The organism is Caldicellulosiruptor sp. F32 (genome assembly GCF_000404025.1).
GTDB classification, from domain to species: Bacteria; Bacillota; Thermoanaerobacteria; order Caldicellulosiruptorales; family Caldicellulosiruptoraceae; genus Caldicellulosiruptor; species Caldicellulosiruptor saccharolyticus.
On sequence record NZ_APGP01000030.1, the window covers coordinates 173,014 to 218,313 of the forward strand.

The 45,300-nt window shown below is 34.8% G+C and carries 47 protein-coding genes, 8 tRNA genes and 1 other annotated feature (1 of these 56 only partly in view); of the genes, 13 read left to right on the forward strand and 42 right to left on the reverse strand.

Going from position 1 to position 45,300, the window contains the following annotated elements:
* The 11 genes from H964_RS03230 to H964_RS03280 form a co-directional block, all read right to left on the reverse strand.
* Nucleotides 1-57: the 5' end (the start) of an ABC transporter ATP-binding protein gene (locus H964_RS03230; RefSeq protein ID WP_039764526.1), read on the reverse strand. The gene continues 666 nt to the left of window position 1, outside the view; 57 of the gene's 723 nt are visible here — the first part of the coding sequence; its start codon is at nt 55-57; its stop codon lies off the left edge, out of view.
* A gap of 26 nt (nt 58-83) precedes the next feature.
* Nucleotides 84-1,193 (reverse strand): HlyD family secretion protein, encoded by a 1,110-nt coding sequence (locus H964_RS03235; RefSeq protein ID WP_039764529.1) that lies wholly within the window; start codon nt 1,191-1,193, stop codon nt 84-86.
* Nucleotides 1,194-1,197: 4 nt separating this feature from the next.
* Nucleotides 1,198-1,809: a TetR/AcrR family transcriptional regulator gene (locus H964_RS03240; RefSeq protein WP_039764531.1), complete on the reverse strand. Its 612-nt coding sequence runs from the start codon at nt 1,807-1,809 to the stop codon at nt 1,198-1,200.
* 134 nt (nt 1,810-1,943) lie between these two features.
* Nucleotides 1,944-2,018: transfer RNA gene (locus H964_RS03245), tRNA-Glu, on the reverse strand.
* A gap of 22 nt (nt 2,019-2,040) precedes the next feature.
* Nucleotides 2,041-2,117: transfer RNA gene (locus H964_RS03250), tRNA-Met, on the reverse strand.
* A gap of 22 nt (nt 2,118-2,139) precedes the next feature.
* Nucleotides 2,140-2,215, reverse strand: a tRNA-Met gene (locus H964_RS03255).
* Nucleotides 2,216-2,220: 5 nt separating this feature from the next.
* Nucleotides 2,221-2,310, reverse strand: a tRNA-Leu gene (locus tag H964_RS03260).
* 56 nt (nt 2,311-2,366) lie between these two features.
* Nucleotides 2,367-2,451 (reverse strand) — tRNA-Leu (locus H964_RS03265).
* 151 nt (nt 2,452-2,602) lie between these two features.
* Nucleotides 2,603-2,995: a secondary thiamine-phosphate synthase enzyme YjbQ gene (locus H964_RS03270; protein ID WP_011917703.1), complete on the reverse strand. Its 393-nt coding sequence runs from the start codon at nt 2,993-2,995 to the stop codon at nt 2,603-2,605.
* A 38-nt stretch (nt 2,996-3,033) separates the two neighbouring features.
* Nucleotides 3,034-3,531 (reverse strand): nitroreductase family protein, encoded by a 498-nt coding sequence (locus H964_RS03275; RefSeq protein WP_011917704.1) that lies wholly within the window; start codon nt 3,529-3,531, stop codon nt 3,034-3,036.
* Between the two features lie 5 nt (nt 3,532-3,536).
* Nucleotides 3,537-5,909 (reverse strand): Lon protease family protein, encoded by a 2,373-nt coding sequence (locus H964_RS03280; protein WP_039764535.1) that lies wholly within the window; start codon nt 5,907-5,909, stop codon nt 3,537-3,539.
* 189 nt (nt 5,910-6,098) lie between these two features.
* On the opposite strand from H964_RS03280, the gene H964_RS03285 reads away from it, so the two are divergent.
* Nucleotides 6,099-6,857, forward strand: coding sequence for a DUF6062 family protein (locus H964_RS03285; protein WP_039764538.1), 759 nt, complete (start codon nt 6,099-6,101; stop codon nt 6,855-6,857).
* Nucleotides 6,858-6,871: 14 nt separating this feature from the next.
* Here H964_RS03285 and H964_RS03290 read toward each other — a convergent pair whose 3' ends face one another.
* From H964_RS03290 to H964_RS03305, 4 genes are all read right to left on the reverse strand, one after another.
* Complete coding sequence (locus tag H964_RS03290; RefSeq protein ID WP_011917706.1) at nt 6,872-7,681, reverse strand: Asp23/Gls24 family envelope stress response protein; 810 nt, start codon at nt 7,679-7,681, stop codon at nt 6,872-6,874.
* 44 nt (nt 7,682-7,725) lie between these two features.
* A complete protein-coding gene (gene ispD / locus H964_RS03295) occupies nt 7,726-8,400 on the reverse strand; it encodes a 2-C-methyl-D-erythritol 4-phosphate cytidylyltransferase (protein WP_039764540.1) in 675 nt (224 codons plus the stop codon).
* A gap of 15 nt (nt 8,401-8,415) precedes the next feature.
* On the reverse strand, nt 8,416-10,068 hold the full coding sequence (locus H964_RS03300; protein WP_039764542.1) for an FAD-dependent oxidoreductase: 1,653 nt from the start codon (nt 10,066-10,068) through the stop codon (nt 8,416-8,418).
* 88 nt (nt 10,069-10,156) lie between these two features.
* On the reverse strand, nt 10,157-12,712 hold the full coding sequence (locus tag H964_RS03305) for a calcium-translocating P-type ATPase, PMCA-type (protein WP_039764544.1): 2,556 nt from the start codon (nt 12,710-12,712) through the stop codon (nt 10,157-10,159).
* Between the two features lie 206 nt (nt 12,713-12,918).
* Here H964_RS03305 and H964_RS03310 point away from each other — a divergent pair, with 206 nt between their 5' ends.
* Together H964_RS03310 and H964_RS03315 are read left to right on the forward strand one after the other, a co-directional pair.
* Nucleotides 12,919-14,658 carry an ABC transporter ATP-binding protein gene (locus H964_RS03310; protein ID WP_039764548.1) on the forward strand — a complete coding sequence of 580 codons (1,740 nt, stop codon included), beginning with the start codon at nt 12,919-12,921 and terminating at the stop codon, nt 14,656-14,658.
* Nucleotides 14,659-14,661: 3 nt separating this feature from the next.
* Nucleotides 14,662-16,455: an ABC transporter ATP-binding protein gene (locus H964_RS03315; RefSeq protein WP_039764551.1), complete on the forward strand. Its 1,794-nt coding sequence runs from the start codon at nt 14,662-14,664 to the stop codon at nt 16,453-16,455.
* A gap of 107 nt (nt 16,456-16,562) precedes the next feature.
* Here the strand turns inward: H964_RS03315 and H964_RS03320 are convergent, their stop codons facing one another.
* From H964_RS03320 to H964_RS03390, 15 genes are all read right to left on the reverse strand, one after another.
* A complete protein-coding gene (locus H964_RS03320) occupies nt 16,563-16,934 on the reverse strand; it encodes a hypothetical protein (protein WP_039764554.1) in 372 nt (123 codons plus the stop codon).
* A gap of 181 nt (nt 16,935-17,115) precedes the next feature.
* Nucleotides 17,116-17,505: a 50S ribosomal protein L7/L12 gene (rplL, locus tag H964_RS03325; protein WP_011917713.1), complete on the reverse strand. Its 390-nt coding sequence runs from the start codon at nt 17,503-17,505 to the stop codon at nt 17,116-17,118.
* A gap of 39 nt (nt 17,506-17,544) precedes the next feature.
* Nucleotides 17,545-18,069 (reverse strand): 50S ribosomal protein L10, encoded by a 525-nt coding sequence (rplJ, locus tag H964_RS03330; RefSeq protein WP_039764557.1) that lies wholly within the window; start codon nt 18,067-18,069, stop codon nt 17,545-17,547.
* Nucleotides 18,070-18,087: 18 nt separating this feature from the next.
* Nucleotides 18,088-18,286 (reverse strand) — a sequence feature (ribosomal protein L10 leader region).
* A 17-nt stretch (nt 18,287-18,303) separates the two neighbouring features.
* On the reverse strand, nt 18,304-18,996 hold the full coding sequence (gene rplA / locus H964_RS03335) for a 50S ribosomal protein L1 (RefSeq protein WP_039764558.1): 693 nt from the start codon (nt 18,994-18,996) through the stop codon (nt 18,304-18,306).
* A gap of 81 nt (nt 18,997-19,077) precedes the next feature.
* Nucleotides 19,078-19,503 (reverse strand): 50S ribosomal protein L11, encoded by a 426-nt coding sequence (gene rplK / locus H964_RS03340; protein ID WP_011917716.1) that lies wholly within the window; start codon nt 19,501-19,503, stop codon nt 19,078-19,080.
* Between the two features lie 37 nt (nt 19,504-19,540).
* Nucleotides 19,541-20,068, reverse strand: a complete 528-nt coding sequence (gene nusG, locus H964_RS03345) for a transcription termination/antitermination protein NusG (protein WP_011917717.1) — start codon at nt 20,066-20,068, stop codon at nt 19,541-19,543.
* 58 nt (nt 20,069-20,126) lie between these two features.
* A complete protein-coding gene (secE, locus tag H964_RS03350; protein WP_011917718.1) occupies nt 20,127-20,396 on the reverse strand; it encodes a preprotein translocase subunit SecE in 270 nt (89 codons plus the stop codon).
* Nucleotides 20,397-20,417: 21 nt separating this feature from the next.
* Nucleotides 20,418-20,582, reverse strand: a complete 165-nt coding sequence (gene rpmG, locus H964_RS03355; protein WP_011917719.1) for a 50S ribosomal protein L33 — start codon at nt 20,580-20,582, stop codon at nt 20,418-20,420.
* A 181-nt stretch (nt 20,583-20,763) separates the two neighbouring features.
* A tRNA-Thr gene (locus H964_RS03360) sits at nt 20,764-20,840 on the reverse strand.
* A gap of 49 nt (nt 20,841-20,889) precedes the next feature.
* A tRNA-Gly gene (locus tag H964_RS03365) sits at nt 20,890-20,963 on the reverse strand.
* Nucleotides 20,964-21,010: 47 nt separating this feature from the next.
* Nucleotides 21,011-21,226 (reverse strand): DUF1858 domain-containing protein, encoded by a 216-nt coding sequence (locus tag H964_RS03370; protein ID WP_011917726.1) that lies wholly within the window; start codon nt 21,224-21,226, stop codon nt 21,011-21,013.
* A gap of 67 nt (nt 21,227-21,293) precedes the next feature.
* Nucleotides 21,294-22,043 (reverse strand): nucleotidyltransferase family protein, encoded by a 750-nt coding sequence (locus H964_RS03375; protein ID WP_039764562.1) that lies wholly within the window; start codon nt 22,041-22,043, stop codon nt 21,294-21,296.
* Nucleotides 22,044-22,060: 17 nt separating this feature from the next.
* Nucleotides 22,061-22,741, reverse strand: coding sequence for a GntR family transcriptional regulator (locus H964_RS03380; RefSeq protein ID WP_011917728.1), 681 nt, complete (start codon nt 22,739-22,741; stop codon nt 22,061-22,063).
* Nucleotides 22,742-22,755: 14 nt separating this feature from the next.
* Nucleotides 22,756-23,628 carry a 4-(cytidine 5'-diphospho)-2-C-methyl-D-erythritol kinase gene (gene ispE, locus H964_RS03385; protein WP_039764565.1) on the reverse strand — a complete coding sequence of 291 codons (873 nt, stop codon included), beginning with the start codon at nt 23,626-23,628 and terminating at the stop codon, nt 22,756-22,758.
* Nucleotides 23,629-23,912: 284 nt separating this feature from the next.
* Nucleotides 23,913-24,003: transfer RNA gene (locus H964_RS03390), tRNA-Ser, on the reverse strand.
* A gap of 186 nt (nt 24,004-24,189) precedes the next feature.
* Between H964_RS03390 and asnB the strand changes: the two genes are divergently transcribed.
* The 4 genes from asnB (at nt 24,190) to argF (ending at nt 31,362) form a co-directional block, all read left to right on the forward strand.
* Nucleotides 24,190-26,025 (forward strand): asparagine synthase (glutamine-hydrolyzing), encoded by a 1,836-nt coding sequence (gene asnB / locus H964_RS03395; protein WP_039764567.1) that lies wholly within the window; start codon nt 24,190-24,192, stop codon nt 26,023-26,025.
* A gap of 125 nt (nt 26,026-26,150) precedes the next feature.
* On the forward strand, nt 26,151-27,221 hold the full coding sequence (gene carA / locus H964_RS03400) for a glutamine-hydrolyzing carbamoyl-phosphate synthase small subunit (RefSeq protein ID WP_039764569.1): 1,071 nt from the start codon (nt 26,151-26,153) through the stop codon (nt 27,219-27,221).
* Nucleotides 27,222-27,227: 6 nt separating this feature from the next.
* Nucleotides 27,228-30,461, forward strand: coding sequence for a carbamoyl-phosphate synthase (glutamine-hydrolyzing) large subunit (gene carB / locus H964_RS03405; RefSeq protein WP_039764571.1), 3,234 nt, complete (start codon nt 27,228-27,230; stop codon nt 30,459-30,461).
* On the forward strand, nt 30,436-31,362 hold the full coding sequence (gene argF / locus H964_RS03410) for an ornithine carbamoyltransferase (protein ID WP_039764573.1): 927 nt from the start codon (nt 30,436-30,438) through the stop codon (nt 31,360-31,362). Before carB ends, argF begins: the two co-directional genes overlap by 26 nt.
* Nucleotides 31,363-31,433: 71 nt before the next feature.
* On the opposite strand, the gene trpA is transcribed toward argF, so the two are convergent.
* The 12 genes from trpA to H964_RS03470 form a co-directional block, all read right to left on the reverse strand.
* Nucleotides 31,434-32,195 carry a tryptophan synthase subunit alpha gene (gene trpA / locus H964_RS03415; RefSeq protein ID WP_039764575.1) on the reverse strand — a complete coding sequence of 254 codons (762 nt, stop codon included), beginning with the start codon at nt 32,193-32,195 and terminating at the stop codon, nt 31,434-31,436.
* Between the two features lie 2 nt (nt 32,196-32,197).
* The gene (trpB, locus tag H964_RS03420; protein ID WP_039764577.1) at nt 32,198-33,373 is read right to left on the reverse strand and encodes a tryptophan synthase subunit beta; all 1,176 of its coding nucleotides are present in this window, start codon (nt 33,371-33,373) and stop codon (nt 32,198-32,200) included.
* A complete protein-coding gene (locus H964_RS03425) occupies nt 33,366-33,980 on the reverse strand; it encodes a phosphoribosylanthranilate isomerase (protein ID WP_039764578.1) in 615 nt (204 codons plus the stop codon). The genes trpB and H964_RS03425 overlap by 8 nt, the downstream gene beginning before the upstream one ends.
* A complete protein-coding gene (gene trpC / locus H964_RS03430; protein WP_039764579.1) occupies nt 33,977-34,759 on the reverse strand; it encodes an indole-3-glycerol phosphate synthase TrpC in 783 nt (260 codons plus the stop codon). Before trpC ends, H964_RS03425 begins: the two co-directional genes overlap by 4 nt.
* Nucleotides 34,760-34,763: 4 nt before the next feature.
* Nucleotides 34,764-35,774 carry an anthranilate phosphoribosyltransferase gene (gene trpD / locus H964_RS03435; RefSeq protein ID WP_039764580.1) on the reverse strand — a complete coding sequence of 337 codons (1,011 nt, stop codon included), beginning with the start codon at nt 35,772-35,774 and terminating at the stop codon, nt 34,764-34,766.
* The gene (locus H964_RS03440; protein WP_039764581.1) at nt 35,755-36,366 is read right to left on the reverse strand and encodes an anthranilate synthase component II; all 612 of its coding nucleotides are present in this window, start codon (nt 36,364-36,366) and stop codon (nt 35,755-35,757) included. The genes trpD and H964_RS03440 overlap by 20 nt, the downstream gene beginning before the upstream one ends.
* Complete coding sequence (locus tag H964_RS03445; RefSeq protein ID WP_039764583.1) at nt 36,347-37,714, reverse strand: anthranilate synthase component I family protein; 1,368 nt, start codon at nt 37,712-37,714, stop codon at nt 36,347-36,349. The genes H964_RS03440 and H964_RS03445 overlap by 20 nt, the downstream gene beginning before the upstream one ends.
* A gap of 277 nt (nt 37,715-37,991) precedes the next feature.
* Nucleotides 37,992-39,056: a M24 family metallopeptidase gene (locus tag H964_RS03450; protein ID WP_039764585.1), complete on the reverse strand. Its 1,065-nt coding sequence runs from the start codon at nt 39,054-39,056 to the stop codon at nt 37,992-37,994.
* Nucleotides 39,057-39,091: 35 nt separating this feature from the next.
* Entirely contained in the window at nt 39,092-39,529 is a 438-nt protein-coding gene (gene aroQ / locus H964_RS03455) for a type II 3-dehydroquinate dehydratase (protein ID WP_039764587.1), read from the reverse strand.
* Between the two features lie 8 nt (nt 39,530-39,537).
* The gene (locus H964_RS03460; RefSeq protein ID WP_039764589.1) at nt 39,538-40,398 is read right to left on the reverse strand and encodes a TIM barrel protein; all 861 of its coding nucleotides are present in this window, start codon (nt 40,396-40,398) and stop codon (nt 39,538-39,540) included.
* On the reverse strand, nt 40,395-40,913 hold the full coding sequence (locus H964_RS03465) for a shikimate kinase (RefSeq protein WP_039764592.1): 519 nt from the start codon (nt 40,911-40,913) through the stop codon (nt 40,395-40,397). Before H964_RS03465 ends, H964_RS03460 begins: the two co-directional genes overlap by 4 nt.
* A gap of 126 nt (nt 40,914-41,039) precedes the next feature.
* Entirely contained in the window at nt 41,040-41,897 is an 858-nt protein-coding gene (locus tag H964_RS03470) for a hypothetical protein (protein WP_039764596.1), read from the reverse strand.
* 175 nt (nt 41,898-42,072) lie between these two features.
* Between H964_RS03470 and sigY the strand changes: the two genes are divergently transcribed.
* The 6 genes from sigY to H964_RS03500 are packed head-to-tail and all read left to right on the forward strand — an operon-like array spanning nt 42,073 to nt 45,204.
* Nucleotides 42,073-42,624, forward strand: a complete 552-nt coding sequence (sigY, locus tag H964_RS03475; RefSeq protein WP_039764598.1) for an RNA polymerase sigma factor SigY — start codon at nt 42,073-42,075, stop codon at nt 42,622-42,624.
* The gene (locus H964_RS03480; protein ID WP_039764601.1) at nt 42,605-43,012 is read left to right on the forward strand and encodes a hypothetical protein; all 408 of its coding nucleotides are present in this window, start codon (nt 42,605-42,607) and stop codon (nt 43,010-43,012) included. The genes sigY and H964_RS03480 overlap by 20 nt, the downstream gene beginning before the upstream one ends.
* The gene (locus tag H964_RS03485; RefSeq protein WP_039764603.1) at nt 43,009-43,305 is read left to right on the forward strand and encodes a hypothetical protein; all 297 of its coding nucleotides are present in this window, start codon (nt 43,009-43,011) and stop codon (nt 43,303-43,305) included. Before H964_RS03480 ends, H964_RS03485 begins: the two co-directional genes overlap by 4 nt.
* 16 nt (nt 43,306-43,321) lie before the next feature.
* Nucleotides 43,322-43,528, forward strand: coding sequence for a PLD nuclease N-terminal domain-containing protein (locus H964_RS03490; protein ID WP_039764605.1), 207 nt, complete (start codon nt 43,322-43,324; stop codon nt 43,526-43,528).
* Entirely contained in the window at nt 43,521-44,459 is a 939-nt protein-coding gene (locus H964_RS03495; protein WP_039764607.1) for an ABC transporter ATP-binding protein, read from the forward strand. The genes H964_RS03490 and H964_RS03495 overlap by 8 nt, the downstream gene beginning before the upstream one ends.
* Nucleotides 44,446-45,204, forward strand: a complete 759-nt coding sequence (locus H964_RS03500) for an ABC transporter permease (RefSeq protein ID WP_039764609.1) — start codon at nt 44,446-44,448, stop codon at nt 45,202-45,204. The genes H964_RS03495 and H964_RS03500 overlap by 14 nt, the downstream gene beginning before the upstream one ends.
* The last annotated feature ends 96 nt before the right edge of the window (nt 45,205-45,300 follow it).

Sequence of the window (45,300 nt, forward strand, 5' to 3'; positions counted from 1 at the left end):
CGCAACAAACTCTCCAAACCTTTTTGTAAGCCCCTCTACCTTGATTGCATATTCCACCTATCATCACCCCAAATTTTGTAAAATCAAATCTTTACATCAACAAGCATCCCAGGTCTTAAAATATCTTTATTCTTTATTATCTTTAGCTTGACCATAAAAACCACTTTTTGTTTTTCCTCTTTTGTCTCTACGTTCCTTGGTGTAAACTCTCCTTTATCAGAAATAAACACAATCTCACCATACGCTTTTTTGTTGCTATCTAAGATAATCTCAACCTTCTTACCAAGCGAAAGTTTTTGTAGCTGTGCTGAAGGAACATATATCTTAAGATAGTAGTCGCTTAAGCCTATTTGAGCTATAAACGTACCAATACCAACAAACTGTCCTTGGTCAACCCCTTTTGTTAAAACAATACCATCAACAGGTGAGGTAATTGTGGTCTTTCTCAGATTCAAATTACCAATTTTTAAGTTCTGCTCTGCCATATTTACATAAGAGAGAGCTTGCAAATAGTTTCTCTTTGCAATGTCAACAGAAATCTCAGTAATCATTTTATCCTCATCTGTAACAGATTCGTTTTTCACCATTTCAAGTTGGTTTTCTAATGAATTAATCTGATGTGTCAGACTACTATTTTGAGCCTTTAGGGAATTTAATTGCATTTTTAGCTCTGATAATAGCTTTATTGTGTCCAAATTAGCCATTTTCATCTTTTCTAAATTTTTTATGTTCTCTTCTAAAAATTCAATGTTATTTTCATTTCCTGATTTTATATCTTGTAGCTGTAGAATATTTTCTTTTATCTGATTAATCTGGTATTTCGATGGTTTTTTAGAAAGAAGCCGATATTTTAGTTTTGCTAATTCCCAATTTTGCTCAGCGATATCCGCAGACAATTTAGCAACTTCAAGGTTTGCCTGTGCTATATTTTTTTGAATTTCATAAAGGTTTGAATCAATCTTTGCTATTATATCACCTTTTTTAACCTTAGAGCCTTCTTCAATAAAGATTTTCTCTACTCTCCCAGCAATCTCAGTGTTTATATCAATAGTCGATACCTCTACAGTTGATGAGTACACATCTTCAGCATTTTCTTCTCTGCACCCTGTCAAAAAGAAAGTAAAAATTGAAATTAAAAAAAGGACAGTAGAAAATACCTTAAAGTTTTTAGATTGCAATATCGCCTTTATCATCCTTTTACTCCTCCCCAATAGACTTTTTTATCACATTTAATACATTTTCTATCTCCTCTTCAATCTCATCACTTGTTGTCTCAATGCCCAGAATATATTTTTGGAATAAAAAAGTAAGAAGAGTGCCTATCATCATTCTTGAAATGCCTTTTGCCATCTCTTTTGAAATATTCCCTTTTCGTACTAGTATCCTCTCAATCAAACCCTTTGCCTCACAGGTTTTAGGCACCATATTTTTTATAACCTCATTCTTGAGAGAGTCATTATACTGAATCTCTATTAGAATAATCTTAAAAAGGTCAATGTTTCTGTCTAGCATTTCAAGTCTTTCATTTATTATAGACCTCAAAAATTCAGAAGTTTTTAAATCCTTGTTCTTTTTGATATTTTCTTTAAGAGGAGAAAGAGCAATAGAATCTAAGATTTGTGTCAGGGCAACACTTACAACTTTATGAAGTAAATTCTCCTTGTCTTTAAAATACTTAAACAGTGTAGCTTCAGAAATCCCTGCATCTTTTGCTATTTGTGCTGTTGTTGTGGCAGCATAACCATTTTGTGAAATCAACTTTATGGCTGATTGAATTATTCTGTTCTTAGTATCTTCACTTTTCCTCAATTTTAATATCACTCCCTCCCCTAAGTTTTTTAGTAAGTACTTACTTACTTTTATTATAAAAAATTTTTGTATTTTTTACAATTAAAATAAAAAAGGGCTTTTTACAAAGCCCTTTTTTCTCATCTTTTCTGTTTTGGTGACCCCGAGGGGATTCGAACCCCTGTTACAGGCGTGAAAGGCCTGTGTCTTAACCACTTGACCACGGGGCCATCTACTTTTTTAGACATAAAATGGTGGCGGCGAACGGATTCGAACCGCTGACACTGCGGGTATGAACCGCATGCTCTAGCCAACTGAGCTACGCCGCCATCTTTGATATTTTAAAATTTTTGGTTGCGGGGGGAGGATTTGAACCTCCGACCTTCGGGTTATGAGCCCGACGAGCTACCAGCTGCTCCACCCCGCGATATCTGGTGCCGGAAACCGGACTTGAACCGGTACGACCTTATTCAGGTCCCAGGATTTTAAGTCCTGTGCGTCTGCCAGTTCCGCCACTCCGGCATCGCAATTATATATTTTACTCTCTTTCCTTCCCCTTGTCAAGAGTATTCATTTTTTGGTGCGGGTAGAGGGACTTGAACCCCCACGGCTGTTGCCACTAGATCCTAAGTCTAGCGCGTCTGCCAATTCCGCCATACCCGCTTTTCTTTGCGTAATTTATTTTAGCACAAGGTCTTTGCTTTGTCAAATACAATAATAAGCCTGGAACACCTGCCGTTTTAAGTAAAAACAATTATATTTTGGCAGGTGTGCAGGCGTTGGCTTTTATCACTTTAATATTTTTTGCAACATATCACTTTATATACACGTAAATTTTTCTTCTTCTCGGTCCGTCAAATTCACAGAAAAATACTCCCTGCCATGTACCAAGCATAAGCTCACCATTTCTAACTATTATATTGACAGATGAACCTATCAAGCTTGCTTTTATATGTGCATCAGAATTGCCTTCGCTGTGGCTATAACCATTGTTTACGGGTATCAATTTTTCAAGTTGTTTTTTGATATCAGTCACAACCGAAGGGTCAGCATGTTCATTGATTGTAACACCTGCCGTGGTGTGAGGAACAAACACAGTCATAAGCCCTTCTTCAATATTTGACTGTCTTACAATCTCTTTAAGTTTACTTGTAATGTCTACAAAGTCAATCCTATCTTTTGTCCTTATCTCAAGTTCTTTGAACACTCTTTTAACCCCCCCATTCTAAAAAATTAAACTTATCTTTAGTATTTATTCCAGTGCAAGATTGAAGATAGCTCCTTTTTATTTCTCACAGGATTTTCGTCGGGATATCCTATGCTAATTAGCGCACATAGCTCTAAATGCTCAGGTACATTCAAAAGCCTTTTTACTTCCTCAGAGTGTTCTTTTTTATAGCTTGCAACCCAACAACTACCAAGTCCCAACGCCTTCGCTGCGATTAAGATATAAGTCGAAGCTGCTGCCATATCTTCTAAAATATACTCAAAGCCCTTTTCATACAAAATTGCAACACAACACGAAGCATCTTCTATAAACCTTCCATAACGCGCTTTTTGCGCAATCTGTTTTTTTAGCTCATCATCTGTTACAACAACAAACTCCCATCCTTGATTTCCGCGGGCTGTTGGCGCAAAACGCGCAACATCAATTATCTTTTCAATAATCTCCTTGTCAAGTGGCATGTTCTTTTTGTATTTTCTTATGCTTCTTCTTCCCCTTAAAACTTCTAATACATCCATCAACTTCACGCCTCCTTTTCTTTGTTTTGTTGATTTATATTTGTAAGATTATCTAAATATCTTCTAAGCTTCTGTTTTGAAAGCATCACAACCTCCTCGAACTTTCTCCCTGTCAAAATCTCCATAGCCTCACCAATTGATTTTACCGCCCAGATATGAAAATTGCCATCTTTAACATCCTCTATAACCTCATCACACAAAACTAAATTCTTTATATTTTGATAAGGAATTATCACACCTTGCTTACCTGTAAACCCTTTTTTCTTGCAGACATAATAAAACCCCTCTACCTTTTTTGTCACACCACCAACAGGCTGAATCTCTCCTTTTTGATTGATTGAACCAGTGATTGCAATTCCCTGGTAAATTGGAACACTACTCAAGGCAGAAAGAAGAGCACACAGTTCAGCAACTGATGCTGAATCACCTTCAATGCCAGAGTACAGCTGCTCAAAGCATATTGTAGCATTTAGTGTAAGCGGCATATCTTGAGCAAACATCTCGGCAATATACCCTGAGATTATCATTATGCCTTTACTGTGAGTCTTGCCTGACATCTGCACCTCGCGTTCAATATTTATTATACCACTTCTGCCGCTGCTTGTGGTAACTGTTATACGTGAAGGTTTCCCAAACACATAATCGCCCACATCCAAAATTGCAAGCGCATTTATCTGGCCAACCTTATAACCGTCAACATCAACAAGTATTGTTCCATCTTCAATCATCTCATTTATCTTTTCTTCATATCTTGAACTTCTGTATTCCTTTTCGCAAATTGCTTTTATGACATGTTCTTTCTTTACCACATCGCTTGTTTCAAGCTGTGCCCATGTGCTTGCCTCTGCCAATATCTCAACAATGTCATTAAAGCGTGTTGAGAGCTTTTCTTGATTTTCAACAAGCCTACATGAATACTCAACCACTTTTTCAACCGCTTCTTTTGAAAATGGCAGAGCATTTTCCTTTTTACAAAATGAACTTATGAATTGAATCATTTTATATACATTTTCTTGAGTATACTCCATCTCACTGTCAAAATCAGCTTTAATCTTAAAAAGTTTTCTGAAATCTTCGTCATAAGCATATAAGATATTGTAGATGTATTCATTTCCAATCAGAATTACTTTTAAATCAACCGGTATTGGTTCTGGTTTTAGAGTTGATGTAATAAAAAGTCCATAAACATCTTTTAGATTTTCAATAACTATCTCACCTGTTTTTAAGACTCTTTTTAAGGCTTCCCATGCTTGAGGATAGCTTAAAATGTCTTTCGCTTGGAGTATCAAATATCCACCATTTGCCCTGTGAATTGCACCAGCTTTTATCTTTGTAAAATCAGTGACTAAAACATTCCCCATTTCATTTTCATATTCAATCTTCCCTACGAGATTATAGTAAGTAGGGTTTACCTCATATACAACAGGTGCACCATCTAAATCTGAGTTGTCTACAATTACATTCACCTTGTACTTGTCTAAATTAGGAATCTTTTTATATTGAAGAAACTGAAAAGGTAAGCCTTGTTCTTCATCGTCTCTGTCCAAAAATTCTTCAAGATTTTCCACTATATCATTTGTAACACCGTCAATAAAGTCAAGTATCTTTTTATTTTCTTTGTACTTGTTTCTGATTTCATAGACATAATGACTTATAGTAAACACTGCAATTCTCTTTTGAAGTTCTTTTATTTTTTCTTTTGACTCTTTTTCAAGAAGCTTTATCTTCTTTAGTACCTCTTGCGTATCAAGCTGAAGCTTTTTAATCTTTTTCTCCATCTCATCTCTTATTGATTTATCAAGCTCAGGATACTCAGCATCCGAAATGGCTTTTCCATTCACAATTGGGATAAAATATACACCGCTTGGTGTATACTTTATTTCAAAGCCATACCTTCTTGCTTCCTCAGCTAAGTCATCTAAAAGCTGAGTCCTTTTTTCCTGATACTCGTTATAGATATTATTCTTGTCATTTTCATACTCTTCGCTTGCAAACACTTTTTTTAGGTCGTTTACAACAGATTCAACAAAATCTGACATATCCTTTTTAAAAACTTTTCCCATACCCTTCGGAAGACCAATTGCAATTGGTGAGTCAGGGTTGGAAAAATTATATACATATACCCAGTCATTTGGAGCAGGTTTTTGGTTTGCAACTTCTTTAAGATAGCTTTCGGTAAAACTTGTCTTGCCTGTACCTGTTGGACCACACATATAAATGTTATAACCTTTTGTGTTAATCTTAAGGCCAAACTCAAACGCTTTTCTTGCCCTTTCTTGACCAATTATTGATCTCAATGGCTCAACTTCATCAGTAGTAGTAAAATTGAATTCAGACAAGTTTACATACCTTTTTAATTTGTCTGGTGTAACTTTCATCAAATTTCTCACTCCAGCTTTTATATTTATCTTAAAAGTTTTATACCCAATTTTTTTATAAATATTCTATTAAAACAATTCAATATTGAGTTACCAACACAAAAACTGTAAAATTAAAGTTATCATATTATTATCAAATGGCAAAAATTAAGAAGTGAGAATACAAGTTCAAAAAGGAGCTGAAAACAAATGGGTGACGAAAAGATATACATGATTCCTGTAAATGATGCTTTCTCAGTTGATTGTGAATGTGCATTTTGTTATCTTGAAAACAATTTTGAAAAACAGTGTTTGGAAATTGTCTTGGGTGAAAGTGTCATGGAAGTTGATTCGCGGCTTGAAACAAATAAGAAAGGATTTTGCTCCCGACATTTTCACATGTTGCTTGAGCAAAAAAATAAGCTTCCTTATGGTCTTATGTTAGAAACTCATCTTTATGAAATAAAAACTAACTTTGAAAAGATTCTTTCTTCACATTTTATGCTTTTAAATTTTCAAAAAAAAGAAGGGTTTTTAAAGCGAATCTTAAATAACCATACCTCAAAAGAGGCTCTTTTAAATAATTTGCTTGAATTTTTAGAAAATATAAACTCACAATGTGTCATATGTGAAAGAATAAATGCGAGAATGAAAAATTATTTTGATGTGTTCTTCTTTATGTGGAAAACAAACAAGGAATTTCAGCAAAAGGTACTTAGCTCAAAAGGTTTTTGCTTCTACCATTTTTGTGATTTATTAGAGTTTTCTCAAAACCATCTGCGCTCAAAAGAACTTGACAATTTTGTTGAAAAAATCTGTAAAATTGAGCTTGATGCAATTTCTCGCCTTTATCAAAACATATGTGAGTTTAACAAACAATTTGATTATAGGAATGCAAATAACGTTGTCTCACTTGAAGTTAGAAACTCACTAATAAATGCAACAGAAAAATTGGGAAAATACAAATAAAAAATTCTTTGAGTTCAAACTTGGACGCCCTTCGCAATAAGATGAATGTATTCAACATTTATGGATGTGTAATATTCTATTTCTTCCTTTATTTCCTTTTGAGCCTTTTCAAGTACCAACTTAATATTGCAGCCAAATTTCAAGATAAGTTCTACTTTTATATATAAAAGATTGTTTCTTATAGCAAGATTGATTGATAGTATTCTTGCAATATTTGGATTTTTCTTTAACACATTTTTTATATAGGCAATTAAAACATTTTCAGAAATTGTATACTCTCCAAGATAACTAAATGTAGGTCTCACAATTGTTTTTTCAGCAATAATGTAGTCGTTTAGATTTATTCTTTTAAAAAGTCTTAAAGGATATATCAATAACCCAGAAAAGTCCTTTTTTATCTCAAATGTGGGCACTGGCACAACATGTTTTCCTTCTTTATTTCTTGTTATCATTGCTTTTTTAATCTCTGAGTCGGTCGAAACCTCACGAATGTCAATAAATTTTTCAATTCTACCAAGCTCTAAACGCTGCACAATTTTTTGTGCCATCTGCTTTGAAGTTGCCAAAATCAATATTTTGTCAATGTTAAGCCTCTTTATAGCCTCCTTTACCTCATTTGCATGGTCATCCTCCATAAAAAGAGCTCTTCTTATGGATGCTAAATATGTAGGCTCTTTTTTGGCCGATTTTCCTGCTATTAACTTTGAATTATACACCAAAATGCCATCATCAATGATGGCGTTTGCATCTATCATCTTAGCAACAATCAATGCTTTATAGCTTTTCCCTGAACCGCTTGGTCCAACCAGTGCATATACCTTCACTATCAAACTACCTCTTTTTGAAAGATTTCTCAAAAGATATTTTACTATTTTAAAAACTGCTCCACAATAGCCTTTGCAAAAATCATATCCTCTTTTGTGGTAATCTTAAAATTCAAACTGCTATTTTCCACTATCTTTGGTTTTACGCCAAGCGCCTCTACATATTGCAGATCATCAGTAAAACAGGTGTCTTCAAACTTTTCATACGCCCCATATATCAAATCAAACTTGAAAACCTGTGGTGTCTGGACCAAATAGACATTTTCTCTTGGAATTGTATTTTGTACATATCCATCAACTACATACTTTACAGTATCCTTTGCTGACACAGCTGGTGCAACTGCAAAGCTGCTTTTCACCTCTAAAATTAATTTTTCTATTAATTCCAGATCAATAAAAGGACGGACAGCATCGTGTATAGCAACAAAATCACACATGCCCTTTATAAGTTCAAGGCCTTTTTTCACCGTCTTTGCTCTCTCATCTTCTCCATAATCCCAAAAGAGCACTTTCTTGTATTTTTCTTTGAGTACATCTCCAATATCTTTATAACCGTTCGGAATTAAAATTACAACACCGTCTATAAAAGGTGAGTTTTCAAACACGCAAAGTGAATATTCAATTACCATTTTGTCTTCTAAAAACAAAAATTGTTTGGGGGTGCTACCCCCAAACCTTTTGCCGCTACCTGCAGCACATACAAGAGCAAAAGTTCTCATTTTAGAGTCCCCCATTTATTCTACAAAATCAGGATAGTACATTCTCCACGAAGTCCAGCCACCACTCATATTCAGACAGTCAAATCCATTTGCCTTCAAAATTAAACATGCATGGTATGACCTAAATCCAACACCGCAATAAGCAATTATCTTTTTGTCTTTCGGAAGCTCATTTATCCTTCCTCTTAGCTCATCAACGGGAATATTCACAGCACCTTTAATGTGCCCAAACTCATATTCTTCTGGAGTTCTGACATCAAGTATAAAATATTCTTTGTTATCAAGAAGGTCATATACTCTATCAGGTAAGATATTCTTGACCTCGCCTCTAATGATATTTGCAGCTGTCATCCCTGCCATTATAACAGGGTCTTTTGCTGAAGAGAAAGGCGGTGCATAAACAAGGTCAAGATTTTCTAAATCAAATACTGTAAGCCCTGCATATATAGCAGTTGCAATTACATCTGCGCGCTTGTCCACTCCTTCTTTTCCAACAATCTCTGCACCATAAATCTTACCTGTTTTGTTATCAAACATAAGTTTTATGGTTAGTTGTTTGCCACCTGGATAGTACCCTGCATGGTGAAGAGGATGAACAATTGTTACATTGTAGTCAAGCCCCAGAGATTTACATTCATTCTCACTAAGACCTATCTTTGCTAATGCCCAATCAAACACTTTAATAATAGAGCTACCTATAACGCCCTTGAACTCCAAATTGCCACCTGCTGCGTTACACCCTGCAACTCTTCCTTGTTTGTTAGCAGGACCTGCAAGTGGTATCCATACATTTTTGCCTGTTATAATGCTTTTGACTTCAACTGCATCTCCTGCTGCATATATGTCAGGATCAGATGTTTGCATTTTGCTATTGACAACAATACCTCTGTTAACTTCAAGCCCTGCCTCTTTTGCAAGCTCTACATTTGGAATTACCCCTGCTGTCTGAAATACTGCATCACATTCTATCTCTTCATCATTTGAAAGTATCAATTTCTTTGCAACGTCATTTTCAATTTTAGCATCAATTACAGAAACCCCAGTTTTAACCTCAATCCCCTTGGTCTTTAGTATATCTAAAATTGGATTTGTCATCTCTTTGTCAAACTGTGGCAAGATTGAGTCTTTTAACTCTACAATTGTGCATTCAAGCCCTATCTCACGTAATTGCTCAGCAAGTTCCATACCAATATACCCAGCACCAATTACTACAGCTTTTTTTATCAGCTTGTTTGTGAGAGTTTCTTTAATTTTATCCACATCATATAGTGTAAAACAGGTATAAGAATTTTCACAATCCTTTAAAAATGGCAAAACAAAAGGCCTTGCACCAGTTGCTATAATCAGTTTATCATAGCTCTCTTCATAAGTTGTATTGTTTTTCTTATCAAAAACTGTTACTGTTTTTCTGCCTCGGTTGATTTTTGTAATTTGAGACAGCACCCTCACATCGATATTGTATCTTTTCCTAAACAGCTCTTCTCTTACCACCAAAAGGCTTTCCCGTTTTGGAATTGTACCACCAACATAATAAGGAAGACCACAGTTTGCAAAAGATACATATTCACCTTGCTCAAAGAGAATAATTTGAGCATTTTCATTAGTTCTGCGCGCTTTTGTAGCAGCAGATGCTCCAGCTGCAACGCCTCCAATTATGACAATCTTCATTCTCTTACAAATCTCCTTTCTCACGGTGTTTTTTATTTTAAATCTGACATTTTTTTATCAAATGACCTTCTTATATTATTTTATCACTTTAGATATTTTTTGCAAATATAGAATGAAGCAGAGAAGGAAATAATGAACAAATTATGATAATCCCCCATTCCAGATATCCCAAGCGATTTATCTCAAATACTATACCCAGCTGTGGTATATATATTACCAGTAAAAATAATACAAATGATATAATTGCGCTAAATAATAGATATAAATTTCCAAATAACATGTTGAAGATATTCCTTTTTTGCGTTGAACACTCAAATGAATAAATCAGCTGGGATAAAACAAGTGTTGCAAATGCAATTGTTCTTGCCATTTTTATATCATATCCTTTCATAATAGGAAGGTAAAATGACAAAGTTGCAAAGCAGCCAATTGCAAAACCTCTTAAAACTATTTCTTTTAAAAGTCCTTCCGCAAAAATACTTTCATCTTTGGGTCTTGGCTTTTGTCTCATGAGACTATCTTCACTCTTTGACATTGAAAGAGCTGCTGCAGGAAGACCATCTGTTGCAAGGTTTATCCATAGAATTTGCATTGGCAAAAGTGCAATTGGCAAATTTAAAAGGGATGTAAAAAACATTATCAAAACTTCTCCAATGTTGCAGGCAAGTAGGTATTTTATAAATTTTTTTATATTGTTATAAATAAGTCTTCCCTCTTCAATTGCGTGGACAATGGTGGTATAGTTATCGTCAAGCAAAATCATTGACGCTGCTTCTTTTGTAACATCACTACCGCTTATTCCCATTGAAATTCCTATGTCCGCTTCTTTGATTGCCGGCGCATCATTTACTCCATCTCCTGTCATTGCAATAATATTCCCTTTTTTCTTGAGCATCCTTACAATCTTTAGTTTGTGCAATGGGTCAACCCTCGCAAATACTGAAATTTTATCAATATTTCTTTCAAATACTTTTTCGTTTTTCTCTAATTCTTCTCCTTCCACTACTTCTTCAAATGAAGATGCAATACCAAGCTCTTTTGCAATTGAAAAGGCTGTTAGTTTGTGGTCACCTGTAATCATAATTGTCTTTACACCTGCTTTTCTTGCCTTTTCAATTGCTAATTTAACACCCCTTTTTGCTGGGTCTATCATCCCAACAAGCCCTAACAAAATCATGCCATCTACTGTATCTGAACCGTATTTCATACACAAAAGCAAAACCCTCATAGAAGACATACACATTGACTCATTTTTCTTAGTAATAATTCGTTTTTCATTATACCCTAATTGTTTTATTGTACCACATTCAGACATGTAATATTTGCACTTATCAATTAGCTTTTCAAAGGCCCCTTTGACAAATAAAATACTATTTTGATCATATTTGACAACAACCCCCATATACTTTCTATGAGAATCAAATGGAATTTCTATAATTCTGACACCTTTATTTAAATTTTCGCGGTATTTTTTAGCAAGAACTAAAAGTGCTATCTCTGTTGGATCACCTGAAATTTTAAATTGTTCATTTTTGTCGTCTTCAAACTCAGCATTGTTACAATTAATTGCACACAGCATTATGTAGTCAAGTAATTGATTTTTTATAATTCTTCCATTTGACAATATTCTTCCTTTTAAGTCATATCCTGTACCTTCAACTTCAACGCTCATATCAACTGTTTCTATTCTCTTAACTGTCATCTTGTTTTCTGTCAATGTCCCTGTTTTATCTGAACAAATAATATTCACACATCCTAAGGTTTCAACCGATGAAAGTTTTCTTATAAGAGCATTCTTTTTTGCCATTCTTTGGACACCTATTGCTAAGGTTATTGTCACAACGGCAGGAAGCCCTTCTGGAATTGCCGCAACTGCCAAAGAAATGCCTATCATAAACATCTCATAAATGTTCTGCTTTCTTAAAATCCCCAGTATAACTATAATGGCACATACGCTAAGACAAATCAAGGCCAATAACTTTCCAAGTTGATTCAGCCTCAGCTCCAGCGGAGTTTTAGTTTCCTTAATCTCAGTTAAAGCCTTAGCTATCCCGCCCATTTTTGTGTCAAGGCCAATTGATGTTACTTTCATCACACCTTTCCCTTTTATAACATAAGTACCCATATAAAGCTTGTTTTCGCCTTTTACGTCCTTTTCAGCCGGAATTGACTCGCCAGTTAAAATTGATTCATCTATAGACAAAGAAAAACCCTCGACTAAAATGCCATCTGCAGGAACTCTGTCCCCCTCTTCAATTATTACAATGTCATTTATTGTTACGAATTTTGTCTCTATCACATCTACCTTTCTATCTCTTATTACTTTTGCTTTGTACGAGATATAGTTTTTGAGCGATTCTACAGCCCTTTCTGCTCTAAATTCCTGCACAAACCCTAATATTCCATTTAGAATTATCAAGAAAAAGATGACCACAGCATCTAAAAACTCACCAAGTAAAAATGACACAGCCGTAGAAAGGGCTAAGATTACAACTAAAATGTCTTTGAATTGGTCAAAAAATATTGAGAGAGCACTTTTTTTGTTCTCAAGCTTTATCTCGTTTAGCCCAAATCTTTCAATATTCTTTTCTGCCTCATTTGATGAAAGTCCACTTCCATGAAATTCAAGTAGCTTATTCACCATTTCTAAAATTCATATCCCTGCAAGTATCTATAAACAATATTATTAAAGGACTTAAACTTTTATGATGAACAAAATGTATCTTAAAAAATTGAGCTAAATATTAAAATCTTTATATTTATTTTTAAAAACTGTGAGGTTATAATGTATTAAAGTAGTGAAAATTTACTCATAAGATTACTAAACAGATGTTGGTAGGTGTTGATTAAGTGGACAATTTAAAAAAACTATCACCTTATTTTGAAAAATACAAAAAGCTTTTAGTAATTGGATTTACTTTAATTGCTTTATCAATATCCCTCGGTATGATAAATCCTTATATCTCGAAAATGGTGATTGACGAATCAATCACTAAAAGAAAATATAATTTACTTGCTCCACTTTTAATAAGCATGCTTCTTGTGAGTCTTATCAGGGGCTTGATTCGTTATACACACTCTTATATATTTGAAAACGTTTCCCAGAATATTCTATATGATTTAAGAGAAAGCCTTTACAAATTTTTACAAAGGCAAACCTATGAATTTTACGACAAAACACGAACGGGTGAACTAATGGCACGTATGACAGGAGATTTAGAAGGCATCAGGATGTTTTTTTCAACCGCTATATCCCTGCTTGTTGAAAACATTTTAAACTTTTCAATTTCCCTTACAATTATGTTCCTTTTAAATGTTAAGCTCACTCTTGCATTGCTTCTTTCAACTCCACTTTTGTTGGTCCTTGTTTACTTTTTTGATAAGACAATAAGACCTGAATTTATTAAGATTCGCGAAAAGTATTCAAAACTGAACACAGCAACACAAGAGAATATAACTGGTATAAGGGTTGTAAAGGCATTTTCCCAAGAAGATTTTGAAATTGAAAAGTTTTCGTCTGCAAATAGAGATTACAAAGAACAGAACATCACAGTGGGACTTATCTGGGGAAGATTTTTCCCGATGATTGAAGCTGTGACCTCTTTGCTTGTTTTAATTATCTTTGCACTGGGTGGTTTTATGGTCATAAATAAATCAATCACAATTGGCACTCTTATGGCCTTTCAAGGCTATTTGTGGGCAATCGTTTGGCCGCTCAGGTCCTTGGGATGGATTATTAGTATGGTTGAAAGAGCAAATGCTTCATGCGAAAGAGTTTTTAGTCTTCTGTACACACCAATTAAAATTAAAGGAAAACCTACCCAATATGAACTAAAAGAAGGTTCTGTAAAATTTGAAAACGTGTACTTTAAACACTTTGGAAACATTGTTTTAGAAGATATCAATTTTGATATAAAGCCGAAAATGAAAGTAGGCATAATAGGTCCAACTGGTTCAGGAAAATCATCACTTGTAAATTTAATACCTCGATTTTATGATGTTTCAGCAGGAAAAGTTTTAGTAGATGGAGTTGATGTAAGGGAATATGACTTAAAAAAACTAAGAAGTGCGATATCTATTATTCCTCAAGAAACTTTCTTGTTCTCTGATACAATTGCCAATAACATTGCTTATGGTGTTGAAAATGCAACGTTTGAGGATATAGTAAAGGCAGCTAAGCTTGCCCAAGCTCACGATTTTATTATGGAGTTTCCAGAAGGATACGAGACACTTGTTGGTGAGAGAGGAATTGGACTTTCAGGCGGCCAAAAGCAAAGAATTGCCATTGCAAGAGCTCTTTTAAAAAAGCCAAAGATATTAATACTTGATGATGCAACCTCTGCAGTTGACATGGAAACAGAATATCTTATTCATCAGGCTTTGGAAGAGTATTTTAAAGATTGTACAGTTTTTATAATTGCTCACAGAATCTCAATGATCAAAGATTGTGATGTCATATTTTATCTTGAAAATGGTAAGATAGTGGAGCAAGGCACTCACAATGAGCTTTTGGCAATGAGAGGCAAATATTATAACATCTTTGTCCAGCAATACAAAGATATCTATAGCACACAGAAAGAAGGTGATTAAGCTTTGAGCACAACATCAAAAAGACTCAGAATTGAAGAAGATGAACCTATAACAAAACCTTTCAACTGGAGTCAGTTCATAAGGTTACTAAGTTATATTAAGCCATACCAAAAATACTTTTTGTATTCATTTTTATTGATGATTCTTGCTACGTTATACAACCTTGCTGGACCTTATTTGATAAGACTTGTAATTGACATTGACATTCCAAAGAGAAATATTCATGGCCTCTTTTATAAAGCCTCTTTTTATGTGGTATTGACGCTTTTGTATGTCCTGAGCCTGAGAATTCGTACAATCTTTATGACAAAACTTGGTAACAATGTTGTTTCAGATATACGAATGCATCTTTTTACTCACCTTCAGAAATTGTCTCTTAACTTTTTTGATAACCGCCCTGCTGGGAAAATTATGGTAAGAGTAATGAATGATGTAGACTCTCTGTCAGAGCTTTTGTCAAATAGTATTTTAAATGTGCTGATTGACACACTAAGTCTTTCTTTTATCATAATAATAATGCTTTCTATTGATGTCAAACTGTCGTTGGTTGCTTTTTTTGTTCTACCTTTTTTAATAGTAGTAATCATGTTTTTGAAAAACTCTATAAGGGTAAGATGGCAAGATGTGAGGAAAAAGTCTTCCACTTTGAATGCATACATACACGAGAGTATTCAAGGAATGAAGATAACACAAGCCTTTGTCAGAGAAGAGACAAACTTGCAAATCTTTAAAGAACTTAACACCATATTTAAAAATACATGGATGAAAGCAATCAGGGTAAACAACCTGTTCTGGCCCACAATTGACTTTACAGGAACACTTTCAACTGTTCTTATATTTCTATTTGGTGTGTGGATGATGAAAAGAGGGTATACAACACTTGGCACAGTTATAGCATTTTCAAATTACATGGGTATGTTCTGGCAGCCGATAAACAATATCTCAAACTTTTATAATCAGCTTCTTGTTGCTATGGCCTCAACAGAGAGAATATTTGAAATACTTGATATCCAACCAGATGTTAAAGATAGCTCTCATGCTTATGATTTGCCCCCAATTAAAGGCGAAATTAGGTTTGAGAATGTCTCTTTTTCGTATGAAGAAGGAAAGCCTGTATTAAAAGATGTGACATTTACAATAAAACCAGGAGAGACAATAGCTTTAGTTGGCGAAACTGGTGCGGGAAAAACAACTATAATAAGCCTTCTTGCAAGATTCTATGATCCTCAAAGGGGAAGGATACTTATTGATGGACATGATATAAGAAATGTAACCTTAAAGTCCCTAAGAAAACAGATGGGAATTATGCTTCAAGACACTTTTATCTTTTCTGGAACGGTAGCAGACAATATTCGATACGCAAAACCTGACGCCACCATGGATGAAGTAATAAAGGCTGCAAAGACTGTAAATGCTCATGAATTTATAATGAAAATGGAAAATGGATATGACACAGAAGTAAATGAAAGAGGAAGCAGGCTTTCTATCGGTCAAAGACAGCTCATTGCATTTGCGAGAGCTCTTTTAGCAGACCCAAAGATTTTGATACTGGATGAGGCAACATCTGCTGTGGATACTCAAACAGAAGTTCTCATTCAAGAGGCTATTGAAAAGCTCACAAAAGATAGAACCTCAATAATTATTGCCCATAGGCTTTCAACAATCAGAAATGCTGATAGGATATTCGTAATACACAATGGACAGATTGTGGAAGAAGGAAATCATCAACAGCTTCTTGAAAAAAGAGGCTTCTATTATAACTTGTACACATCACAGTTTAAATACTTTGAAAAATGAAAAAGAGCAGAAGATTTTATTTAAAAAGAGGCTGCAAGTTCACTTTTGTGCAGCCCATTTGTTTTTTATTTAAGTCCTTCAGATATCTTCTAAGCTTTCAAATTTTTTCAAGCTTGATATTTGTTTATAGAGACCAAAAGCTCGTTTAGCCACATTTCATACGATGGAATTATGTCATCTTTATATTTTTTCAAAAGTCTTTCCTCAACAGGTTCTTTGTATAGTTCAAGAAGTTCCTCTAAATTCTGATGCAGCTTATCTCCCAAAGACATAACATTTTGCAACTCAAACTCATCTTGAATTATTCTCAAGGCATTTGAAATACTCAAAAAAGCCTCAATAATATCGTTTAGAAGATAAAAAGAGTCTTCAAACCTGAGCTCTGGAATCTGGATATTTACAATGTGGTCGAAAGCCTCTGACATTGTCGATGTAAGCTCATTTATCCTTTGGACAATTTCTAAGTACCTTTCATTCATCTTCTTTGTCTCAACCTTTCTTTTGATAATTTCTAAATTTACTTAAGGCTAATTTTATATGCTTTTATAATACCACAATCTCAGTAAAATTTCATCCCAAAAATTAAAAAAGGGCAGGAAGAAAAAACTCCCCACCCTTTTTCAAAAAGCTATGTTTTTTACTTACGCTACTTGTGTTTTATTACTTGAGCTCAACCTTTGCACCAACTTCTTCTAACTTCTTCTTAATCTGCTCAGCTTCGTCCTTTGAAACATTTTCTTTAATTGGCTTTGGAGCACCATCAACAAGGTCTTTTGCCTCTTTTAGACCAAGACCAGTAATCTCTCTTACAACCTTGATAACTTTAATCTTGTCGCTACCTGCATCTGCTAAGATAACATTAAACTCTGTCTTCTCCTCAGCTGCTGGAGCTGCTGCCTGAGCACCTGCAACTGGAGCTGCTGCAACAGCAACTGGAGCTGCTGCTGTAACACCAAATTCTTCTTCTAATGCTTTTACCATTTCTGAAAGCTCTAAAACTGTCAAAGTCTTAATCTCTTCAATTAATTTTTGAACCTTCTCGCTTGCCATCTTTAAACAACCTCCCATTTTAAAATTTTTTTATTTATGTTAAGCACTCTGCTTCTTAGCAATAGCATCGAGTGCCAGAACAAGCTTTCGAATAGTACCAGAGAGTACATAAACAAGCCCGGACATAGGCGCATTCAAGCCGCCAAGCATCTTTGCAACAAGTTCTTCTTTTGATGGAAGTTTTGAAAGTGCATCAACCTCTTTTGCAGAAATTACTTTGCCTTCAATAAACCCGCCTCTAATTTCTAACTTTTCAAGGTCTTTTGCACCTTCTTTTAAAACCTTTGCAACCTTTACAGGATCATCATAAGAAAGGGCAATTGCAATTGGTCCTTCAAAAAACTGTTCAAGTTCTGACAAGTTGTTTTCTCTTACTGCAAAGGTAAATAACGTTTTCTTTACTACTTTGTATTCCACTCCTGCTTCTCTGAGTTTTTTTCTCAAAGCTGTATCCTGCTCAACTGTGATTCCATGATTACATACAATAACGCCCGCTTTTGCCTTTGAGAGCTTTTCTTTGTACTCATTTAAAAGCTGTTCCTTCAATGCTCTTGATTTTGGCACTAAACTCACCTCCTACCCATAAAAATTATTAAAGCCTCTTTAAGTTTACCTTAAAGAGGCTGTAATTACCCTTCCCCTCGGCTAACAATACCACTTAAAAAAAGCTTTTATCAGCCGACGGATTTAATAATTACAACCTCGGTAGGCAAACTTTAAGCAAAGCACTTTTTCAAAAGTGCTTTGCACCTACTGTCTTCGGTTGTAGAATATTCACTTTTTAATCTTCAATGAAAATTATAGAGGTTTTAATGGATTTACCTTTATGCCAGGACCCATTGTAGTTGCAACCGTAATACTCTTTATGAACTGGCCCTTTGCTGCTGCTGGTCTTGCTTTAATTATTGCATCCATAAGCGTTCTATAGTTCTCAAGAAGTTTTTCTTTACCAAATGAAACCTTCCCAATCGGACAGTGAATTATTGCAGTCTTGTCAAGCCTAAACTCCACCCTACCAGCCTTTGCTTCCTTGACAGCCTTTGCAATGTCCATTGTTACTGTTCCCGATTTCGGGTTTGGCATAAGACCTTTTGGCCCTAATACTTTACCGAGCCTTCCAACTAATCCCATCATATCAGGTGTTGCAATACATACATCAAAGTCTGTCCAACCTTCATTTTGAATCTTTGCAACAAGCTCTTCTGCACCTACATAATCAGCACCTGCTTCTTCAGCCTCTTTTGCCTTGTCACCTTTTGCAAATACCAGTACTCTTACATTCTTTCCAGTTCCATTTGGAAGGACAACTGTACCTCTTACTTGCTGGTCTGCATGTCTTGGGTCAACGTTTAATCTGACATGTACTTCAACTGTTTCGTCAAATTTAGCATAAGATGTCTTTAAAGCCAAATCAATAGCTTCTTCTGGATCATATAACTTGGTTTTGTCAACAAGCTTTGCTGCTTCTTGATACTTCTTGCCTCTGAACATTCTTACTTTAAAACCTCCTTTGTGGTATTTGCGGCTACTTTCAAATAACCTCCCACATCTAAAAACCTGTGCGAGGATAAATTAATCTTCTACAACAATTCCCATACTCTTTGCAGTACCTTCAATAGTCCTCATTGCTGCTTCTAAAGTTGCAGCAGTTAAGTCCGGCATCTTTTGTTCAGCAATCTTTCTAATTACATCTCTTTTCAAAGTAGCAACCTTTTGCTTGTTTGGCTTTGGTGAACCACTTTCAATTCCTGCAGCTTTCTTTAGCAAAACTGATGCTGGTGGAGTTTTTGTTATAAATGTAAATGACCTATCAGAATATACTGTTATAACAACTGGAATAATCAACCCAGCATCTTTCGCTGTTCTTTCATTAAACTCTTTACAAAATTGCATAATATTAACACCATGTTGACCCAATGCTGGTCCAACTGGTGGTGCTGGTGTTGCTTTTCCTGCAGGAATCTGAAGTTTAATCTGGGTCAAAACCTTTTTCGCCATATTAAGCTGTCACCTCCTATCATCCTTTTTGTCTATGTTAAAACTTTTCTACTTGGTGATAATCAAACTCAACAGGAGTCTCTCGCCCAAACAAGTTCAGCATTACCTTCACTTTTTTTCTTTCTTTGTTTATATCAATAACAGGTCCATAAAAATCTGCAAATGGACCAGCGACAATTTTCACATTATCCCCCACTTCAATGTCAAATACCTCAACAACCTCTTCTTCTTTTATCCCCATTGCCTCAATTTCTTCATCAGTAAGAGGTGTGGGCTTTGACTCAGGTCCTACAAATCCTGTTACTCCTCTGACATTCCTAATTGTATACCAGATATCATTATCCATTACTGCCTTTATTAGCACATATGAAGGAAACTTCTTTTTTTCCTTTACAATCTTTTTACCATCTTTAATCTCTGTTACAAGTTCAGTAGGAATTCTAATATCTAATATTTTATCAGAAAGATTTCTATTTTCAATTATCTTCTCTAAATTTGCTTTTACCTTATTCTCATACCCACAATAGGTATGAACAACATACCATTTTGCTCTTTTATCACTCATTTTGAAGGGCTAAAAGCCCGCCCTCCTTTTTCTTTAATTGGTTAATAAAATGGACTGATTATCTTATCTTTAGCAAGAACTTGAAAATAAGCTGTTCATATATCACATCTGCAAGTAGAATGAACACTGTGAAAAATAATGTAAATGTCAAAACAACAATGGTATGTTTAATAACCTGTTTTTGAGAAGGCCATACAACCTTCTTCATTTCAATTCTAACATCTTTAAAAAACTTTACTGTTTTTGTCCACCATTCTTTAAATGTTACCTTTTTCCTATTAGTATTAGGCTTTGTAACTGGCTTCTCTATTTTCTTCTTCTCCACCATTATCCACACATCCTCTTTCTCCTATTTGGTTTCTCTATGAAGGGTGTGCTTTCGGCAAAATTTACAGTATTTCCTGAGTTCAAGCCTGTCAGGATCGTTTTTTTTGTTCTTCTCTGTTGTGTAGTTTCTGTTCTTGCACTCTGTACATTCAAGATGGATTATCATTCTCGCTCCTTTTGCTGCCATCTTATTCTATTCACCTCCACTATCTAAAACCTTTGAAAAAAGCTGCTTTTTACTCTCTTTAAGATTTGTTTTGCAATTTTCCCTTTACCTATCAGAGCAAAAAATTAGCAAAAAAAAATAAGCCATCTTTGTCTGACTTTTTAAATCTATCATAAACAATTAAAATTGTCAATAACTAAAATGGAGCCCACGACCGGAATCGAACCGGTGACCTCCACCTTACCAAGGTGACGCTCTGACCTACTGAGCTACGTGGGCATTTACAAAAATAAAGGGGTTTATTTACTCCCCCTTCTTTTTTTAAATCTGGAGCGGGTGATGGGAATCGAACCCACGCTACCAGCTTGGGAAGCTGGTGTTCTACCATTGAACTACACCCGCACTGCAATTATATTTTAATACTATTTTTTGAAGATGTAAAGAGTTTTTTAATCTAAAAGACCCTTACTCTTGAGATATTCATTCAGCTCATCAACAAGCTTTTGTGCGTCTATCCCATGAAGAGCACAAGCTTCTTCAATGCTCTCCCCTTGCGCTGATGGACATCCCAAACAGTGAAGTCCATTGTTCAAAAATATAGGGATAGTTCCTCTGTCAATTCTGAGCACATCCGCAATAATTGTATCAGTTGTTATCCTTGGCATCTTTTTTGCCTCCTTTATTTGGATATTGACATGTAAATATTATACCACAATTTCAATAGGAATTCTATCATTTTTTTTCAAGATAGAATTTTGCCACAGTCAAATCAGAATCCTTGTCAACGTCCTGTCCAATTTCAGGGTATGTAGAGATTATGGCTTTTGCTTTCACTTTAAAAACCTTTGAAACTCTCTTTTCAACCTTTTGAATGGAAAGTTTTTTTGTCAAAAAGAGTAAAAGAAGGGTTGGCCCTATCAATCTTGCCATCGCAATAGGGTTTTTGCGCTTTTCTACAAGCTTTTCGGCAAGACTATAGCATCTGTCAAAAATAGAAGGATTGATTATTATTGCATTTCCCCCTGTAAACGTCCCTTCTTTTACAGTACCATATGTTCTTTTCATTTGAGGGTACTTCTCATCATTTATACTTTTTTCAACAATAGGATAGCAAATATCAGCACCTGTTTTTATTGACTCCTCAATAAAATGGTCTATCGCCTCAGCGGTTATAAATGGTAAATCTGAAGTTAAAAATAAAATTTTTTTAGTGTCATTTAGATACTCAATTCCCTTTTTTGCATTTTTCATTATCGAAGTATCTTCTTCTACAAATTCTACCCTTGGATATTTTGTTTCAAATAAATCTTTAAGTTTCCTCGGTCCTACAACAACTATTCGCGATACATGCCTTGAGCTGCACACCGCATCTAATACATATTCAATCATGAACTTATTATTTAGCTTTATCAATGCTTTGCATTCATAAGGGGTGCCTGATTTGTTTTTATCAGACCCCGCTAATATAATAGCATTTACCATAATTTTCACCTTTTTTATTAAAATTTTAAGCTTTTAATAAGTTCCATCTCTTGATTCTTTATATGCTCTTCTGCCATCTTCTGGGCTTTTTCTATATCACCACTTAAGATTGCATCTACAATTTCTCTATGTTCGTCTAATAGTTTTTCATTTTTTCTGTATATTTCTTTTAAATAGATAATTCTAAATCTTGTAATCTGTTCACGGAGATTATTTATAATGTGTTGCAGTTTTTCATTTTTTGCTCCTATATATATTATATCATGCAGCCTAATATCATCAGTTATCATTCCTTCGATGTTTCCCAATTTGAAATTCTTCTCAAATGAAGCAAGCACTTTCTTGAGTTCCTCTTTTTCAGTCTTTGTCATTCTCTGAGTTGCAAGGCCTGCTGCTAATTTATCCAGAGCTGCTCTAATCTCTAAAACATCCATAATCTCTTTTTTAGAAATATCCGCAACATAAGCGCCTTTTCGTGGAAGCATAACCACAAGTCCTTCTAACTCAAGTTTTCTGATAGCTTCCCTGATGGGCGTTCTGGAAACACCAAGCATCTCTGCAAGCTTTATCTCCATCAGCCTCTCTCCAGGTCTCAAATCTCCATTGACAATCATATCTCTGAGTTTTTCAAACACAATCTCCCTCAAAGGCTTATAGTTTTCAATCAAAAAATAGTGTGAATCATTTTTTTCATTCATTTTTCTCACAACTCCTACTCCTCATTACTAAAAAATTCGTTTTCACACGTGGTTGTCAGAATTATTTCCTTGATAAAGACTTTAAGTCTGTCAGCAGCTTTTAGTGCATCGTATTTATTAGCAAAAATCCCAAATACAGCAGGCCCACTTCCTGTCATGACTGTGCCAAGCGCGTTGTGGTTCCTCATAATGTCTTTTACTCTGTTTATCACAGGATACTGATTGACTGTAACAGTTTCTAAAACATTACACAAATTTTTTGCAATCTCACGAATATTGCCCTCTTCAATTGCTACAATCATAGCATCTGTATTGGGTCTTTTTTTGACTTTGCTAAGGTCAAGAGCCTCATAAACAGCCTGAGTGGATACATACACTTCTGGCTTTGCTATTAGTATATTCATCTTTGGCGCTGATTTTAGTTTTTTAACCTTTTCGCCTATTCCCTCACAAAGTGCTGTACCACCAATTAAACAAAATGGAACATCAGCTCCAATTTCTCTTCCCAACTCAATTAGCTCATTTTGGCTTAAATTCAAGCCAAATAGTTTGTTTAACCCTCTTAAAACAGCCGCAGCATCAGTGCTACCACCTGCTAAGCCTGCTGAAATTGGAATATTCTTTTGAATATGTATCTTAACTCCTTCTTTTACGCCAAAACGTTCTTTGACAAGAGAGGCTGCAATGTAAGCATGGTTTTTATTGTCAGTTGGAATGTTTTCACTTGAAGTTGTAACAATTATACTATCTTCTTCTATCTTTTCAATATTTATTATATCATACAAATCCACTGTTTGCATTATTGTTCTGACTTCATGGTAACCATCATCTCTTTTTGAAAGCACATCCAATGTCAAGTTGATCTTTGCATAAGCCTTTAGTATCAATTCATTCCACACCTTTCGCAATGATGTAATTAAAAGCAAGATGTTGTATATTGTATTCTCTATTTAGTTATTTTATCAAAAAAATTGTAGAAATATTAGGAATGCTTATCAAAAATCTTATTCAAAGTGCCAAAATTAAAGAATAGGAATGTAATAAAAAAAGACCACTCTACTTAATGGTCTTAATACATAATGCTCAATTATAATATTACACTATCTATCTTAAGACTTGCAAGCCTTTTTATTAAGTCATTCCATCCAAAAAGTCTCCCTTAAAAAATTAATGGCGGAAGGGGTGGGATTCGAACCCACGGCCCGCGTAAGCGGGTCACTGGTTTTCAAGACCAGCTCCTTAAACCACTCGGACACCCTTCCGCTTATTTTCAATTCTATTTTTTTCTCAAAGCAAGATTTATTATAAAACATCTTATCGTATATGTCAATAACCCCAAAGGGAATTAAAAAGTTCAAAGCATCAGAAAACCTTAAATCACAAATTTGTTACTTGTTTAATATATTGTAAATGAAATTCTTTTTCAAGCTACGCACAAGGAGAACATCATGTGTGGAATTAGTGGCTGGGTATGTTACTGGAAGGACATTTCAAACTGTGATGACATCATAAAAAATATGGCAGATGTACTCTTACACCGTGGCCCTGATGAAGGTGGTTTTTATCTTTCAAAAAATGCTCTTTTAGGTCACAGGCGACTTACCATAATCGATCCTGAAGGTGGGAAACAACCAATGGTAAAAGAGCACAACAATCAAAAGTATATCATAGTTTACAATGGAGAGTTGTACAATACCCCAGAGCTTAAAAAAGAATTACAAACTCAAGGTTATACATTCTCTTCTTACTCTGACACAGAAGTACTTTTAACATCATATATTCACTGGAAAGAAGAGTGTGTAAAACATTTGAATGGGATATTTGCTTTCGCAGTTTATAACGAAACTACCAAGGAACTTTTTTTAGCTCGTGACCACTTAGGAGTAAAACCTCTGTTTTTCTCTTTAAAAAATGGTAACTTTTTGTTTGCTTCCGAAATCAAGGCACTCTTGAGACATCCTCTTATCTCTCCTGTAGTCGGCAAGGAAGGAGTATATGAACTTATAGGACTTTGTCCTGCAAGGTCACCCTTTTGTGCTATTTTTAAAGATATAATAGAGCTGCCTCCTGCACATTATGTCATATATGATCCAAAAGGTATAACAATAAAAGAATATTGGGAATTAAAGCCTCAAAGTATTGATAAAAATGTTGATGAAATAAAAGAGATGGTTAAAAGTCTTGTAATTGATGCAATTGAAAGACAGCTTGTATCTGACTTTGAAATTTGCTCATTCTTATCTGGTGGACTTGACTCTACAATTATTACAACAGTAGCTGCTAAAGCTTTAAAAAGAGAATGCAAAACGTTAAAGACATTTTCCATTGATTATAAAGAAAATAAACGGTATTACACCTTTAATATGTTTCAGCCCACGCTTGATACAGACTTTGCAAAAATAGCTTCGAAAGAAATTGGAACAGAACACACCATAATTGAAATTGACAACGATTTACTCTCAGAAAGTCTTTATCAAGCCACAGTTGCAAATGATCTTCCAGGAATGGCCGACATTGATTCATCACTTTTGCTATTTACAAAAGAAGTGAGAAAATATGCAAAAGTAGCTCTTTCCGGTGAATGTGCCGATGAGATTTTTGGCGGATACCCATGGTATTGGAACAGTAGCTATAAAGATGTAAAAACATTCCCATGGTCACCGTCTTTGGATTTTAGGTCAAAGCTTTTGTCTCAAAAATATTCAAAAGACGAGCTTAAAGAATACGTAAATTCTAAATATCAGCAATCAGTTGCAAAGGTTATCCTGCCAGAATCTGATTCAGAACAAGACCTAAGACATAGGATACTCTACTATTTAAATGTAAAGTGGTTTATGCTCACTCTTTTAAATAGAAAGGACAGGATGAGTATGACAAACTCTCTTGAGGTAAGAGTCCCGTTTGCAGACTATAGACTTGTTGAATTTCTCTACAACATTCCGTGGAAAGTAAAATATCTCGAAAATGCAGAAAAAGGACTTCTAAGAAGTGCATTTGAAGGCTTAATACCTGAAATTGCAAGAAATCGCAAAAAGAGTCCTTATCCAAAAACCTATAATCCAAGATATTTAAAAAATGTAAGTGAAAAAGTCAAAAAGATTGTAGAATCTCCTTCACCAATTTTTGAAATTATCAATAAAGAGCAGCTCAAAGAAATTTTAGATAATCTTAACTTTACATTTGAAAAACCATGGTTTGGGCAGCTCATGACACTTCCTCAGTTTTTTGGATATATTGTACAACTTGACTTTTGGATAAAAAACTATAATGTCAACTTCGAATAAAAATAAAATTGTTGTTGTATTTTTATTCACTTTGAGATATAATTTTATCAGGCAATATTTAAGTATTGAAGTTACGATGTTATTTTGGTACTCTTATATACAAAAAGTCAAAAAGGAGAATGAAAATGAAGAAAGCAATACTTGTTTTAGAAGATGGACTTACATTTGAAGGAATCTCACTTGGTGCAGAAGGTGAAACAATTGGTGAGGTTGTTTTCAATACATGTATGACAGGTTATCAAGAGGTACTCACAGACCCTTCTTATAATGGACAGATTGTCACAATGACTTACCCTTTAATAGGAAATTATGGAATAAACGATGAAGATGTTGAATCATACAAACCTCACGTTGAAGGTTTTATTGTAAGAGAAGCATGTAAAGCACCTTCTAACTTTAGATCAAAAAAGACGTTAGACGAGTATCTAAAAGAACATGGTATAGTTGCAATTGAAGGAGTTGATACACGTGCAATTACAGAGTATATAAGAAACAAAGGTTCTATGTTTGGAATAATTTCAACAGAAACTGATAACAAAGAGCTTCTTTTGAATAAAATTGCAGAATACAAGAATCAAAAACCTCATTTAGTAAAAGAAGTCTCAACTAAAGAAATGTATAGAATAAAAGGAAATGGCAAGAGGGTTGCCGTCCTTGACTTTGGAATAAAGCAGAATATATTAAGAGAGCTGTCAAAAAGAGGACTTGATCTGTATGTTTTTCCATACAATGCTTCACTTGATGAAGTAATGAAAGTAAATCCAGATGGATTTGTATTTTCAAACGGCCCGGGTGATCCTACTGATCTTGAAGAAATATTTGATACTCTAAAAAGTATTATAAGCCTCAAAAAGCCTATCCTTGGAATATGTTTAGGACATCAGCTTTTGGGCCTTTGTTTAGGACTTAAGACATATAAGCTAAAATTTGGTCACCATGGTGGAAATCATCCCGTAAAAGATTTAACAACTGGCAAAGTCTACATTACCTCACAAAATCACAACTATGCAATTGAGTACAAAGAATATGACAAAATAAAGATAACCCATATAAATGTCAATGACAAAACTGTTGAAGGATTTGCTCATTTAGACCTTCCAATTGTTTCTGTTCAATACCACCCTGAGGCAAGCCCTGGTCCACATGATTCAAAATACATCTTTGACCAATATACAAAGCTTTTGAATGGAGTGTAGCAAAAGATGCCAAAGAGAGAAGATATAAAAAAGGTTTTAATCATTGGTTCAGGACCAATAGTAATTGGGCAGGCTGCTGAGTTTGACTATTCAGGGACTCAGGCCTGCCGTGCTTTAAAAGAAGAAGGGATAGAGGTTGTACTTGTCAACTCAAATCCAGCAACAATTATGACAGACACTGAAATAGCTGACAGAGTGTATATTGAGCCAATCTCTGTTGACTATATTGAAGAAATAATAAAAAAAGAAAGGCCACAGGGACTTTTGGCAGGACTTGGCGGACAGACTGCTTTAAACATGGCATTTGAATTAGCTGAAGCCGGTGTGCTTGATAAATACAATGTAAAACTATTGGGAACATCATTAGAAACAATCAAAAAAGCAGAAGACAGAGAGCTTTTCAAAAAGACAATGCTTGAGATAGGCGAGCCAGTACCCAAGAGTATCATTGCACATAATGTGGAAGAAGCTTTAGAATTTGCAAAAGAGGTTGGGTATCCTGTAATTGTCCGCCCTGCATATACTCTTGGTGGCACAGGTGGCGGAATCGCTCATAATGAAGAAGAACTCAAATATATCGCAAGTAAAGGTTTGAAACTTTCTCTAATTCATCAGGTTTTGATTGAGCAAAGCGTTCTTGGGTGGAAAGAAATAGAATACGAAGTGATGAGAGATAGTCAAGACAACTGTATTACTGTGTGCAACATGGAAAACATTGACCCAGTTGGAATTCACACAGGCGATAGCATTGTTGTCGCTCCTTCGCAGACCCTTTCTGATAAAGAATATCAGATGCTGAGAAGCGCTGCAATAAATATTATCAGAAGTCTCAAAATTGAAGGTGGCTGCAATGTGCAGTTTGCCCTAAATCCAAACAGTATGGAATATGTTGTTATTGAAGTAAATCCAAGGGTGAGCCGTTCTTCTGCCTTAGCATCAAAAGCAACAGGTTACCCTATTGCTCGAATTGCAGCAAAGATTGCAATAGGTCTTACACTTGATGAGATAATCAATCCAATTACTCAAAACACATATGCAAGTTTTGAGCCTTCTATTGACTATGTAGTTGTAAAAGTTCCACGTTGGCCTTTTGACAAGTTTGAAAAAGCTGATAGAAGACTGGGAACACAAATGAAATCAACAGGCGAGGTAATGGCAATCGGAAGAACATTTGAAGAAGCATTTTTAAAAGCAATTGATTCATTAGATGTCAAAATAAATTACCAGCTTGGACTTAAAAAATTTGAGGAAATGAAAGATGATGAACTTTTGGAGTATATAAAAATCCCCAATGATGAGAGGGTATTTGCAATTTGTGAAGCACTGGCAAGAAACTATGATCCCAAATTTTTAAGTGAGCTTAGTAAAATTGATTTGTTCTTCATACAAAAATTCAAAAATATTGTAGAGGTGTCAAAACAGCTTAAAAAGTATGACCTTGACTCTTTGCCCTACGACCTTTTAAAAAAGGCAAAGAGGCTTGGTTTTGGCGACTCTTATATTGCAAACCTTCTAAAAGAAGACGTAGATGATGTAATTGAAATAAGAGAAAAGTGTAAACTAAAACCTTCATTTAAAATGGTTGATACATGTGCGGGTGAGTTTGAGGCAAAAACTCCCTACTTTTACTCAACATATGAAAGTGAAACTGACCTTCAAGTTAGCTCGAACAAAAAAGCAATAGTTATTGGTTCTGGTCCTATTAGGATTGGTCAAGGCATTGAATTTGACTATTGTTGTGTGCACTCAATATTTGCACTAAAAGAAGAAGGTGTTGAGGCAATAATAATAAACAACAATCCTGAAACTGTTTCAACAGACTTTGACACATCTGACAAGCTCTTTTTTGAACCTCTTACAAAAGAGTGCGTACTTGATATTATAAAGCAAGAAAAACCTATGGGCGTAATTGTCCAGTTTGGGGGGCAGACAGCTATCAATATGGCTTCTTACCTTGCTAAAAATGGAGTAAAGATTTTAGGAACATCAATGGAAAGCATTGACATCGCTGAGGACAGAGACAAATTTTTGAATCTTTTAAAATCTCTTGGGATACCTTATCCTCAAGGCGGCTCTGCTTACAACTTAGAAGATGCAATTAAAGTAGCTGAGCAGATTGGCTATCCTGTTTTGGTAAGGCCATCTTATGTACTTGGTGGAAGGGCAATGGAAATAGTCTATAACAGACAAGAACTTGAAAGGTACATTAAAGCAGCAATGGAAATTTCTATAAAACACCCTATTTTGATTGACAAATATATTCTTGGCAAAGAGGCAGAGGTTGATGGAATTTCTGATGGTGAAGACGTTTTAATCCCTGGTATTATGGAACATATTGAAAGAGCTGGCGTTCACTCAGGTGACAGCATGGCAGTCTTCCCTCCTCATACACTTTCAGAAAGGGTAAAAGAAAAGATTGTTGATTACACAATAAAACTTGCACGTGCCCTCAAAGTTGTTGGACTTTTTAACATCCAGTTTGTAATTGACAAGGATGAAAATGTATATGTCATCGAGGTAAATCCAAGAGCAAGCAGGACCGTGCCAATCTTGAGCAAAGTAACAGGAATTCCAATGATAAAGATTGCCACAAAATTGATACTCGGTAAAAAACTTAAAGATTTGGGATACAGAACTGGTCTTGTAAAAGAGCCTGACTTTTTCGCAGTAAAAGCACCTGTATTTTCATTCTCAAAACTCTCGAAAGTGGATGCGTATTTAGGACCAGAGATGAAATCAACAGGTGAAGTACTTGGAATTTCTAAAAATCTTAAGGTTGCTCTTTACAAAGCTTTTGTTGCATCAAATCATAAGTTTGTAAAAGAGGGTAGTTGTTTTATCATGGCACCTGAGAGTGAAAGAGATTCAATTTTGCAGATTATAAGAAAACTGTATGAAATAAACTATAGAGTATATCTGCCTGAAAGTATGAAAAATATTGTAAAAGGTTTAAATGTCCAGTTTATAGATGAGAAAATTGCTGAAAAAATGCTTATGGAAGATAAATTTTCATTTATTATAAACATTCCATCAAAAGATTCAAATTACGAATTTGGGTTCAAAATGCGAAGACTTTCTGTTGAGTTTGGCATCACTACCCTGACCTCAATTGATACAGCAACTTACTATGTAGACGTACTGACATCACTTGATGAGCTTGAAAGAGATATCTACTGTTTAAATGATTTATTCAAAGGAGAAAGGATGAAACAATATGAGACATTTTCTTTCCTTAAATGAATTGACAAAAGATGAGATACTGTACTTAGTTGACCTTGCTTGTAGGCTAAAAAGTGAAGTAAAAAGAGGCTTTTTCTTTCCTTACCTTAAACACAAGGCATTAGGTTTGATTTTTACTAAGGCTTCTACACGAACAAGGGTATCATTTGAGGTGGGAATCAATCAGCTGGGTGGATACTCGCTCTATCTTAGTAAAAATGATTTGCAGCTTGGCCGCGGTGAGACAATAGAAGATACTGCAAAGGTTTTGTCAAGGTATCTTGATTTGATTGTAATTCGAACATATACTCAAAGCGAAGTTGAAGAATTTGCAAAGTATTCTTCAATCCCTGTTATAAATGGTCTTACAGATGACTATCACCCAACTCAGATAATAGCTGATTTTCAGACAATCTTTGAGGAAAAAGGAAAACTAAAAGATTTGAAAATTGCCTACATTGGCGATGGAAATAATGTTGCAGCAACACTTTTGGTAGGTGCAAGTAAACTTGGACTTGATATAGCAGTGGCAACACCAAAAGGATATGAAATAAAAAAAGAAGTTGTTGACTTTGCTAAAGATGAGGCAAAGAGAAGTGGTAGCAATCTTATATTTACCGACAATCCAAAAGAGGCTGTAAAAGATGCAGATGTTGTCTACACAGACACGTGGGTTTCGATGGGGCAAGAAGAGGAAAAAGAAAAGAGGATAAAAGATTTTGAAGGTTACCAGGTAACTCAAGAGCTAATGAAACTTGCAAAAGAGGACGCAATATTCTTGCACTGTCTTCCCGCTTATAGAGGTTTTGAAGTTACTCCTGAGGTTATTGACGGTCCTCAATCCAAAGTTTTTGATGAGGCCGAAAACAGGCTTCATGCCCACAAGGCTATTATGGTGTTTGTGTGTTTAGGGAGAATATGAAATGATTTAAAAAAAAGGGCTCCATATCAACAGCCAAAAAAATTGATATGGAGCCCTATTGTTTTTGTTTTCTATAAAACACTTCTAATTGTTTCTAAGAAACTTACTAAATCTTCCTTTCCCTCATCAATCTTATTTATAATAGCACTTCCGATGACAATGCCGTCTGCTACCCCTTTAAGCCTCAGTACATCTTCTTTGCTCTTGATTCCAAACCCTACAGCAAGAGGTGTTGAAGTAACTTTTTTTAGTTCACTTAATAGTTCGTAAATGCTTTTGTCAATTTCGCCTTTAAAGCCTGTAACACCTTTTCTTGTAACACAGTAAACAAACCCTTTTGAAGTTCTTGCAATCATTTTTGCTCTTTCAATTGAGCTTATAGATACAAGGTCAATATAATGCACTCCATTTTCCCTGCAAGCAGCCTTAAACTCAGCGCTTTCTTCATACGAAACATCAGGTATAATCACTGCATCTGCACCAAAGTCTTTGCAGTCTTTGAAAAACTTTTCAATTCCCCTTTTGTAAACTGTATTTGCATAAAGCATTATTGCAATGGGCTTGTCCTTTTTAAACTTTTCTATGCTATAAAAAAGATGGTCTAATTTTACATCTTCTTTCAAGGCCTTAACCGACGCTCTTTGAATAACTTCACCATCTGCAATAGGATCAGAAAATGGAAAGCCAAGCTCCAAAACATCTACATATGAATAGATAAGCTTTATATAATCAAGAGTTTCCTCCTTAGTTGGATAGCCAAATGTTGTATAACCTATAAACGCCTTTTTCCCTTTCATTTTTAGCTCCTCAAATTTCTTATCAATCAAATTCACCTTTAATCTTCCCTCCAAAACTGTAAAATAGTAGCAATATCCTTATCTCCTCTTCCAGAAAGATTTATAACAACCACATCGTCTTTTTTGAACATACCATTTCTTGCCCTTCTTACAACCTCTGCAATAGCATGAGAGCTCTCTAAGGCTGGGATAATTCCTTCCAACTTACACAAAAGCAAAAATGCCTCTACTGCCTTTTCATCTTCTATTCCCACATACTCAACTCTTCCTACCTCTTTTAAGTAAGCGTGTTCAGGACCAACCCCTGGATAGTCAAGCCCTGCTGAAATTGAGTGTGTATTTAAAATCTGGCCATCTTCATCCTGCAGTACATACGTCTTTGCACCATGAAGGATGCCCACAGAGCCGCTGCATAGTGTTGCAGCAGTCTTTCCGGTATTCACACCTTCGCCTGCACCTTCAACACCTATCAGCTTTACCTCAGGCTCATCTAAAAAGGCAGAAAAAATACCAATTGCGTTTGACCCACCACCCACACATGCAAAAACATAGTTAGGGAGTCTTCCCTCCTGTTCTAAAATTTGCTTTTTTGTCTCATTGCCAATAACACTTTGAAAATACCTTACTATCCTTGGAAAAGGGTGTGGTCCTGCAGCAGTACCAAAAAGATAAAAAGTGTAATCATATGTCTCACTCCAGTCACGCATTGCTTCGTTTATAGCATCTTTTAACGTTTTGCTACCTTTGTCAACTACTCTGACACTGCTACCAAGCATCTTCATTCTCTGCACATTGTGATACTGCCTTTTTGCATCCTCTTCGCCCATGAATATCTCACATTCCATGCCAAAAAGAGCTGCGACTGTAGCTGTTGCAACACCGTGCTGACCCGCACCTGTTTCGGCGATGATTCTCTTTTTGCCCATGTGCTTTGCTAAAAGTGCTTGGCCTATACAGTTGTTTATCTTATGAGCGCCTGTGTGGTTCAGATCTTCTCTTTTTAGGTATATCTTGACACCAAGGTGTTTACTCAGATTCTTTGCAAAGTAGAGTGGAGATGGTCTTCCAACATAGTTTTTGAGATAAAACTCATATTCAGATTTAAAATTCTCGTCTTCAATTAACCTTTCAAACTCTTTTTCTATCTGAAGCAGTGCTGTCATCAAAACCTCTGGCGCATACATACCACCAAACCTGCCAAAATACCTATCCATTCTTAACTTCACCAACCTTGTATTTTGTTAATTTTTCTACGATAGCCCTCATTTTATTAAAATCTTTAAATCCATTCGTCTCTATCCCTGAACTGATATCAATCCCAAGAGGATTGAGCGCAAGATATTTTTCAATATTTTCGGGTGTAATTCCACCTGCAACGATAAAATCAAAATCGGTATTTTTTGCAAGCTGAACTATATCTATCTCCTTTCCCTTTGGTCTGTCAAGAAGGATAAAGTCTACTATGTCCTTATAAATTTTTGATCTTTCAATGTCATTTACCTTCTCTACCTCAACTGCTTTAATAATCTTGAAACCTTGGCTTTTTAAGTATGTGATAAACTCGATACTTTCACTGCCATGTAGTTGTATAAAGTCAAGTTTTAAATCTTTACTGATACTTAAGACTTCGCTGAGAGTTTGGTTCTTGAAAACTCCAACTGATTTTATAGAAGAATTTTTCATGGCCAGCAGTTTCTTCGCAATGTCTTTTTCAACTTTCCTTGGACTGTCGGCAAAGATCAAACCTATCATAGTTGGCCTTAAGATGTTGCAGTACTCAACATCTTCTTCTCTTCTTATTCCGCAGAACTTCACTATCATATTCTCTCACCAATTATCTCAACAGGATTTTGAGTCTTCATAAAAGATGTTCCTATAAGACAGCCATCCACACCCAAAGAACGGATATACTCAAAGTCTTCTCTTGATTTTATTCCACTTTCGCTTATGACTGCTACATCTTTTGGAATATATTTTAAAAGTCTTTCTGTTTTTTTAAGGTCAATTGTTAAATCATTCAAATTTCTGTTATTAATCCCTATCAATTTAGCCCCGCAATTTAAAGCTTTTTCAATCTCATATTCGTTTTCAACTTCAACAAGAGGAACAATGTCAAGAATCTCTAACACCTTTATAAAAATGCCAAGCTGCTTCTCATTCAAGGCTTTTGTGATAAGCAAAGCGGCATCTGCACCTATCATCTTTGTCTGGTACAGCTGCCATATGTCGATGATGAAATCCTTCCTCAAAATAGGAAGAGAAGTAGCACTTTTGACATCCATCAAGTCCTGTTCAGAGCCTTTAAAAAAGTTTTTTTCTGTCAGCACAGATATTGCAAAAAACCCTAAGCTCTCGTAAAGCTTTGCCATTCCTTTGACATCAACCTTTTCAGAAATTATACCTTCAGATGGAGATGCACGCTTTATTTCACCAATGATACAAAAATTCTCTTTTTTAAAGATATTCCTGAACTTGTTCTCACAAGATGTAGAAGTGCATTTTTCAATAGCTAATTTTTTCATTTTTTCAACTGGAACTAATTGTTTGCACTTTTCGACTTCTTTCTTCTTGACCTCTAATATCTTTTCAAGTACACTCACTTTTTTAAGCCCCCACTTTGTAGTGTTGCTGTAAATCTTTAAGCTTTAACATAGCATCACCCTTTTTTATTGCACTTTGGCACAAGGCAATGCCTTCTTCAATATCATTTGCAATCTCTGCAATATAAAGAGCAAAAGCAGAATTTAGAACAACTGCCCAATAATAAGCAGAAACCTCACCATTTAAAATACTCATCAAAATTTTCGCATTCTCTTGCGGGGTATACCCCTTAATATCATCAAGCTTGTACTCTATACCAAACTCTTTTGGGTCTATGTAGTATTCTTTGATATTATCACCTTGCAACTCTAAAACTCTTGTTTTCTGTGAAACCGAAATTTCATCAAGCCCATCAAGGCTGTGAATAACAGCTGCTCTTTTTCTTTTTCCTTTCAAAACAGAAGCTATCTTTTCCTGTGCTTCAAAATCAAAAGCACCAACAACTTGATAGTTCAAACTTACAGGGTTCAAAAGTGGACCTAAGATGTTAAAAACTGTCCTTATACCAAGCGACTTTCTTACAGTTGCTACTTTTTTCGTTGCTGGATGGTACTTGGGAGCAAATAAAAACGCAAAATTGTGCTTCTCCAAACCTTCTAAAATTCTTTGAGGTGGTGCCTGGATATCTATGCCTAAATTTTCTAAAATATCTGCAGAACCAGAGTTACTTGTAATGCTTCTATTACCGTGTTTTGCAACCTTTAAATCAAAACAGCTGAGAACTATTGCACTTGCAGTGGAAATATTAAATGTACCTTTGCCATCTCCACCAGTCCCACATGTGTCTATCGTCTTTGGATGAGTATATTCAATCTTTTGAGCCTTTTCATAAAACGCGTCGACAAAAGCAGAAATTTCTTCTTTTGTTTCCCCCTTTGTTTTGAGTGCTGCCAAAAACGCTCCAAATTTCATTTCGTCAAGTTCACCCTCAAGTATACTGTCCAGAAGATTTTTTACCTGACCATAATCTAAATCCCTTTTTGCTGTTACAACCTCAAGCGCTTCTTTGAGCATCTTTCCTCACCTGCCCATAACACAAATCTAAAAAGTTTTGTAATATCTTTTCCCCTTCAGGTGTCAATATTGATTCAGGGTGAAATTGAATTCCATATATTTTTAGCTCATCATTCAAAATTGACATAACCTCATCATCTTCACTTACTGCCGCTATTTCAAGTACCTGCAATGATGCTGTCTTTTCTACAACCAAAGAATGGTATCTGCCTGCAAAGAACCTGTCTGGAACACCTTTGTAAAGTGGACTTCTTTTACCTGCTTCTAATAAGTCAACTCGAGACCTCATCCCATGATATATTGACTTGGCATGCACAACTCTTGCTCCAAAGCATTCACCTATCACTTGATGTCCCAAACATACCCCTAATATTGGGACTACTCCCGCAAACCTCTTTACTACCTCTGACGAGATCCCTGCATCTTTTGGACTTCCTGGCCCAGGTGAGATTATTATTCCTGCAGGATTTAGTTTTTGTATAGTTTCAATTGTAACCTTATCGTTTCTAAAAACTACTACTTGGGTTTTGCTTGCAATCATCTGATAAATATTGAATGTAAATGAATCGTAGTTATCTATTAACAATATCATTCTCATCCACCTCCATAATTTTCAAAAATGCTCTTAGCTTGGTCAAACACTCTTGATATTCATTATCAGGAACAGAAAGATTAACAATTCCCGCTCCACTTTGAAGTAGGAATGTATCTTCTTTCTTGTCCTTTATGGCCATCCTGATTGCAATTGCTAAGTCAAAACAATCTTTGAAGATGTAACCTATCGCACCTCCATAAAGTCCGCGTCTTTGTCTTTCATACTTCTCTATCAGCTGCATTGCTCTTACTTTTGGTGCACCTGTCAGCGTGCCCGCTGGAAATACTGAAAGTATCGCTTTCACAAGGTTTTTCTCTTCAAGCTCACCTGTGACAACTGAGTAGATGTGTATGAGGTTATAAAGCTTTTTAATTTGTAGATATTCCTCTACTTTTACTGTGCCGGGTTTTGAGATTCTCCCCAAATCATTTCTGGCAAGGTCTACAAGCATCACATGTTCACTGATTTCTTTCTTGTCTTTTAATATCTCTATCTTTTTTTGTGCAACATCATCGCCATCATTGATTCTATATGTGCCAGCAATAGGGAACGTCTTTACTATGTTTTTCTCCTTTTTAATTAATGTCTCTGGTGAAAAACAAATGATCTGCTCATCTTTGGTATTTATTACAATAGAGTATTCAGACGGATTCTTTTCTTTCATTGTGTAAAAGAGCTGGTTTGTTGAAATATCGCTTTTTATCTTTATCACTTGAGACAGTACAATCTGAAAAATTTCTCCGTTTCTTATATCCTCTTTTGCTTGTTTAACTATACTAATATAGTAATCCCTTGGAGTATTGTACAAAACCTTGCTCGTGACTTTTTGGTTTTTCCCATTGAACTTGTTAAATTTTTCCCCTTTTAACTCAAAGCCTTTGGAAATAAGTATTTTTTTAATTCCCAAGTTCTTTTCAACTATGAAATTCTTTGCGTATATAGTAAACACAATGTATGGCTCATCAGTCGAGTAAATGTCCTCTATCAAGTTTATAGCATGGTAATTAAAACGCGCTGATATAAATGCATTTTTCTCAATCAAATACGTTAAGATTTTATTGAGCTTTTCTAAAACCCCTTCATGTTCAACCACTTTATTGAAGTCATCTTCAATCTCAATTCTATTTTCAAACACCTTTATAACCAAAAGAGTATCATAGCAAAATGCCAGTATTCGGGAATTTTCAAAGTAGAAATAATCTTCCCCTATTGACTCAAAATCAATATGAGATATGTCAACTGAACTGTCAATATATTCCTCAAAGGAAGGAATATTTATACTTACACCTTGATAGCAAAAAAGCCCCGATGAGCTATCGGGGCGCATATTTGCCACCTTATTCATCTTGTAGCTCATCTCCTCTCATCTTTTCTATTCTCATCTCGTCTCATCTCAACTTAAAAACTAAAAATCTTTTCTCTTTCTAAAATTCTGCTTATAACAAATCTGGTTACACCTTTAATTGTTAGTATATCAAAAAAACTGATAACTGGCAATAGAAAATTTTAGAAGTTTGCCTACTAAACTGTGAAAGTCTCTATTTCTCTACCTCAAACATCTCGTCAATCATTTACCTTTTGTTAGTAACCTATATACATCATTTCCCCTGCTTGCCTTCAAACTACAATATTATCATCTCTTTTGTGGAGCCTGTTAAAATTTCGCATCCATTTTTCTTCACAACGACCAAATCTTCTATTCTTACACCACCCACCTCTTCAAGATAAATGCCTGGTTCAACTGTTACAACCATATTCTCCTTCAAAATTGCTTCTGACTTTGGCGAAAGCCTTGGAAGTTCATGTATTTCAAGCCCCACTCCATGGCCTAATGAATGGCCAAATTTTTCTATATAACCAAAGGAACCTATATAATCACGTGCAATTTTGTCCACTTCAAGACATTTCATCCCTTCTTTTATAAATTCTTCTGCCTTTTGCTGAGCTTCTTTTACAATATTGTATATGCGAATCATCGAGTTGTCAGGTTTTCCAACAAATATTGTCCTTGTCATATCCGACATGTAGCCGTCAAAGCTGCAGCCAAAATCTATTGTTACTGTATCTCCATACTCAATCTTTTTGTTCGTAGCTGTGCCGTGCGGAAGCGAACTTCTTTTTCCAGATGCTACAATAGGTTCAAATGAAAACCCTTTGGCTCCGTTTTTCAATATAAAATAGTTAAGCTCTGCAACAACCTCATATTCCGATACGCCCGGTTTTATAAATCTTAAAATATGCTCAAAAGCCTTATCTGTTATCTCAATAGCTCTCTTTATAAGTTCAATCTCTTCCTCATCTTTCACAGCTCTTATTTCATCAATGCTGAAGGAAAGAGGATAAATTCTATCCCCTATCTTCTCTTTCATATCAGAAAATGTTGAAAAAGTAAGGTTGTATCCTTCAAAATAAAGTGAATCTATATGATTCTGAGAAAGAATATCCAAAATGGCTTCATAAAGCTTTCCCTTATAGTCGATAATCTCAAATTCACTTACCTCTTTTTTTGCTTGTTCAACGTATCTAAAATCTGTAAGTAGGTATTTCTTTTTATCTCTGGTGAGAAGTAAAAAACTCTCATCTCCTTTAAAATTGCTAAGATATCTCACATTTTCTTTTTTTGTGATAAATACCGCCTCTATTTTTTCATCCCTTGCAAAAACCTTCTCAATTCTCTTGTCAGTCATTTATAATATCCCTCACTTTTGTAACTTTTTTTAGATCAAACTAAAATCTCCTTTAATGCGTAAAGTGCAATTATATAGCTTTTTATACCAAAACCAGAGATTTGTCCTACACATGCTGGTGCAATTACACTTCTTTTTCTAAACTCTTCTCTTGCAAAGATGTTGGAAATATGCACTTCAATTGTTGGAATATTTACAGCTTTTATTGCATCGTGAATGGCATAACTGTAATGGGTGTAAGCACCTGGATTGATAATTATTCCATCTATATTTTCATCAAGAGCTTTGTGGATTCTATCTACAATCTCACCCTCATGATTTGACTGAAAAAAGAGTATATTTAGATTAAGCTCTATTGCCTTTTTTGATATCATCTCCAAAAGCTCATCATAGTTTGTGTTACCATATATATTTTTTTCTCTGATACCTAAAAGGTTTAGATTTGGCCCATTTATCACTAGAATCTTCTTCACCCTGTACCTCACATCCTTTTTTCTAATATTTCATGGTAAATTTTCTTTAGCACAAGTGCGTCTTCACTCATATAATCCTTTGATTCACAGATGATGACAGGTTCAAGCTTTAGCTCAACAAGAGCCTCTGCCAGTGGCTCAAAGTCCGGCTCATATTGTTTGTCCTCATAATTCCAATGTTTTTTTTCTCCTTGGGATGTATATTCAATTCTGCTAAAGTGACTGTGAAATCTTCTCATTCTCTCGTATCCAAGCTGGTTTATGAATTTTTTTAAAAGATTTTCAAAATCCTCTCTGGTTTTTAACCCCCCACCAGTGAATGCATTAATGTGTCCAAAATCAATTGTTGGTAGAAGAATCTCGTCTATTTTGCATATCTCTATTATTTCATCAACACTTCCAAGATTATTTTTCTTTCCCATTGTCTCTGGACATAAAAAAATTCCTTCTGCTTTCATTTCCTTGACTACATTTACAACCTCAAGTATAGCTTTTTTGGCTGTCTCAAAAGCAAGTTTTCTGTCAACCTTTGCACAAGACCCAGGATGAAATACAATCCTCTCTGCTTTCATTTCTTTTGCGACCTCTATGCACTCATAAATATATTCCTTGGACTTTTGCAATTTCTCTTCCTCTTGACTGCCAAAGTTTATATAATACGGAGCATGGATTGACACAAGTATATCATACTTTTTAGCTTCATCTCCTATTTGTCTTGCCTTTTCCTTTGAAATATTTACACCTTTGTTGCACTGGTATTCATATGCTGAAAGCCCTATAGAATGAAGCCACTTTGGTGCTTCAACACTGGACTTGTATCCTGCATCGTAAAAGCTCTGGGAGTTACCTGCAGGCCCAAACCTTGTCATTTCCAACTCTCCTTTGCCATATGGATTGAAATTATCTTCTCAGCTACAAGATCAGGACTTAGGATATCTGTGTTTATCTCAAAATCACAGTTCTTATAAAACGGCATTCTTATGTTCATAAGTCTTATAATGTTGCTAAGTTTGTCACCGTTTTTCAGAAGCGGTCTTGTGTTATCGTCTTTTAATCTTTTTAGAATATTTTCAGGAGATGCATACAAAAAATAAATGACTCCATTTTTTCTTAAAAGATTTACATTTTCAGGATCTAAAACAACTCCTCCACCTGTTGATATAACAACGTTTTCAAGCTTTGAAACTCTTTCAATAACTCTTTTTTCGCATTCTCTAAATTTTTTCTCACCATGTATTTCGAATATCTGGTCAATTGTCAACTTAAACTCTTTTATTATCTCAGAGTCGGTGTCAACAAGATCAATATTCAATTTTTCTGCAACTAATCTCCCTATAGTTGTCTTGCCACTTCCCATAAAGCCTGTTAGGACAATATTTTTCATTTTAATATACCTTTCCTTTTTAATAAGCTGTGTGGTGTGAAAGTTTGTATTTATTATACCATAAAATCTTTACATTGAAAAAATAAAAAGACCATTCTTACAATCGAATGGCCTTTTAAAAATATTTTACTTTCCCACTTTCTCCTGAGTCTTTATAATCTCAATGCAGTTCATAAAATCTTTAAGCATTGCCCATCCCTGTAAGCCTTTTTCTGTTTTTATAAGGTACCAATCATAAAGCTTATTGTTCTTCTTCGATTGGTCTTTAAACCAATTAGAAGTGTCGCAACTTACTATTTCTATCTTTTCTCCTTTCCTTGTAATTGTTAATTTGCTTTTTTGGTCTCTGTAAGAGTATAAAACAAAGGGTTTTTTAACATATGCAAAAACACCAACATTGTATAACTCCTGTGGAGAAAGTTTTAAGGTCCGTACACCAGAAAGTGTCTGGTTTAAGACATATTTTTCTTTTTTTATCCAAAAGTCCATATTCACTTCAACGATAACTTCCTTATTTCCAAAAATGAGCGGTTTTGAATTTGAGCTAAGAAGTTCTTTAAGCGCTTTACCTCTATAATCTAAAATCACATACTTTTCACCCTTGTTTGAACTATAATGAAACAGAATTTCTTTGTATTGATCACTGCTATCTATGTCTACTATTTCAGGTACAAATACCTGTAAAATATTTTCTTTTGGTTGATAAAGGCTACTGTTTACACTCAGTACATACTTTTTCTGGTTTTTATCCAGCCAAACGCTTATTGTATCCACCTGCGCATCTGAATTCAAATCAACCTGTTGCTGGAAAACCAATTCTCTCTGGATATTTTGCTTTGCAGATTTTGAAGCTTTTTGAACTGAAGCCGGCAACTTGTTTAAATTTTTAGCGCTTGCTGCCATAAACAAGCTTTCGATAATAAGGGCTATTATTAATGAAATTATAAGTAATATCAGGGCTTTTGCTATTATTTTCCTGAGCATCCTCGTTCATCCTTTACATAATGTTTATCCTTCTAATTATAATCATACCCCAGTAAAAAAGGGGTATCAATACTAATAAGCAAATTTACAAGATTTTTTAATATTTTTGTAATCCAAATCACCTTGAACTTTTTTATATTTCAGAGCGTTTAATTTGCAGCAGGAGTGATAGGTAGTGGATGAAAAAAGATTAATAGATGAGGCAAAAAAAGGAAATAAAGAGGCTCTCTGCAAGCTTATTGAAAATAATCTAAATATTCTTTCTGGTTTTGTGATAAAGATGACTACAGACTATCATCTTGCCCAGGATGTTGTACAGGAAACTCTTTTAAAAGCTATCATAAACATAGATAAGTTCTCACCAGATGTAAAGTTTTCGACATGGCTTATAAAAATCTCTATAAACGTATATAAAAGCTTTTTGAGAAAAAATAAAAGATATACCTACTTGGATGGATCATATAAAGATTACATGCAGGACGCAGAACATGCTGCCATATCAAATAGTGAATACAAGGACATTTGCAAAGCTATTTTGTCTCTTGATTATAAACTCAGAGCTGTTTTTATTTTAAAACATTTTTATGGGTATAAATACAAAGAAATTGCCAAAATTTTAAACTGTCCTGTCGGGACAGTAAGGTCAAGGCTCCATTTTGCTATAAAGTTTCTGGTAAAAGAGCTTGAAAAGAAAGGAGTGCTGGAAAGTGAAAACAAAAAAGAGTGAAAAAATTCAAGATTTAATTATTGATAAATACTATGAAGAAATAGAGAATAAAGTTTCAGAAAAAATAGATTGCGATAATACTTTGCTTGAAAAAAAGTTGAAACTTTTAAAAAACAAACTTGAGCCTATGAATAAACTTCCTTTGGTGAAGATAGATATCCAGAAAGTCATTGAAGATGCAATAGAAGCAAAAGTAAAAAAGCAGGAAAAGGTTAATCTTCTACTATTTTTGCTTTTGAGTTTTCTTATTTTTTCCGTTTATATTTTGTTAATTAACATCAATGGTTTTGGATTTTTCATAAGGCTTCAGATACTTTTCGAAACGCTGTTGCCATGGATTTTGATCCCTGCATCATTGATATCTAAGAAGAAAGGTGTGAGAACATGAAGATTAATAAAACATTTGTATTTTTTCTCATTACAGCTACTATTTGCTTGAGCTTTTTGCTTTTTTTAGTCCAGCAGTTTTCTGATGAAAAAATACCAATGGGTCTTTTGATAATTTTATTCTTCTTATTGATGGCTCAGGCTGTATATATATTCTTTGATGCTAAAAACAGAGGCGAAAAATACTATTTTCTCTGGGGTTTATTTGGACTTTTAAATTTTCCTAGCAGTCTTATAATATATCTTCTTATCACAAGGGTAATTCTAAAAGATAAAAATAAAACAACTTACTGAAAAGGAGTGTTTCGGGATGCTCGGAAATATGGATATAGAAGAAATGCTAAAATTGCTTACACCTGTAATTGTACTGCAGTTTGTTCTTATGATTTTCTGTCTTGTTAAGTTGAAAAATGACAAAGTAAAATATCTCCCAAAATGGACGTGGGCGCTAATAATAATTATTTTCAACTTTGTGGGTCCTATAGTTTACTTGTTACTTGGAAGAGAGCGTGATTAGTTTGCTGAAAGTGATAAATCTTCACAAAAGCTTTGGAAAAGTAAAAGTTTTAAAAGGCATATCATTTGAAGTAAAACCTGCAACTGTCCATGGTTTTCTTGGACCAAATGGAGCAGGTAAGACAACCACAATGAAAATTCTCTCTGGACTAATTAGTTTTGATGAAGGCACAATATTATTTGAGAATCTTGATTATAAGACAAACAAAAATGTAATAGTGAAACAAATTGGATACCTTCCTCAAACCCCTGTATTCTATGGTTATCTCACACCAGTTGAGTATTTAAGCTTAATAGGACAAATTTGCAATTTTGAAAGTAGAACTATTAAAAAGAGGACTGAAAAAGTCCTTGAGATTGTAAAACTTTCAAGCGTTTCTAAAAGAAAAATCTCAACTTTTTCAGGCGGAATGCTTCAGAGACTTGGAATAGCTGTCGCAATATTTAATAAGCCTAAACTATTGCTTCTTGATGAACCAACCGCTTCTTTAGACCCCGAAGGAAGAGCTGAAGTTTTGGAACATATAAGATCCTTGAAAGAAGAAGGAATTACAGTATTTTTTTCAACACACATATTAAACGATGTTGAAAGAATTTGCGACTACGTAACAATATTGCATGAAGGTAAAATAATTGTCAGTGACAGTTTAGAAAACCTTCAAAAACAATATATTCAACCTGTTTTTTGTGTTGAGTTTGAAGGTATTCCTAACAAGTTGGAAGAAAAATTCTCTCAGTTTCCTTATATTCGAAAAATCGATATTGACAACTACGGGAAAGTCTCAATTTATGTTAACAATGTTGAAATTGCAAAAAGAGAATTGATAAAAGTACTGGCACAGATAGATAAGCCCATCTTATCCTTTTATTTAAAAAAGCCCTCGCTGGAAGATATCTTCATAAGGGTGGTAGAAAAAAGTGACGACATTTAAAGCATATTTTAAAAAAGAATTCATTGAAGGGATAAGACAGTATAAATACATTGCTCTTTCAACAGGTATAATATTGTTCTCTATTTTAGATCCAATAATGTTAAAACTTCTTCCAACTTTTGTTAGTAACAAGATTCCTGCCAATTTAATACACCAGCTATTTGAGTTTAAGACTAAAGATGCATTGGCAAATTATGTCAAAGATCTTTTTCAAATTGGTACGCTATTTGTAATATTCACTGCTGCAGGCAGTATAAATGAGGAAATATATTCTCAAAAAATAGTTTTTCCTCTCACAAAAGGTGCAAGTAAATCTCAAATTGTTATGGCAAAGTTTCTACATTTTTTAGTTGCAGTTTGCTTTTTCTTGTTTGTAGGCTTATTCCTCAACCGATATTACGCTAATCTTCTTTTTGAAGGACAAAAAATTGCTATCTCCGATACAATTCTTGTTTATTTTCTTTTGTGTATTTATTACCTGTTTGTGATTTCGATTACACTACTTTTCAGCAGCTTTACAAAGAAAAATATCTCAGCTGGAATTTTGGCATGTGCAGCCTCTTTTTCTACTGCTCTACTCTCTCAGTTTGAAAAACTTAAGAAGTTCAGTCCATATAATTTAATTTTGCTTACAAACAGTGTTGATTTACAAGATGCAAAAATAGCAATGTTAATTACCGTTTTTTTAACTCTTATATTCTTAGTAACAACCATTTCTCGATTTAATAACTTGGAATTAAATTGAATTCTCATACACAGGAATTTTTTATATGCTACCATATGTAAAGATGGTTAAGTAGAATATGAGAATTGTTAAACATTTAACACACTTATTAAAAAT

What these genes read in the sequence shown, in the direction of transcription:
- H964_RS03235 (WP_039764529.1), bottom strand. Translation starts at nt 1,193, where the DNA reads ATGATAAAGGCGATATTGCAATCTAAAAACTTTAAGGTATTTTCTACT.
- H964_RS03275 (WP_011917704.1), bottom strand. Translation starts at nt 3,531, where the DNA reads ATGGATGTATTAGAAGTTTTAAGGGGAAGAAGAAGCATAAGAAAATAC.
- H964_RS03280 (WP_039764535.1), bottom strand. Translation starts at nt 5,909, where the DNA reads ATGAAAGTTACACCAGACAAATTAAAAAGGTATGTAAACTTGTCTGAA.
- H964_RS03285 (WP_039764538.1), top strand. Translation starts at nt 6,099, where the DNA reads ATGGGTGACGAAAAGATATACATGATTCCTGTAAATGATGCTTTCTCA.
- ispD (WP_039764540.1), bottom strand. Translation starts at nt 8,400, where the DNA reads ATGAGAACTTTTGCTCTTGTATGTGCTGCAGGTAGCGGCAAAAGGTTT.
- H964_RS03300 (WP_039764542.1), bottom strand. Translation starts at nt 10,068, where the DNA reads ATGAAGATTGTCATAATTGGAGGCGTTGCAGCTGGAGCATCTGCTGCT.
- H964_RS03305 (WP_039764544.1), bottom strand. Translation starts at nt 12,712, where the DNA reads ATGGTGAATAAGCTACTTGAATTTCATGGAAGTGGACTTTCATCAAAT.
- H964_RS03320 (WP_039764554.1), bottom strand. Translation starts at nt 16,934, where the DNA reads ATGAATGAAAGGTACTTAGAAATTGTCCAAAGGATAAATGAGCTTACA.
- rplL (WP_011917713.1), bottom strand. Translation starts at nt 17,505, where the DNA reads ATGGCAAGCGAGAAGGTTCAAAAATTAATTGAAGAGATTAAGACTTTG.
- rplA (WP_039764558.1), bottom strand. Translation starts at nt 18,996, where the DNA reads ATGTTCAGAGGCAAGAAGTATCAAGAAGCAGCAAAGCTTGTTGACAAA.
- rplK (WP_011917716.1), bottom strand. Translation starts at nt 19,503, where the DNA reads ATGGCGAAAAAGGTTTTGACCCAGATTAAACTTCAGATTCCTGCAGGA.
- nusG (WP_011917717.1), bottom strand. Translation starts at nt 20,068, where the DNA reads ATGAGTGATAAAAGAGCAAAATGGTATGTTGTTCATACCTATTGTGGG.
- secE (WP_011917718.1), bottom strand. Translation starts at nt 20,396, where the DNA reads ATGGTGGAGAAGAAGAAAATAGAGAAGCCAGTTACAAAGCCTAATACT.
- rpmG (WP_011917719.1), bottom strand. Translation starts at nt 20,582, where the DNA reads ATGGCAGCAAAAGGAGCGAGAATGATAATCCATCTTGAATGTACAGAG.
- H964_RS03370 (WP_011917726.1), bottom strand. Translation starts at nt 21,226, where the DNA reads ATGCCAAGGATAACAACTGATACAATTATTGCGGATGTGCTCAGAATT.
- H964_RS03375 (WP_039764562.1), bottom strand. Translation starts at nt 22,043, where the DNA reads ATGGTAAATGCTATTATATTAGCGGGGTCTGATAAAAACAAATCAGGC.
- H964_RS03380 (WP_011917728.1), bottom strand. Translation starts at nt 22,741, where the DNA reads ATGAATGAAAAAAATGATTCACACTATTTTTTGATTGAAAACTATAAG.
- asnB (WP_039764567.1), top strand. Translation starts at nt 24,190, where the DNA reads ATGTGTGGAATTAGTGGCTGGGTATGTTACTGGAAGGACATTTCAAAC.
- carA (WP_039764569.1), top strand. Translation starts at nt 26,151, where the DNA reads ATGAAGAAAGCAATACTTGTTTTAGAAGATGGACTTACATTTGAAGGA.
- carB (WP_039764571.1), top strand. Translation starts at nt 27,228, where the DNA reads ATGCCAAAGAGAGAAGATATAAAAAAGGTTTTAATCATTGGTTCAGGA.
- argF (WP_039764573.1), top strand. Translation starts at nt 30,436, where the DNA reads ATGAGACATTTTCTTTCCTTAAATGAATTGACAAAAGATGAGATACTG.
- trpB (WP_039764577.1), bottom strand. Translation starts at nt 33,373, where the DNA reads ATGGATAGGTATTTTGGCAGGTTTGGTGGTATGTATGCGCCAGAGGTT.
- H964_RS03425 (WP_039764578.1), bottom strand. Translation starts at nt 33,980, where the DNA reads ATGATAGTGAAGTTCTGCGGAATAAGAAGAGAAGAAGATGTTGAGTAC.
- trpD (WP_039764580.1), bottom strand. Translation starts at nt 35,774, where the DNA reads ATGCTCAAAGAAGCGCTTGAGGTTGTAACAGCAAAAAGGGATTTAGAT.
- H964_RS03440 (WP_039764581.1), bottom strand. Translation starts at nt 36,366, where the DNA reads ATGATATTGTTAATAGATAACTACGATTCATTTACATTCAATATTTAT.
- H964_RS03445 (WP_039764583.1), bottom strand. Translation starts at nt 37,714, where the DNA reads ATGAATAAGGTGGCAAATATGCGCCCCGATAGCTCATCGGGGCTTTTT.
- H964_RS03450 (WP_039764585.1), bottom strand. Translation starts at nt 39,056, where the DNA reads ATGACTGACAAGAGAATTGAGAAGGTTTTTGCAAGGGATGAAAAAATA.
- H964_RS03460 (WP_039764589.1), bottom strand. Translation starts at nt 40,398, where the DNA reads ATGACAAGGTTTGGGCCTGCAGGTAACTCCCAGAGCTTTTACGATGCA.
- H964_RS03465 (WP_039764592.1), bottom strand. Translation starts at nt 40,913, where the DNA reads ATGAAAAATATTGTCCTAACAGGCTTTATGGGAAGTGGCAAGACAACT.
- H964_RS03470 (WP_039764596.1), bottom strand. Translation starts at nt 41,897, where the DNA reads ATGCTCAGGAAAATAATAGCAAAAGCCCTGATATTACTTATAATTTCA.
- H964_RS03485 (WP_039764603.1), top strand. Translation starts at nt 43,009, where the DNA reads ATGAAGATTAATAAAACATTTGTATTTTTTCTCATTACAGCTACTATT.
- H964_RS03490 (WP_039764605.1), top strand. Translation starts at nt 43,322, where the DNA reads ATGCTCGGAAATATGGATATAGAAGAAATGCTAAAATTGCTTACACCT.